At 72.1% G+C, this 57,179-nt stretch carries 46 protein-coding genes and 2 pseudogenes (2 of these 48 cut by a window edge); 25 read left to right on the top strand and 23 right to left on the bottom strand.

The features are described 5' to 3' along the window. The 3 genes from ACF09J_RS12130 to ACF09J_RS12120 all read right to left on the bottom strand — a co-directional run. A protein-coding gene (locus tag ACF09J_RS12130) for a glycosyltransferase family 4 protein (protein WP_392305293.1) crosses the window boundary here: on the bottom strand, positions 1–440 show its 5' end (the start). 745 nt of this gene lie to the left of the window's left edge; only the first 440 of its 1,185 coding nucleotides appear in the window; its start codon is at positions 438–440; its stop codon lies beyond the left edge, outside the window. After that, positions 437–835, bottom strand: coding sequence for a 6-carboxytetrahydropterin synthase (locus ACF09J_RS12125; protein ID WP_100571503.1), 399 nt, complete (start codon positions 833–835; stop codon positions 437–439). The genes ACF09J_RS12130 and ACF09J_RS12125 overlap by 4 nt, the downstream gene beginning before the upstream one ends. Before the next feature lie 151 nt (positions 836–986). Beyond that, entirely contained in the window at positions 987–1,970 is a 984-nt protein-coding gene (locus tag ACF09J_RS12120) for a zinc-binding alcohol dehydrogenase (RefSeq protein ID WP_392305292.1), read from the bottom strand. A gap of 110 nt (positions 1,971–2,080) precedes the next feature. Here ACF09J_RS12120 and ACF09J_RS12115 point away from each other — a divergent pair, with 110 nt between their 5' ends. From ACF09J_RS12115 to ACF09J_RS12100, 4 genes and pseudogenes are all read left to right on the top strand, one after another. After that, on the top strand, positions 2,081–2,896 hold the full coding sequence (locus ACF09J_RS12115) for a CDP-alcohol phosphatidyltransferase family protein (RefSeq protein ID WP_392305291.1): 816 nt from the start codon (positions 2,081–2,083) through the stop codon (positions 2,894–2,896). 570 nt (positions 2,897–3,466) lie between these two features. Next, on the top strand, positions 3,467–3,877 hold the full coding sequence (locus tag ACF09J_RS12110) for a hypothetical protein (RefSeq protein WP_392305290.1): 411 nt from the start codon (positions 3,467–3,469) through the stop codon (positions 3,875–3,877). Positions 3,878–4,097: 220 nt separating this feature from the next. Then, the gene (locus ACF09J_RS12105) at positions 4,098–6,950 is read left to right on the top strand and encodes a hypothetical protein (RefSeq protein ID WP_392305289.1); all 2,853 of its coding nucleotides are present in this window, start codon (positions 4,098–4,100) and stop codon (positions 6,948–6,950) included. Between the two features lie 87 nt (positions 6,951–7,037). Then, positions 7,038–7,478: pseudogene (locus ACF09J_RS12100) on the top strand (hypothetical protein); the annotation flags it as partial. Here the strand turns inward: ACF09J_RS12100 and ACF09J_RS12095 are convergent. Genes ACF09J_RS12095 through ACF09J_RS12080 form a run of 4 tightly spaced genes read right to left on the bottom strand, consistent with a single transcriptional unit; the run spans position 7,408 to position 12,011 of the window. Then, entirely contained in the window at positions 7,408–8,772 is a 1,365-nt protein-coding gene (locus ACF09J_RS12095; RefSeq protein ID WP_392305422.1) for a GH1 family beta-glucosidase, read from the bottom strand. The pseudogene ACF09J_RS12100 and the gene ACF09J_RS12095 sit on opposite strands and share 71 nt — an antisense overlap. A gap of 32 nt (positions 8,773–8,804) precedes the next feature. Continuing rightward, positions 8,805–9,692 carry a carbohydrate ABC transporter permease gene (locus ACF09J_RS12090; RefSeq protein ID WP_392305288.1) on the bottom strand — a complete coding sequence of 296 codons (888 nt, stop codon included), beginning with the start codon at positions 9,690–9,692 and terminating at the stop codon, positions 8,805–8,807. Then, entirely contained in the window at positions 9,685–10,680 is a 996-nt protein-coding gene (locus ACF09J_RS12085) for a carbohydrate ABC transporter permease (RefSeq protein ID WP_392305287.1), read from the bottom strand. Before ACF09J_RS12085 ends, ACF09J_RS12090 begins: the two co-directional genes overlap by 8 nt. A 14-nt stretch (positions 10,681–10,694) precedes the next feature. Beyond that, on the bottom strand, positions 10,695–12,011 hold the full coding sequence (locus ACF09J_RS12080; RefSeq protein ID WP_392305286.1) for an ABC transporter substrate-binding protein: 1,317 nt from the start codon (positions 12,009–12,011) through the stop codon (positions 10,695–10,697). Between the two features lie 521 nt (positions 12,012–12,532). On the opposite strand from ACF09J_RS12080, the gene ACF09J_RS12075 reads away from it, so the two are divergent. The 3 genes and pseudogenes from ACF09J_RS12075 to ACF09J_RS12065 all read left to right on the top strand — a co-directional run. Further along, positions 12,533–14,395: a coagulation factor 5/8 type domain-containing protein gene (locus ACF09J_RS12075; RefSeq protein ID WP_392305285.1), complete on the top strand. Its 1,863-nt coding sequence runs from the start codon at positions 12,533–12,535 to the stop codon at positions 14,393–14,395. A gap of 285 nt (positions 14,396–14,680) precedes the next feature. Next, the gene (locus ACF09J_RS12070) at positions 14,681–15,226 is read left to right on the top strand and encodes a hypothetical protein (protein ID WP_392305284.1); all 546 of its coding nucleotides are present in this window, start codon (positions 14,681–14,683) and stop codon (positions 15,224–15,226) included. A 344-nt stretch (positions 15,227–15,570) separates the two neighbouring features. Further along, positions 15,571–16,770, top strand: a pseudogene (locus ACF09J_RS12065) (glycoside hydrolase family 10 protein); the annotation flags it as partial. A gap of 403 nt (positions 16,771–17,173) precedes the next feature. Here the strand turns inward: ACF09J_RS12065 and ACF09J_RS12060 are convergent. The 3 genes from ACF09J_RS12060 to ACF09J_RS12050 are packed head-to-tail and all read right to left on the bottom strand — an operon-like array spanning position 17,174 to position 19,873. After that, a complete protein-coding gene (locus tag ACF09J_RS12060) occupies positions 17,174–18,094 on the bottom strand; it encodes a hypothetical protein (RefSeq protein ID WP_392305283.1) in 921 nt (306 codons plus the stop codon). A 19-nt stretch (positions 18,095–18,113) separates the two neighbouring features. Beyond that, a complete protein-coding gene (locus tag ACF09J_RS12055; protein WP_392305282.1) occupies positions 18,114–19,091 on the bottom strand; it encodes an LLM class F420-dependent oxidoreductase in 978 nt (325 codons plus the stop codon). Next, on the bottom strand, positions 19,088–19,873 hold the full coding sequence (locus tag ACF09J_RS12050) for an ABC transporter ATP-binding protein (RefSeq protein WP_392305281.1): 786 nt from the start codon (positions 19,871–19,873) through the stop codon (positions 19,088–19,090). Before ACF09J_RS12050 ends, ACF09J_RS12055 begins: the two co-directional genes overlap by 4 nt. A gap of 271 nt (positions 19,874–20,144) precedes the next feature. On the opposite strand from ACF09J_RS12050, the gene ACF09J_RS12045 reads away from it, so the two are divergent. The 9 genes from ACF09J_RS12045 (at position 20,145) to ACF09J_RS12005 (ending at position 30,835) form a co-directional block, all read left to right on the top strand. Then, positions 20,145–21,170, top strand: a complete 1,026-nt coding sequence (locus ACF09J_RS12045; protein WP_392305421.1) for an ABC transporter substrate-binding protein — start codon at positions 20,145–20,147, stop codon at positions 21,168–21,170. Between the two features lie 125 nt (positions 21,171–21,295). Further along, positions 21,296–22,144: an ABC transporter permease gene (locus tag ACF09J_RS12040; RefSeq protein WP_392305280.1), complete on the top strand. Its 849-nt coding sequence runs from the start codon at positions 21,296–21,298 to the stop codon at positions 22,142–22,144. 135 nt (positions 22,145–22,279) lie between these two features. After that, positions 22,280–22,594: a hypothetical protein gene (locus ACF09J_RS12035; protein ID WP_392305279.1), complete on the top strand. Its 315-nt coding sequence runs from the start codon at positions 22,280–22,282 to the stop codon at positions 22,592–22,594. Then, a complete protein-coding gene (locus tag ACF09J_RS12030) occupies positions 22,591–22,989 on the top strand; it encodes a hypothetical protein (RefSeq protein WP_392305278.1) in 399 nt (132 codons plus the stop codon). The genes ACF09J_RS12035 and ACF09J_RS12030 overlap by 4 nt, the downstream gene beginning before the upstream one ends. Before the next feature lie 306 nt (positions 22,990–23,295). Continuing rightward, on the top strand, positions 23,296–23,814 hold the full coding sequence (locus tag ACF09J_RS12025) for a hypothetical protein (RefSeq protein ID WP_392305277.1): 519 nt from the start codon (positions 23,296–23,298) through the stop codon (positions 23,812–23,814). Continuing rightward, on the top strand, positions 23,814–25,208 hold the full coding sequence (locus ACF09J_RS12020) for a hypothetical protein (protein ID WP_392305420.1): 1,395 nt from the start codon (positions 23,814–23,816) through the stop codon (positions 25,206–25,208). The genes ACF09J_RS12025 and ACF09J_RS12020 overlap by 1 nt, the downstream gene beginning before the upstream one ends. Before the next feature lie 8 nt (positions 25,209–25,216). Beyond that, positions 25,217–26,653 carry a VWA domain-containing protein gene (locus ACF09J_RS12015; RefSeq protein ID WP_392305276.1) on the top strand — a complete coding sequence of 479 codons (1,437 nt, stop codon included), beginning with the start codon at positions 25,217–25,219 and terminating at the stop codon, positions 26,651–26,653. Positions 26,654–26,744: 91 nt separating this feature from the next. After that, a complete protein-coding gene (locus ACF09J_RS12010; protein WP_392305275.1) occupies positions 26,745–27,866 on the top strand; it encodes an AAA family ATPase in 1,122 nt (373 codons plus the stop codon). Further along, entirely contained in the window at positions 27,863–30,835 is a 2,973-nt protein-coding gene (locus ACF09J_RS12005) for a hypothetical protein (protein WP_392305274.1), read from the top strand. Before ACF09J_RS12010 ends, ACF09J_RS12005 begins: the two co-directional genes overlap by 4 nt. Positions 30,836–30,865: 30 nt before the next feature. On the opposite strand, the gene ACF09J_RS12000 is transcribed toward ACF09J_RS12005, so the two are convergent. From ACF09J_RS12000 to ACF09J_RS11970, 7 genes are all read right to left on the bottom strand, one after another. Continuing rightward, positions 30,866–31,444, bottom strand: coding sequence for a DUF4352 domain-containing protein (locus ACF09J_RS12000; RefSeq protein ID WP_392305273.1), 579 nt, complete (start codon positions 31,442–31,444; stop codon positions 30,866–30,868). A gap of 309 nt (positions 31,445–31,753) precedes the next feature. Next, on the bottom strand, positions 31,754–33,412 hold the full coding sequence (locus ACF09J_RS11995; RefSeq protein WP_392305272.1) for an N-6 DNA methylase: 1,659 nt from the start codon (positions 33,410–33,412) through the stop codon (positions 31,754–31,756). A 99-nt stretch (positions 33,413–33,511) separates the two neighbouring features. Continuing rightward, positions 33,512–34,378, bottom strand: a complete 867-nt coding sequence (locus ACF09J_RS11990) for a hypothetical protein (RefSeq protein ID WP_392305271.1) — start codon at positions 34,376–34,378, stop codon at positions 33,512–33,514. A 1-nt stretch (position 34,379) separates the two neighbouring features. Then, on the bottom strand, positions 34,380–35,411 hold the full coding sequence (locus ACF09J_RS11985; RefSeq protein ID WP_392305270.1) for an alpha/beta hydrolase: 1,032 nt from the start codon (positions 35,409–35,411) through the stop codon (positions 34,380–34,382). Between the two features lie 51 nt (positions 35,412–35,462). After that, positions 35,463–37,103 (bottom strand): phosphodiester glycosidase family protein, encoded by a 1,641-nt coding sequence (locus ACF09J_RS11980; protein ID WP_392305269.1) that lies wholly within the window; start codon positions 37,101–37,103, stop codon positions 35,463–35,465. Between the two features lie 260 nt (positions 37,104–37,363). Further along, positions 37,364–38,425, bottom strand: a complete 1,062-nt coding sequence (locus tag ACF09J_RS11975; RefSeq protein WP_392305419.1) for a DUF6745 domain-containing protein — start codon at positions 38,423–38,425, stop codon at positions 37,364–37,366. Between the two features lie 76 nt (positions 38,426–38,501). Beyond that, positions 38,502–38,828 carry a hypothetical protein gene (locus tag ACF09J_RS11970; RefSeq protein WP_392305268.1) on the bottom strand — a complete coding sequence of 109 codons (327 nt, stop codon included), beginning with the start codon at positions 38,826–38,828 and terminating at the stop codon, positions 38,502–38,504. Positions 38,829–39,006: 178 nt separating this feature from the next. Here ACF09J_RS11970 and ACF09J_RS11965 point away from each other — a divergent pair, with 178 nt between their 5' ends. From ACF09J_RS11965 to ACF09J_RS11945, 5 genes are read left to right on the top strand one after another with little or no spacing between them, the layout of a single operon-like run. Continuing rightward, the gene (locus ACF09J_RS11965) at positions 39,007–39,963 is read left to right on the top strand and encodes an STM4015 family protein (RefSeq protein ID WP_392305267.1); all 957 of its coding nucleotides are present in this window, start codon (positions 39,007–39,009) and stop codon (positions 39,961–39,963) included. Beyond that, positions 39,944–41,215, top strand: coding sequence for an STM4014 family protein (locus tag ACF09J_RS11960; RefSeq protein ID WP_392305266.1), 1,272 nt, complete (start codon positions 39,944–39,946; stop codon positions 41,213–41,215). The genes ACF09J_RS11965 and ACF09J_RS11960 overlap by 20 nt, the downstream gene beginning before the upstream one ends. Before the next feature lies 1 nt (position 41,216). Beyond that, complete coding sequence (locus tag ACF09J_RS11955) at positions 41,217–42,023, top strand: STM4013/SEN3800 family hydrolase (RefSeq protein WP_392305418.1); 807 nt, start codon at positions 41,217–41,219, stop codon at positions 42,021–42,023. Next, a complete protein-coding gene (locus ACF09J_RS11950; protein WP_392305265.1) occupies positions 42,020–43,396 on the top strand; it encodes an STM4012 family radical SAM protein in 1,377 nt (458 codons plus the stop codon). Before ACF09J_RS11955 ends, ACF09J_RS11950 begins: the two co-directional genes overlap by 4 nt. Positions 43,397–43,406: 10 nt before the next feature. Continuing rightward, positions 43,407–44,285: an STM4011 family radical SAM protein gene (locus tag ACF09J_RS11945; RefSeq protein WP_392305264.1), complete on the top strand. Its 879-nt coding sequence runs from the start codon at positions 43,407–43,409 to the stop codon at positions 44,283–44,285. Positions 44,286–44,299: 14 nt separating this feature from the next. On the opposite strand, the gene ACF09J_RS11940 is transcribed toward ACF09J_RS11945, so the two are convergent. After that, on the bottom strand, positions 44,300–45,049 hold the full coding sequence (locus ACF09J_RS11940) for a hypothetical protein (RefSeq protein WP_392305263.1): 750 nt from the start codon (positions 45,047–45,049) through the stop codon (positions 44,300–44,302). 40 nt (positions 45,050–45,089) lie between these two features. Then, positions 45,090–45,440, bottom strand: coding sequence for a hypothetical protein (locus ACF09J_RS11935; protein WP_392305262.1), 351 nt, complete (start codon positions 45,438–45,440; stop codon positions 45,090–45,092). Positions 45,441–45,803: 363 nt separating this feature from the next. On the opposite strand from ACF09J_RS11935, the gene ACF09J_RS11930 reads away from it, so the two are divergent. Both ACF09J_RS11930 and ACF09J_RS11925 read left to right on the top strand, forming a co-directional pair. Beyond that, the gene (locus ACF09J_RS11930) at positions 45,804–47,645 is read left to right on the top strand and encodes a sensor histidine kinase (RefSeq protein ID WP_392305261.1); all 1,842 of its coding nucleotides are present in this window, start codon (positions 45,804–45,806) and stop codon (positions 47,643–47,645) included. Continuing rightward, on the top strand, positions 47,642–48,283 hold the full coding sequence (locus tag ACF09J_RS11925; protein WP_392305260.1) for a response regulator: 642 nt from the start codon (positions 47,642–47,644) through the stop codon (positions 48,281–48,283). Before ACF09J_RS11930 ends, ACF09J_RS11925 begins: the two co-directional genes overlap by 4 nt. Before the next feature lie 25 nt (positions 48,284–48,308). Here ACF09J_RS11925 and ACF09J_RS11920 read toward each other — a convergent pair whose 3' ends face one another. From ACF09J_RS11920 to ACF09J_RS11905, 4 genes are all read right to left on the bottom strand, one after another. Next, positions 48,309–51,023 (bottom strand): ATP-binding protein, encoded by a 2,715-nt coding sequence (locus ACF09J_RS11920; RefSeq protein WP_392305259.1) that lies wholly within the window; start codon positions 51,021–51,023, stop codon positions 48,309–48,311. 1,089 nt (positions 51,024–52,112) lie between these two features. Then, the gene (locus ACF09J_RS11915; RefSeq protein ID WP_392305258.1) at positions 52,113–53,390 is read right to left on the bottom strand and encodes an MFS transporter; all 1,278 of its coding nucleotides are present in this window, start codon (positions 53,388–53,390) and stop codon (positions 52,113–52,115) included. 90 nt (positions 53,391–53,480) lie between these two features. Further along, a complete protein-coding gene (locus ACF09J_RS11910) occupies positions 53,481–54,158 on the bottom strand; it encodes a GntR family transcriptional regulator (RefSeq protein WP_392305257.1) in 678 nt (225 codons plus the stop codon). Positions 54,159–54,290: 132 nt separating this feature from the next. After that, positions 54,291–55,562 carry an MFS transporter gene (locus ACF09J_RS11905; protein ID WP_392305256.1) on the bottom strand — a complete coding sequence of 424 codons (1,272 nt, stop codon included), beginning with the start codon at positions 55,560–55,562 and terminating at the stop codon, positions 54,291–54,293. Positions 55,563–56,074: 512 nt separating this feature from the next. Here ACF09J_RS11905 and ACF09J_RS11900 point away from each other — a divergent pair. Beyond that, positions 56,075–56,269 (top strand): DUF2795 domain-containing protein, encoded by a 195-nt coding sequence (locus ACF09J_RS11900; RefSeq protein ID WP_392305255.1) that lies wholly within the window; start codon positions 56,075–56,077, stop codon positions 56,267–56,269. A 590-nt stretch (positions 56,270–56,859) separates the two neighbouring features. Next, positions 56,860–57,179 carry the start of a CocE/NonD family hydrolase gene (locus ACF09J_RS11895; RefSeq protein ID WP_392305254.1) on the top strand. 1,576 nt of this gene lie beyond the right edge of the window, so only the first 320 of its 1,896 coding nucleotides appear in the window; it begins with the start codon at positions 56,860–56,862; its stop codon lies beyond the right edge, outside the window.

Here is a 57,179-nt window from a genome sequence, read left to right as displayed (position 1 = left end):
TCGGCGGCCACGGCCGGGTCGAGTCCCGTCTCGTCGCCGAGCGGCAGGTGGACGAGGACGGCCAGGCGCAGCCGTTCGGCCTCGGGCACGACGGTCTCGGGCACGCCGCAGGCGACCAGTCCGTCGAGGAGGACGACGGCGCCGTCCGGCAACTCCCGCAGAATCCGTGCGAGTTCCGCGCGGGCCTCGGCGTCGGGGCGGGGCCAGGCGCCGTTCACGGGATGCGCCCGGACCTGCCAGCCGAAGCCGGGCAGGTCGAGGCTCACCCGGCGGTCGTAGGCGTTGCCGCCGCTCGGGGTGGCCGGGTCGTCGACGCCGCCCGGCAGGACGAAGTGCACGGTGCGCAGGGACATGGGGATGATCCCGACGTTCTCCGAGCCGGCGCGTTGCGCGGGCAGGTAGGCCAGGGGCGAGGGGCGGTGAACGGTCGTGTCGGTCACAGCGCACGCTCGTAACTCGCCCAGGCGACGTGCGACTCGTGGAGGGTGACGGTGAGGCCGGCCAGGCCCTTGGCGCCCTCGCCCAGGGCGCCCTTGTGGATCCGCTCGGCGAGCCGGTCGGCGATGACCTTGGCCAGGAACTCCGTGGAGGTGTTGATGCCGGCGAAGTCGGGCTCGTGGTCGAGGTTGCGGTAGTTCAGCTCGGCCACCACGGCGCCCAGTTCCTGCGTGGCGAGCCCGATGTCGACGACGATGTTGTCGTCGTCGAGCTGTTCGCGCCGGAAGGTGGCGTCCACGAGGAACGTGGCGCCGTGCAGACGCTGCGCGGGCCCGAAGACCTCGCCGCGGAAGCTGTGGGCGATCATGATGTGATCGCGGACGGTGATGCTGAACAACGGACGACCCTCCAGGTGCGGCGCGTCTGGTCCCCGGCCGGTGCCTGCCGGGGGATGCCGTGTAGTACGGCTCTCCGCTTCCCGTTGTTCAGCGGCTTCTCACTCTTTTCTCAAGGTCAGGCGCTCTTGCCGTCCCGGACCGGACGATCGGTCATGGTCGGTCGCCGTACCTGACCCGGTGGCACAGGGCCGGGATCTCTCCGGAGGCCAGCCTCGGCATCACCTCGGGCAGTTCCTCGAACGCGCTCTCCCCGGTGACGAGGGCGTCGAGCGCGGGGTCGGCGAGCAGGTCGAGCGCGAGGGCCAGCCGGTCGGCGTAGGTGCGGCTGGAGCGGCGGGCCGGGGAGACGGTGCCGACCTGGCTGCTGCGGATGACCAGCCGGCGGGAGTGGAAGGCCTCACCGAGCGGGAGGGCGACGCGCCGGTCTCCGTACCAGCTCAGTTCGAGGACGGTGCTCTCGGGGGTGAGCAGTTCGAGCGCGCGGGCCAGGCCCTGCTCGGTGGCGCTGGCGTGCACCACGAGGTCGCAGTCGCCGAGCGCGTCGGCGGGCTGCACGAAGCCGACGCCGAGCGCGTCGGCGACCTCGGCGCGGGCCGGGTCGGCGTCGACGAGCTGCACGCGCACGCCGGGGAACCGGGCGAGCAGGGCGGCCACCGAGCAGCCGACCATGCCGCCGCCGACGACGGCGATGCGGTCGCCGACCAGCGGCGCGGCGTCCCACAGCGCGTTCACGGCCGTCTCGATCGTGCCCGCGAGCACCGCCCGCCCGGCCGGCACGTTCTCCGGCACAGGGGTGACCGCGCTCGCGGGGACGACGTAGCGGCTCTGGTGCGGGTGGAGGCAGAAGACCGTACGCCCGGCCAGCTCCGGCGGGCCCTCCTCCACGACGCCCACACTCAGGTAGCCGTACTTCACCGGGCCCGGGAAGTCGCCCTCCTGGAACGGGGCCCGCATGGCGTCGTACTGGTTCTCGGGCACCTGGCCGCGGAACACGAGCGTCTCCGTGCCGCGGCTGATCCCGGAGTACAGCGCGCGGACGACCACCTCGCCCGAAGCGGGCTCCGGAAGGTCCGTCCGGCGTATCTCGCCGCGGCCGGGCGAGGTCAGCCAGAAGGAACGCGCGGAGCGGTTCATCAAGAATCCTCCTGAACGATCGGGAAGTTGCTCACGTACCGAGGTGTGCACAGGCCGCGCACAACGTACGCGGCCTTGATCGACTCTGTCACTCGGCCGGAGGGTGTTCGGTGGCCCTGAACAACACGTACGACGCACGGCTGGTCCAGCAGGAGACCGCGGTGGGAGCGGGCGCTCAGATCCTGTTGCTGGCCCTGCTCGGACCGGCGATCGGCATGGGTACCGCGGGCTGGGTGACCGGCCTGGTGTTCGCGGTCGCCACCTGGGCGGTGCTCTCCCGGGCACTGCACCGGGCACGGTCGCGCTCCTTCGGCCCGGCCAACCGGGTGACGCTGGGCCGGGCCGTTCTCGTCGGTGGGGTGACGGCGCTGGTCGCGGACTCCTTCGAGAGCGCCCCGCCGGTGTCGCTGCTGGTCGCGCTGACGGCGGTGGCCCTGATCCTGGACGGCGTCGACGGCAAGGTGGCCCGCCGCACGGGCACCTCCACGGCGCTCGGCGCCCGCTTCGACATGGAGGTGGACGCGTTCCTGATCCTGGTACTGAGCGTGTACGTGTCGATGTCGCTGGGCCCGTGGGTGCTGCTGATCGGCGGTATGCGCTACGTCTTCGTCGCCGCCGCCCGCGTGCTTCCGTGGCTGAACGCGCCCCTGCCGCCGAGCACCGCCCGCAAGACGGTCGCCGCGCTCCAGGGCGTCTGCCTGCTGCTCGCCGGCGCCGGCCTGCTGCCCCTGCCGGCCACCGCCGGTGTGGTGCTGCTGGCGCTGGGCCTGCTGGTGTGGTCGTTCGGCCGGGACGTGCTGTGGCTGTGGCGGACGTCGCGGGTGCGGTCGGCTGCCGCCGGGGCCGGGGCGGTACGTGAGGCGCCCGGCACGGAGTCCGCCGGGGAACCCGTCGGGGCGATGCTGGAGACCGCACGGGCGGCGTGACGCTGTTGCGGACCCCCTCCCCCGGTGCCTCCTTGACGTGCACTCTTCATCCCGGTGATGAGCAACTCGCCCTTCTCCAAGGGGGAGTTTATGACTGAACGGCACGGGAGGACGGCCGCCAGCGCCAGCTGTTCCGGCGCTTCCTGCGACAACGTCGGCCCGGTGACGTACGGGTGTGACGGCGACGCCGTCACGAAGAAGTCCGTCAGCGACGGCGTCAGCACGGCCGAACTGCGCCGCGCCGGGCCGAGGCCACCGATCGCGTGGACGCCGAGGCCGGAGACCACAGGGGCGGCGTGACGCTCCGCGACGCCGCGGGCCGGGCCCGGATCACGGGGAATGTGATCCGGGCCGTTCTGTCTCCACCCGATGACGAGAACGCCGAGGCACCTGGCGCCGTCAGCCCACAAGCCTCCCCTCACGTGTGCTCCGCGTACCGCCGCCCCCTACCGGAAGTCGCGGCGTGCGGACGATACCGGTGAGGCCCTCCGAAAGCGCCGAAAAGGTGGCGAGACCGGGCTGAAGTGCTTAGTGTCACTGGTAGTTGGCCCGGCGGAGGGGGAGCGTCTGATGGACCCGATCGTGTTGGCGGCAGGGACGGCCTTGGTCAGCTCGATGGCCACGGACGGCTGGGAGCAGGCCCGAGCGGGACTGGTCACGCTGTGGCGGCGCGCCCGCCCGGCGCAGGCCGACAGGGTCGGGGCAGACCTCGCCGGCGTCCGTACCCAGGTCCTCTCCGCCCGGGATGCGGGGGACACCGCGACGGTGCAGGCGTTGACGGGCAGTTGGCAGGTGCGGCTCCAGGAACTGCTCCGGGACGACCCCGCGTTGGCGGACGAACTGCGACGACTGCTCGACGAGCGGCTGAACCCGGCGCTGAGGGCGCACGCACAGGCCCACGGCGCGTCGACCGTGATCAACGCGGAGGCCTCCGGGAACTCTCGGATGTACGTGGCAGGACGCGACCAGCGCTTCAAGTGACCGCGGCGGCGAGGGTGCTGATCGAGGTGTCCGCAACCGCTTGACGACCGTTCCGGTACGCCATGAGCAGCCACCCCACGAGGGAGTCGAGGTGTCGCGTCTTCGCTGGTTCAAGAGACGGCCGGCCAACAGGGACGAACGGCCGGCGGACAACCGCACCGGCGGAGCCGACCCTCATGCGACGCCTGCTCCCCCGCCATCGGGGGACGACCGTCCCGACGTGTCGATCAACGTGTCGGCGACGGACTTCAGCCGTGTCCTCGTGGCCGGCCGGGACATGAACGTCTACGAGGGGCCGGCGCCGTACGGTCTCACGAGGTGGTCCGCCGACCTGCCCTTCGTGGCCCCGGAGCGAGCGCGCTCGCACCCCAGTCTGCTGTTACGGGCGAGCCACGCGGTGGTGCACTTCACCGGCCGCGATGCGGAGCTGGAGAGCCTCCGCCGCTGGCGGGACGACGCCTCCCGGCCCGGTATGGCGGTCCGGTTGGTGCACGGCCCCGGCGGGCAGGGCAAGTCCCGGCTGGCCGCACAGGTCGCCCGGTTGTGGTCGGCCGACGGGTGGTCCGTGCTGATCGCCCACCACCGGCGGGACCACTCCGAGCCGGTCACGGAATCCGTCCGCCCGGTGGCACGCCTCGGCACACTGGTGGTGGTCGACTACGCCGAGCGGTGGGACACCCCCGACCTGATGTCCCTGCTGAAGGACCTCTGCGTGACCGGCACCCCCGTCCGGATGCTCCTCCTCGCCCGGTCGACCGGCCACTGGTGGCAGGTCCTCCAGTACCGGATCGATCGCGCTCTGGAAGTAGCCGCGGACACCCAGGAGCTGGGACCGCTCGCACAGCGCCCCGCCGACCGGGTCGACCTGTTCACGTCGGCACGCGACAGCTTCGCCGAGCAGCTCGGCGTACCCGATCCGGAAGCCGTGGCGCCGCCCCCGGCCCTGGTGCGGCACGAGACGTACCGCTTGGTCCTCAGCGTGCACATGGCCGCGCTCACCGCCGTCCTCGCACATCTCGACGGGACCACGGCGCCCACCGAGCCCACCGAGGTCTCCGCCTACCTTCTCGCACGCGAACGCGATTACTGGCAGGAGTTGCACATCGGTCCCGGCCACTTGTTCCCCACCGACCCGGACACCATGGCCCAGGCCGTCTACACCGCGACGCTCGCCGGCCCCCTGCCCTACCGTGTCGGCCTGCAGGCCCTGCGGAAGATCGGTGTGCACTCCGTCGACCCCGGGCAGGTTCTCGCCAACCACGCCTTCTGCTATCCCCCGCCGACTGCCGGCAAGGTCCTCGAACCGCTGTATCCGGACCGTCTCGGCGAGGACTTTCTCGCGCTCTCCACTCCCGGGCACGCCACCGCGCATCCGTCCGATCCGTGGGCGGACGAGGCGATGACGGAGCTGCTGTCCGGTGCGCCGAAGGACCCGACGTCGGCCTGGGTCCCACCGGCGCTGGCCGTCCTGATCGAGACCGCGCGCCGTTGGCCCCACATCGCCGAGCGACTGTGCCGGGCGCTGCGCGAACGTCCCTGGCTCGCTCTGCGGGGCGGCAACAGCGTGTTGACCGCACTGGCCGAGCTCGACTTCCTCGACAGCGACCTGCTGGAAGCGATCGGCGCCCACATCCCCGTCGGCCCCAGCCTCGAACTCGATGTCGGCATCGCCGCGTTCGCCCAGCGCCTGACCGAGGACCGGCTGGCCCGCACCGACGACCCCGCGGCCCGTGCCTGGCTGCGGACCCAGCTCGGTTCCAGGCTGGCGTCCGCGGACCTCCATCGCCAGGCAGTGGTCGAATTCCAGGAAGCCCTCGCGATCTATGGCCGGCTCGATCCTGCCGACTACTCGCTCGACCACGCCGGCGGGCTGCTGATCGCCCGCGGCGGACTCGGCAACTCCCAGGCCGCGCTGGGCCGGTACGAGGAGGCGCTGACGAACACCACAGCGGCGGTGCAGGCCTACCGCGTGTGGGCCGGGATCGATCCGGCCACGCACGGGCCGACGCTCGCGAGACTTCTGACCAACCAGGGAGGTCAGCTGTGGGAACTGGGACGGCGCCAGGAGGCCGTGGCCGCCACCGAGGAGGCCGTCAGGGTCTGCCGGCCACTGGGTGACGGCCCCGTTCCGCACGCCGCCGAGGCGGCCCTCGGCGCCGCGTTGAGCAATCTCGGCATGATGTGCGCGCAGACGGGACAGCCGGAGGGAGCCCTCGCCGCCACCGCCGAGTCGGTGGCTGTCCATCGGCGGCTCGCCGAGGCCGATCCGGCCGCCCACCGACCGGGCCTCGCGGAGAGCCTGCACAGGTACGCGGCGGTCCGCGACGTGGTCCGGAGCGACACCGGTCGCGCCGCCACCGCTGCGGCCGAGGCAACCGGGATCTACACGGACCTGGCCGGTGTACGGCGGGCCCGGTTCACCGAAGCCCTGCAGTCGAACCGACGGCTCGAGGACGACCTCGACGACACCTCGTTCCCGGCCGAGTTGCGGCGGACCGGTCTCCAACGCGGAGTGCGCCACCTGTCGATGTCCCCCGACGGCGCACGCGCCGTGGGGGCCGCCCTCTTGGTACGCCGAGCGGATCGATGCCTCACCGACGGCGAGTTCGCGGAGAGTCGTGACCTGCTCACCGAGGCCGTCGAGCAGTACCGCGCCCTGGCCGGGAGCGACCCGGAAACGCACGGACAGGGGCTGGCGAAGGCCCTGCACCTGGCCTCGCTCGCCGAAGCCAGGCTGGGAGACTTCGAGTCGGCTCTGGCACACACCGCGGAAGCGACCAGGATCATGCGACTGCAGGTGCAGGCCGACGCCGCCGCCACTCCGGCGCTGGCCTCCGTTCTGGTGGCGCATGCCAGTATCCGCACCACGGCAGGGACGGAGCTTCCCCTGGCACTCGACGCCGTCGTGGAGGCGATAGAGCTCTACGGGCAACTCGCACAGCGGGCACCGGCCACGTTCGGCCAAGAGCTCGTCTTCGCCCATCACGTCCTCGTCGGCGTACTGCACGGCCTCGGCGACCACTCAAGGGCCGACAGGATCTCCCGTGCCATCGACACGATCGGTCAGGGCTGACGCGGCCGACGGGCAGGAGGACGTTCTTGCCGCGGACGTCGTGACCTCCGCGGCGGTCAGGGTTCAGTCCGTACTCGCAGCAAGTTCGCGCTCGAAGCGATCAGCGACGCGCTGCGGCAGGAGCTCGCCCCGCACGGCGTCCCGGTCGTGATCGTCGAGCCGGGCGGGATGCGCACCGAGATGGGCTCCCGCGGCACCGCCGCGGCGAAGGCTCAGTTCGTCGGGATGACCCTGGAACAGCGCAGCCGCTACGGCGGCACGATGACCGCCTTCCTCACCTACGCCGCCGCCCTCGAGCGCACCGGCGTCACCGCCGAGCACGCCGCCCGTACGGTGGCGACCTCGGTCACCGCCCCGCGCCCGCGCACCCGCTACACCATCGGCCGCGAGGCGGCCTTCATGACGTCAACAACACTGCGTCCCATGCACCTGGGGCAGGCACCCGTCGGTGCGTGCCTCAGGCGGCCTTCCACCCCCGCCCCCGGTGTGCGCGCACGATCTCCGCGTAGCTGTGGCCGCTGGTCTTGATGGTGCGGGCCTGGGTGGCGTAGTCGACGTGGACGAGGCCGAAGCGCTTGTCGTAGCCGTACGCCCACTCGAAGTTGTCCAGCAGCGACCAGGCGAAGTAGCCGGCCAGCGGGGCTCCCTTGCGGGCGGCGGAGGCGCAGGCGGCCAGGTGGCCGATCAGGTAGTCCCGGCGCTCGGGGTCGTCGACCGTGCCGTCGGGGCCCACGGTGTCGGGGAAGGCGGAGCCGTTCTCGGTGACGTAGAGCTTGCGCGCGCCGTACTCGTGGGTGAGGCGCAGCAGCAGCGTCTCGATGCCGGACGCGTCGATCTCCCAGTCCATGCCGCTGCGGGGGACGTCCGGGCGGCGTACGGAACGGGCGTACGGCACCGGCCCGTCGGGGTCGTCGGCCACCGTCGCCGGGAAGTAGTAGTTGAGGCCGAGCCAGTCCAGCGGGGCGGCGATGGTGTCGAGGTCGCCGGGGCGCTCGGGGAGTTCGACGCCGTAGACCTCGCGCATGTCGGCGGGGAAGCCGCGGCCGTGGACCGGGTCCAGCCACCAGCGGTTGACGTGGCCGTCGTGGCGGCGGGCGGCGGCCTCGTCCTCGGCGCTGCCGGTGGCGGGGAAGACGGTGGAGAGGTTGTTGACGATGCCCACCTCGGCGCCGGACGTCGCGGCGCGGATCGCCTGGGCGGCCAGGCCGTGGCCGAGGAGCAGGTGGTAGGAGGCGCGGACCGCGGCGGTCAGATCGGTCAGGCCCGGAGCCATCTTGCCCTCGAGGTGACCGATCCAGGCGGAGCACAGGGGTTCGTTGAGGGTGGTCCAGTGGGACACCCGGTCGCCGAGGCGTTCGGCGACGACGGAGGCGTAGGCGGCGAAGTGCTCGGCGGTCTCGCGCTCGGGCCAGCCGCCCCGGTCCTGGAGGGCCTGCGGCAGGTCCCAGTGGTAGAGGGTGACGGAGGGGGTGATGCCCGCCGCCAGCAGTCCGTCGATCAACTCGTCGTAGAAGTCGAGGCCCTTGGGGTTCACCGGCCCGTCGCCGTCCGGCATCACGCGCGGCCAGGCGATGGACAACCGGTAGGCGTTCAGGCCGAGTCGGCTCATCAGCGCGATGTCCTCGCGCCAGCGGTGGTAGTGGTCGCAGGCGGTGTCGCCGTGGTCGTCGTTGTCGATCTTGCCGGGGGTGTGGGAGAAGGTGTCCCAGATGGACGGCGAGCGGCCGTCCTCGGCGACGGCCCCTTCGATCTGGTACGCCGATGTGGCCGTGCCCCACCGGAAGTCCTGCGGGAGTGCGGCGAGGTCGATGGCGTGGGACACGGAAACCCTTTCGATGCTGGGGATGTTGGCGGTCACTTCACCGCTCCCGCGGTGAGCCCGGCGACGAGGTAGCGCTGGAGCAGCAGGAACCCGGCGACCACGGGCACGCTGACGACGAGCGAGGCGGCCATGATCTGGTTCCAGTACACGTCGTACTGCGTGGAGTAGCCCTGGAGGCCCACCGCGAGCGTGCGGGTGGTGTCGTTGGTCATGACGGAGGCGAAGAGCACCTCGCCCCAGGCGGTCATGAAGGCGTACACGGCGACGGCGACGATGCCGGGGATCGCGGCCGGCACGACGACCCGGAACAGCGCGCCGAGCGGCCCGCAGCCGTCCACCAGCGCCGCCTCGTCCAGGTCGCGCGGCACCGAGTCGAAGTACCCGATGAGCATCCAGATCGAGAACGGCAGCGAGAAGGTGAGGTACGTCAGGATGAGGCCGCCGCGCGAGCCGAACAGGGCGATGCCGGTGGCGTTGCCGATGTTGACGTAGAGCAGGAACAGCGGGAGGAGGAAGAGGATGCCCGGGAACATCTGCGTCGACAGGACGGTGACCGTGAAGACGCGCTTGCCGTGGAAGCTGTAGCGGCTGACGGCGTACGCCGAGAACACCGCGATCACCACCGAGCAGACCGTCGCCGCGCCCGCCACGATCAGCGAGTTGACGAAGTACCTGGCGAGCGGGACCGTCGACCAGATGTCGATGTAGGGGCGGAAGGTGAGACCGCTCGGCAGCCAGCGGAACTTGCCGGTGACGTCCGCGAGCGGCTTCAGCGAGCTGGAGACCATCACGTAGACGGGCACCAGGACGAACCCGGTCAGCAGGGTGAGGAAGATGCGCCGGGTCCACAGGAAGGTGCGCGGCGGCGCCATCGGAGACCGGTGGGTGTCGGCCGTCGCGGCCTGGAGGGTGTCAGACATCGGCGGACCTCCGTCCGCGTGAGGTGAGCGCGAGGTAGCCGCCGGTGACGACCAGCAGGAAGAGCAGCAGCAGCACGGACATGGCGGAGCCGGTCCCGAAGTTCCAGGTGACGAACGACGCCTGGTAGATGTGGACCGAGATCAGGTCCGCGGCCTCGGGCGCCGCCTTGCCGAACAGGACGTACGGCGTGTTGAAGTCGTTGAACGTCCACAGGAACAGCACCAGGACCAGCACCTGGTTGACGGGGCGCAGGGACGGCAGGGTGATGCGGCGGATCTGCTGCCAGACGCCGGCGCCGTCCAGCGCGGCGGCCTCGTACAGTTCGCGCGGGATGTTCTGGAGTCCGGCCATGACGATGAGGAAGGCGAACGGCCAGCCCTTCCACACCGACACCGTCAGCAGCGCGACGAAGCTGTTGTCGCCGATGAGCCAGAACGAGGGCTTGTCGGTGAGGTGGAGCTGGTCGTGCAGCACGTGGTTCACCAGGCCGTTGTCGTGCTGGAACATGAACACCCAGGTGATGACGGCCGCGTAGACCGGCAGCGCGTACGGCACCAGGAACACGGCGCGCAGCAGGCCGCGTCCGCGGAAGGTGTCCTGCATGCAGATCGCGGCCGCGGTGCCGATGAGCCAGCACAGGCCGACCGAGAGCAGGGTGAAGGCGACGGTGACGAGGAAGGAGTGCAGCAGCGCCTCGCCGACGGGGGCGTTGAAGTCGACCGCCATGCGGTAGTTGTCGAAGCCGGACCAGGGGGCCGTGCTCCAGTCGCGGATGTAGAACTGGGTGAGCTCCTTGAAGCTCATCACGATGCCGATCACCATCGGCACCAGGTGGACGAGGAGTTCGAGCAGCAGGGCGGGCAGGAGCAGCAGGTACGGCAGCGAGACACGTCCGAGCCACCCGGGGCGGCGCGGTCCGCGCGCCGCCCCGGGTGACTTCACGGGTGCCGTCGTCCCGCCGGTGTGCGCGGGAGCGGTGGTCGTCATGTGGCTGTCCGCGCTCACTTCGCCGGCATCTGCTGCTGGGCCTTGAGCAGCTTGGCCTTCACCGACTCCGTGGTGATCGTGCGTCCGGCGGCGGCGTCGGCGAACAGCTCCTTGACGGCCGTGCCGACGGTCGTCTCGAACTGGGACTCGTCGGCGACCTGCGGCAGCGCGGCGGCGCTGGTGGCGAGGGTTTCCTTCAGGACGGCGTTGTCCGGGGTGTTGAAGGCGGGGTCCTCCTGGGCGGCCTTGACCGGCGGGATGGAGGTGTAGGCCGTGTTGAGGATCTTCTGCTCCTCGTCGCTGGTCATGAACTTCACGAACTCCGTGGCCCCGTCGAGGTTGTGGGTGTTCTTGAAGACGGCGAGGTTGATGCCGGCGACCATCGAGTTGACCTGGGCGTCGGTGCCGGGGGTGCCGGACTGCACCGGGACCGGGGCGATGCCGTAGGCGTCCGCGCTCATGCCCTGGGACTTGAGGTTGGAGGAGGCGGACTGCCACAGCAGCATCGCCGTCTTGCCCTTGGCGAAGTCGCTGACCGACTGGTTCTGCGCGTACTCGGCGTTGCCCTGCGGGATGGCCTTGTCCTTGGCCATCAGGTCGACGTACTGCTTGACCGCCGCGACCGTGCCGTCGCTCGTGAAGTCGGGCTTGCCGTCGGCGGTGAAGAAGTCGGCGCCGTGCTGCTTGGCGAAGACGAAGACGTGGTGGATGTTTTCCGAGACGTTCGCGCCCTCGGCGCCGAGGACCTGCTTGCCCTTGGCCCGGATCTTCTGGCCGTCCGCGACGAGTTCGTCCCAGGTGGCCGGGGGCTTGGCGATGCCGGCGTCGGCGAAGATCTGCTTGTTGTAGTAGAGCGCGTACGCCATCGAGTACAGCGGTACGGAGGACGGGTCCTTGCCCTCGGCACCGGTCGAGCCGAGCGCGGAGTCGACGAAGCGGTCCTTGCCGCCGATCTTGTCGAAGTTCTTGGCGTCCCAGGGCAGCAGCCCCCCGGTGGCCTGGAGGGAGGCGCTCCAGGTGTTGCCGATGTTGAGGACGTCGGGCCCCTGGCCCGAGGTGGTCGCGGCGAGGATCCGGTTCAGCAGGTCCGACCAGGGCACGACCTCCAGCTTCACCTTGATGCCCGTCTGCTTCTGGAACTTGTCGAGTTCGGGCTGGAGGACCTTCTTGTCGATCTCGATGCTGGCGCCCTGGTTGGAGGCCCAGTACGTGAGCGTCTTCGGCGAGTCGTTGGACCCGCCGCCCGTCGACGAACCGCCTCCGCAGGCCGAGGCGGCAAGGGCGAGAGACATGGTGACGGCGCCTACGGCCGCGGCTCGGATGCTGCGCATGGCTCCTGGTGTCCCTTTCCGGGAGTCGAGAACCGCGAGGAGTCTCCGGCCGCCGCCACCGCTCTCGCTCCCGTGTCCCGTCGCTCGTTCTCGTGCGATCGGGTCCGGTTCGCTCGGTTCGACTTCCGAAGGCGCCTCAGGGCTTAATTTAGGACGTGAGTTAAACCTCCGGGCGAGGCGTCGTCAAGAGATCCGGCAAGGACGAATCGGCGGTCGGCGGCGACGGAGACGGGGCCTTCAGCCCGATACGGCCGGCAGGCGCCGCCTGACCTGCGGCAGTAGGGCGGGGCGGAGCAGGGAAGGAGCAGTACAACGGTTGGGTCTCGATGCCCGGCGCGGACGGCCCGGCGGGGAGGGACGCATCTCGACTGCAGCCGACTCAACTTGACGTGATATCAGCTCTCGTGTGGCCGAACTCCGTCGCACCTCTTGACGCTTCGTTCACTCGCGTGAAGCATTCACCGTCAAGAGAGCGCTCTCGAACCCCCCACCGTTCATTTTCTGAACAGGAGAGCGGCCCCATGCCCTCTGTCTCCCCGCACACCCCTTCCCCCCACACCTCCCCGGATCCAGCGCCTTCGGCCTCCCCCGCGACCAGGCCTCCGGCCGTCGGCCGCAGGGCGGTTCTGGCCGCCGCGGCCGCGGCGGCTCCGGTGCTGGCCGGGCTGACGGCGGCGCCGGCGTCCGCCGTGCAGCGAACGGCCTCCTCTCCCACCGCGCGCCAGGAGCAGGGCCTTCTGCCGGGCGGCGGCGATCTCGGCCCCAACGTCCTCGTCTTCGACCCGTCCACACCGGACATCCAGGCCAGGCTCGACGAGGTCTTCCGCCGCCAGGAGTCGGCCCAGTTCGACACCGGCCGCTACGCCCTGCTGTTCAAGCCCGGCACCTACAACGGTCTGAACGCCCAACTCGGCTTCTACACCTCCATCGTCGGCCTCGGCCTCTCCCCCGACGACACGACCATCAACGGGGACGTCACGGTCGACGCGGGCTGGTTCGACGGCAACGCCACGCAGAACTTCTGGCGTTCGGCGGAGAACCTGGCCCTCGTCCCGGTGAACGGCACCAACCGCTGGGCCGTCGCCCAGGCCGCGCCCTTCCGCCGTATGCACGTGCGCGGCGGTCTCAACCTGTCCCCGGACGGCTACGGTTGGGCGAGCGGCGGCTACATCGCCGACAGCCGCGTCGACGGCGAGGTCGGCCCGTACTCGCAGCAGCAGTGGTACACCCGCGACAGCGCGATCGGCGGCTGGCTCAACGGCGTGTGGAACATGGTGTTCTCGGGCGTCGAGGGCGCCCCGGCCCAGAGCTTCCCCGACCCGCCGTACACGACGCTCGACACGACCCCGGTCTCCCGCGAGAAGCCGTTCCTGTACCTGGACGGCGACGAGTACCGCGTCTTCCTGCCGGAGAAGCGGACCGACGCCCGCGGCGTCTCCTGGGGCAACGGCACCCCGAGGGGCACCTCGCTCCCCCTGTCGCAGTTCTACGTCGCCCAGCCGGGCGTGCCGGCGGCCACTCTCAACGAGGCGCTCGACCAGGGCCTGAACCTGCTGCTGACCCCGGGCATCCACCACCTGGACCAGCCGATCCAGGTGTCCCGGGCCGGCACGGTGGTCCTGGGCCTGGGCTACGCCACCCTGGTCCCCGACAACGGCGTGACCGCGGTCAAGGTCGCCGACGTCGACGGCGTCCGCCTCGCCGGCTTCCTCATCGACGCGGGTCCCGTCAACTCCCCCACCCTCCTGGAAGTCGGTCCGGAGGGCTCGTCCGAGGACCACTCGGCCAACCCGACCACGGTGCAGGACGTGTTCGTGCGCATCGGCGGCGCGGGCGCCGGCAAGGCCACCACCAGTATCGTGATCAACAGCCGCCACACCATCGTCGACCACACCTGGATCTGGCGCGCCGACCACGGCACGGGCGTCGGCTGGGAGACCAACCGCGCCGACTTCGGCCTCGTGGTCAACGGCGACGACGTCCTGGTCACCGGCCTGTTCGTGGAGCACTTCAACAAGTACGACGTCCAGTGGACCGGCGAACGCGGCCGCACCATCTTCTTCCAGAACGAGAAGGCCTACGACGCCCCGAACCAGGGCGCCGTGCAGAACGACTCGACGAAGGGGTACGCCGCCTACAAGGTCGCCGACGACGTCACCACCCACGAGGGCTGGGGCCTCGGCAGCTACTGCTACTACAACGTCGACCCGACGATCGTCCAGCACCACGGCTTCTCGGCCCCGGACCGGCCGGGGGTGAAGTTCCACAATTTGCTGGTGGTGTCGCTGGGCGGGCAAGGCCAGTACGAGTGCGTCATCAACGACACGGGGGCGCCGACGTCGGGGACGTCGACCACGCCGTCGACGGTGGTGTCGTATCCCTGAGCCTGCCGGGCCTGCCTGGCTTGGCGGCTCGGTGACCGGCCGCCCTTTCCCGCCGCGCGGGAAGGGGCGGCCGTCGGTGGCTTCCCGCAGGCCGTCGGCGGCTTCCCGTGCCCTCCCCGGCCAAGCAGGGCTTTTGGGCCCTACCCGCGGACCCGTGCGGGGACTGTTCGGCCCTATCCGCACCCCGTGCCCCTCCGGCGATCATGAGGCGGCGGCCGGGAGGGCCGGATCCGTTCCTCAGCCGGAGCACCTCCGGGCTCGTCGTTGTGTCGATGAACCAAGCAGATGCCCCTGGGAGCCGCGGCGCTCACCACCGCGGGCTCCGTCTGGTACGTGCCGGCCCTCGCCGACCTGCGGGCCGGCGCGGACCGCCCCGAGTCCCGGCGCATCGCCGCCGCGGCCTGCGTGACCGGCTGGGCCGGCGCGGGCGCCCTCGCGGTGCTGCTGCTCATCGCCGAGGCCTGGTGGACACCGGTCGCCGCGGCGGCGGCCGGCACGGTCGTCGCCACCGCCCTGCGCCTGCACGCCACCGCCCGCCGCAGACGCGAGGCCCGCGAGATGGCCCACCACTGGAGCCACTTGGGCCAGGTCCCGTCCCCGACCGGCCCGTCCCACTCCCGGAACGTCGTCGCCACCGTCCTCATCTGCGGCCTCGCCGCGGCTGTGGCCGTCGGGGCCCTGCACGCCCTCTCCGGCCGGGCCGACGACCCTCGCCGGCTGACGGCCGCGGCCCCCGCCGCCGTCATGGGCGTGTTCCTCACCGCGGCAGCCGGATACGCCCACGCGACACGCCCCGCCACGGCCGGCGTCCGGGAGGGGCGACGGCGCTAGCGGGGCTGGGCGCTGCACCGCACCTGTTCGCGGTGCAGCGGTTCGCCAGGCCGGGGAGGGACCGGCTGCCCGGCAGCCGAGCAGGTGCCCGCCGACGGCCGGACCGGGCAGCGAGACAGGACGCGGAACCCAACTCCACGTCGATGTAAGTTTCTTACATCAGACGCCAGCCATTTGGTAACTATTTTCACCCAACTCATTGACCAGCCCCGGCGCGCTGGGAACGGTGATCCGATCAAGCCGCTCCCGTCTCTCTTCAAGGAGTCCGCGTGACCGACACCGGGAACCACGACTCGGCCGCACGTCGCCCCACGCGCCGCGTGCTGCTGAGGGCCGCAGGACTGATGGCCGGCCTGGCCGCCACTGGGTTGCCCGTCCCCACTGCTGCAGCGGCCGCCGCAGGCGGCACCCCGACCGCGCACCGGGACCGTGAGCTGCGTGGCGAGTGGATCGCCTCCGTCTCCAACATCGACTGGCCCTCACGGACCGGGCTGAGCCCCGCCGCACAGCAAGCGGAGTTCATCGCGCTGCTCGACCACGCCGGATCGATCGGGCTCAACGCGATATTCGCGCAGGTCCGCCCGGCGGCCGATGCCTTCTGGCCATCACGCTACGAGCCGTGGTCGCAGTATCTGACCGGCACTCAAGGCCAGGATCCCGGCTACGACCCGCTGGACTTCATGGTCAAGGCCGCGCACGAGCGCGGGCTGGCCCTGCACGCGTGGTTCAACCCGTACCGCGTCTCGCTGCAGGCCGACGTCACCAAGCTCGTGCCCAATCACCCGGCGCGGCTGCACCCCGAATGGATCGTCTCCTACGGCGGCCAGCTGTACTACAACCCCGGCGTCCCGGCCGCCCGCGCCTTCGTCGAGAACGCCATCATGGACGCCGTGGAGCGCTATGAGATCGACGGCGTCCACTTCGACGACTACTTCTACCCCTACCCGGTGGGCGGCCAGGACTTCCCCGACGACCACACCTTCGCCGCGTACGGCGCGGGCTTCACCGACCGGGCCGCCTGGCGCCGGCACAACGTGGACCTGCTGGTGCAGGAGGTGTGCGACCGGGTGCGCAAGGTCCGGCCCGAGGCGGCGTTCGGCATCAGTCCCTTCGGCATCTGGCGCAACGCGTCCAGCGACCCGCGGGGTTCGGCCACCAACGGCACCCAGTCCTACGACGCGCTCAACGCCGACAGCCTGGGCTGGGTGCGCAAGGGCTGGGTGGACTACATCGCCCCGCAGCTGTACTGGAACATCGGCCTGGCGGTGGCCGACTACGCCGTCCTCACTCCGTGGTGGGCACAGGCGGTCCGCGGCACCGATGTCCAACTGTGGATCGGCGAGGCCGTGTACAAGGTCGGCGACCCCGCCCAGCCGGCCGCCTGGCAGGACCCGGCGGAACTCTCCCGGCATCTGACGATGGACAGGGGGCTGCCGGAGATCAGTGGCGAGATCCTGTTCAGCGCCACGGATGTGACCGCCGACCCGATCGGCGCGATCACCCGGCTGACCGCCGACCACTGGCAGCGGCCCGCGCTGCCACCGGTCCTGCCGAGACTCGCCCACGGGCCCGCACCACTGCCCCCGCTCGCGTCGGCGGCCCGGACGGCCGACGGCGGGCTCCGGATCGAGGTGCGCTCCCGGGGCAACCATGTCCCCGCGCTGTACGCCCTGCGGCAGCACACCGCCGACGACGACGGCCTCGTGGCGGTCCTCCCGGGCGCCCGCCACACCCAGTGGACCGTCCCGGCGGCCCCGGACGACGCGACGTACACGGTCACGTCGGTGGACCGCGCCAACCGCGAGAGCTCTCGTATCACCGTTCGGCTGCCTCGCCGCTGACACGGCATCACCATCCGCGGCCCGGCCCTGGTTCCCAAAGGGCCGGGCCGGCCTGGGGCAGGACCCATGTGAAGTACCGCAGTACGGGGCCGGGAGCGTTACGCGGTCACCCGGAGTTGTATCCCCATCGAGCCCGGCCGTCCTTGCCCATGAAGCACTTCGCGGGCCGCCCGTCGGTGGTCGTCGCGACGGCACCGACGGGAGAGCAGTACTGCCCGAACTGGATACCGGCCTGACCTCCGCCACCAGTGCTGCCGCCCGAGCCGGTGGGCGACCCACCGCCGGTGGAACCATCCGAGCCGGTGGACGACCCGCGGCTGGTGGAACCGCCGCCCGTTGTGGTGCCGTACGAGGGCTGGGGATGCGGCCTCGGCTGCGGCTTCGGCTTTGGTTTCGGCTTTGGCTGAGGTTTGGGCTTTGGCTTTGGCTTGGGGCTGGGTTTGACGCAGGGGTCGCCGGGGCCGATCAGCCACAGGTCGGTCTGTGTCCCGGTCGCGACCTCGGTATCGTGTTCCGGCTGCTGCCTGCAGACCCGCCAGTCGGCCAGTTCCTGCAGCCCGTCGTACATCCGCTTGCCGGTATGGGCGTGGAAGTAGATCGTGGGCTCGAGGCCGAGGTCGCCGAGGACGCGGGAAGCATCGTCGGTGCGCTCGCCGATGAGATCCGGCATGACGACCCGGCGGGGGCCGTGCAGCCGAGCCGGGCACTCCTCCTGCTCCGGGACCGCGTACAGGGTCAGCGTCCCGACCGATGGACGGACTACCTCACCTTCGGATGGGTTCTGGAAGCAGACCTGCCAGCCGGTCGCGGTGATCTTCACCGCCCGGTGAGCGGAGGATGCGTCGGCTGCCGACACGGTCTGCCACGGTTGAAGTCGTGCCTTCGCAGCCGCTGCGGTGAGAGAGGCCCCGTTGAAGTCGGAAACGAGCAGGGTGTGTTTTACGGGCTCCTGGTTGGCCTTCTGGAAGGGAGCGAAGTTGTCGTTGGAGACGATCATTCCTCCGACCTCGTCGGCGATGCTGATCACGAGCGCGTCGATGAGGGCTTCAGCAAGCGCAGGGCGCCCCGGGTTTCACGTCCTCCAGTTGCGGGAGCACCTCGCTGGCGATGAGTTCCAGGTGGTCGAGGTCAGTGAGGTCGGTCAGTCGCAGATGGATCCGGCTGGCGCCGATCTCGGCGAACTCGCCGAGGCGCTCGATGAGTTGGGCCGGGGATCCGACGACCGGATCCTCCGGCGGCAGCGCGCTCTTGACGTGCAGCGGGGCGGCCCGCCGCTGCGCCTCCGCGTCGGTGCGGCCGATCGCGACCACGACACCGGCCGAGAGCACCAGCGGCGGCCGACCGGCGTCGACCCGGCCGGTCCGATCGCATGCCTCGGCCACCCGCTGGTACGCCAGCGCCGTCTCCGCCACCGACTTGAAGGGCATGTTGAACTCGTCGGCGTACCGGGCGGCCAGCTCCGGGGTGCGCTTGGGGCCTCGGCCCCCGATGATGATCGGCGGCCCCGGCTCCTGCACCGGTTTCGGCAGGGCGGGCGCGTCGACGAGCCGGTAGTGGTCGCCGCGGTGGCTGAAACTCTCGCCGACCGGTGTCCGCCACAGGCCGGTGATCACGGCCAGCTGCTCCTCCAGCCGGTCGAAGCGCTCCCCGACGGGCGGGAACGGAATGCCGTACGAGGTGTGTTCCCGTTCGTACCAGCCGGCGCCGATGCCCAGCTCCACCCGCCCGCCGCTCATCCGGTCGACCTGTGCCACCATCACCGCCAGTGGGCCGGGCAGCCGGAAGGTGGCCGAGGTGACCAGGGTGCCCAGCCGGATCCGGGAGGTCTCCCGGGCGAGCGCACCCAGCGTCAGCCACGCGTCGGTGGGGCCGGGCAGCCCGGGATCGGCGCCCATCGCCTGGTAGTGGTCGGCGCGGAAGAAACCCTCGAACCCACCGTCCTCGGCGAGCCGTACGAAGCGCAGCTGATCGTCGTAGTCGGCGCCGCGGTGGGGCTCGGTGAAGACGCAGATCCGCACGGTCATCGCCCTTCCACGCCGGCCGGCGCCGACAGGTCCCGTTCCATCAGCAGTTCGTGCAGGTCGGCGCTGCACCGGGCCACTTCGCCGAGATGCGCGGTACGGCCCAGCGTCCTCGGCCGGGGAATGTCGATGTCGACCACCTTGCGGACCCGGCCCGGGCGCGGGCTGAGCACCACCACACGGTCGGCCAACAGCACGGCCTCGTCTATCGAGTGGGTGACGAAGACGACGGTGGCCGAGTTCTCCATGTGGAGCCGCTGCAGCTCCGCCGCGAGTTCCGCGCGGGTGAGCGCGTCGAGCGCGGAGAACGGCTCGTCCATGAGCAGCACGCGGGGCTCGCCGATCAGCGACCGGCACAGCGAGACACGCTGCTGCATGCCGCCGGAGAGCTCGTGCGGCCGGTGCTTCTCGAAGCCGCCGAGGCCGGCCGTTTCCAGCAGCCGGTGCGCCCGGGCCCGGTGCTCGGCCTTGTTCCAGCCGAAGATCTCCACGGGCAGCAGGACGTTGTCGAGAACGGACCGCCAGGGCAGCAGGGCCGGCCGCTGGAAGAGCATGCCGACGTCCCGCCGGGCTCCGGTGACTCGTTCGCCGCCGATGGTGATCTCGCCCTCGGATACCGGCAGCAGTCCGGCGATCAGCCGGAGCAGCGTGGACTTGCCGCACCCGGACCGGCCCACCACTGCCACGAACTCGCCCTCGGCGATGTGGAGGTCGACGCCCTGGAGCGCCACCGTGGAACCGGAGCGGCCGGTGAACGTCCGGGAAACACCGGTGAGTCTGATCATCCGGCGGTCTCCCCCATCCACTGGTGACGAACAATGCCGGTCGGTTCGTAACCCCGGTCAGGTTAGCCGGATCAGGCGGTTCAGCGGTACCTGTCGTCCTGTCAGCAATTTCTTCGCACCTGGTGTCGCACCTGGTGTCACACAGGCGGGGTTCTCGTACCCTGTCACCGCTTGAAGTGTCATGTACCCGGCGGTTCCGTTACGCCGTTCCGTCTCGACGACCCCGTCCGCCGGCCCAGGTCAGCGGTCGGAAAGGACAACACCGGTGCACATGAAAAGACTCGCCCGTACGGTCGCCGCGATGGCCCTCGCCACGGCGCTGGCGCTTGTGTCGGGGTGCGGCGGATCCGACGCCGACACACCTGCCGGTGCGGACGGCACGGCGTTGGAGAAGGTGACCTACCTGACCTCGTTCGGCAACTTCGGCCGGGACGCGTACGCCTGGGTCGCGAAGGACAAGGGGTTCTTCAAGGAGGCCGGCTTCGACGTGGAGATCAAGCCGGGCCAGGGCACCGGCGGCGTGATCTCGACCGTCGTGAGCGGGCAGGCGCAGTTCGGCCCGATCGACCTGACGGGCGGTCTGCTGCAGATGGGCGGTGGCCAGGCGAAGGACTTCGTCGCGGTGGCCGCCATCCAGCAGCGCACCATGGCCGCGATCGCCACCACCGAGGGCAAGGGCATCGCCGCCCCGAAGGATCTCGAGGGCAAGCGTCTCGCCGACACACCCGGCTCCGTCGTACGCAACCTCTTCCCGACGTACGCCCGACTGGCCGGGATGGACGCCGGCAAGGTGACCTGGGTCAACGGCGACGCACAGACCCTGATGGGCACGCTCGCCAGCGGTTCGGTGGACGGCATCGGCCAGTTCGTGGTGGGCAAGCCGACCATCGAGGCGGTGACCAAGAAGAAGGCCGTCCTCCTGCCGTACAGCGACGTGATGCCGGATCTCTACGGAAACGTACTGATCACCTCGACGAAGATCGCCGAGCAGAAGCCGGAGATGGTGAAGCGGTTCGCCGCCGCGCTGCTCAAGGGCCTGGAGTACAGCCTGGCCCACTCGGACGAAGCCGCCGAGATCCTGAAGCGGAACGTGGACGCCACGAACCCGGCCGCTGCGGCGGCCGAGTTGGACCTGATGGCCGCGTACGTCGCGCCTGGCGGTTCCGGCTCCGCGACCGGGACGCTGGATTCCGGGCGGGTCGCGAGAATCATCGCGACCCTGCAGGACGCGGGTGCGTTGCCGCAGGGCATGGCCCCCGAGCAGATCATCGACTTCGACCTCGTACCGAAAGCCTGATCACACGGGTCGCCCGAACGTGTGCTCCCCGCCGGCGACCGGTGGGGAGCATCGGCACCGCCACCCCGACTCCGCGCTGAGCGGCCCGGGTGAAAGGGAGTGCCGGGCGGCCCTAGGAGGATGGGATGACCGAACTCTCACCGCCGCGGCAGACCTCAGCAGCGGACCCGGAGCCAGTGCCGGTGCCGCGATCCGTCCTACGGCGCGGGACGGGTACCGGCACCGTGCTGCTGCCCTCGGCCGGGCTGCTGGTAGCCCTCGGCGTGTGGTGGCTGCTCACGTCGGCGCTGAAGGTGGTCCACCCGGTGGTACTGCCTCCGCCCGGTGCCGTGGTCTCGGCGTTCACAGCAGCCCCGGCCCGATTCCTGGAGCACACCGGCGACACCACGGTGGAGACGCTTGTCGGCTTCGCGCTCTCCACCGCCTGCGGAGTGCTGATCGGGCTTTCACTGGCCGGCTCGCCCGTGTTGGAGCGGATGTTCACGCCGCTCCTGGTCGCCGTCAACGCGGTTCCGAAGATCGCGCTCGGGCCACTGCTCGTGGGGGCGCTCGGCTGGGGGCAGAAGCCGGTCCTGACCATGGTCTTCCTGCTCTGCTTCTTCCCGATCGTGCTCTCCACCGCGACCGGCCTCACGTCGACCCCGGCGGACCTGGCCGAGCTTGCGCGCTCGCTGGACGCCTCGCGCTGGCAGGCATTCCGGAAGGTACGGCTGCCCGCCGCGCTGCCGCAGATCTTCGTCGGGCTGAAGGTGGCCATGCCGCTCGCCGCGATCGGCGCGGTCATCGGCGAGTTCCAGGCCGGTGAGAGCGGGTTGGGCTATCTGATCGTGCAGGCCGGCGGCGTCGGCGACGTCGCCACCGCCTGGGCGGCGATCATGCTGATCGGGCTGATGAGCATAGTGCTCTACTTCGCATTGGTGCTGATGGAGCGGTTCGCGCTGCCCTGGGTCCGGGAAACCACCTCGCGCAACTGACCCTGGCTGGTCGACCTTGTGCGTGCCGACACCCGCGTCCGCACCGTCATCTCGCACCCTTAACCGCTCACACGATCGTGTGGGCCGTTCCGATCCGGGTTGGCCTGCCTCCGAACCATCGGTATGGTCGATGGTATGGCAACCAAGAAGTACACCGTGACACTCCCAGAAGAGCTGGCCGAGGCCATCCGTGCCGAAGTGGGCCCCGGCGGGTTCAGCCGCTATGTCACACACGCCATAGAGCGCCAGCGGGAGCAGGACCGTCTCGGAGAAGCGGTCGCCTGGTGGGAGAAGGAGTACGGCGAGGTCACCGAGGCCGAGCTGGCCGAGGCGGAGGCCGAGCGCCGTGAGATCGAACGCCGGCACGCGGAGCTGGCCCGCGCCCAGCGGGTGGCCGCCGGTGAGCCGGTCGAGCCCGCGCCCGGGCAGCGGCGGGGGACAGCAGCGTGACGGGAGACGCCGTCTACGTTCTGGACTGCGAAGGCCTGTCACGTTGGGTGCGTGGCGAGCGCCGCACAGGCGTCCGGATCAAGGACGCCCACCGGCTCGGCATCCGCGTCATGACCACTTCGATGACCTTGATCGAGGCGTACGACGTGAGGACGTACCTCCCGGCCTGGCACTGGGCACTCTCCCGTGTTCACGTCGAGCCTGTGACCGAAGAGATCGCCAAGGAGGCCGTCGGGCTCCTCAAGGAGGCCGGTCTCCACGGGCACAAGTACGCCATCGATGCGGCCCTGGCCGCCGTCGCGCTGCGACAGCCGGGGCCGGTCACGGTCTTCACCTCCGACGTGGACGACCTGCGCAAGCTGTGCGGCGACCGCGTGGTGGTCATGGGTCATTGACGTGCTCCCTGGCCCAAATTCCAGGGGTTCCGGCCTGGGTCGTCCGACCCTTCCGGGCGCTTCCTGCTGATCGGAAGCCGCCGAAGAGTGTCAACATCTCGCACTGTGTCCGATACTTCGACCACCGAAAACGAAGGTCAGAAAGGTGAAGGGCGAGCAAGGCGTTGACCAAGCGCTGATGCGGCCGACTCGCCGCGCTACCTCGTTCCCCCACTCCCCCGGCCGCCGTCCGGCCGCGTTGTCAGTGGTCGCCGATAGCTTCGATCATGTTCCGCCGAGGTGGCGTGAGCGCCCCCTTTCGCATGCATGGGAGATGGTGCGTTGTCGGTCTGGGAGAAGTCGAGCACGGCACGGGTGGTGCCGTCGGCGCGGCCGCGGAAGCTCGCGAAGGTGCCGTTCGTCGAGTTGGCCGACGGGCGGTTGCAGGGTGTGGTGTCCAGCGGGTCGGACATCGGGCGCGTGTACGTGTCCTCGGTCGAGTCGGGGACGTACGCGTTCGCATGCAGCACCAACAACAACCGTCCCTGCGGCGGGGCCCGCGGCATGTTCTGCAACCACATACGCGCGCTTGTCGGCGAGGCCGTGCTGCAGTACGGCGCCGAGCGCGTGGCCCGGTATCTGAAGGTCGAGGTGGACGCCGCGGAGCCGGACGCGCAAACCGTCATCGCCGTCATGACGGCCACGCGCCCCTCGGCGGCGGGCAGTTCGGCCGCGGCCCGGGTGTTCAGCCGGTTCCTGCGGAACCTGGCGTATCTCGAACTCGCCCCGAGTACCGCGCCGGTGCCCGAGATGCAGTGGTTTCCCACGACGAGGGCGGTGGCCTGATGCACACCGGTCTGCTCTCCGACCCCGTCGACGGGCTCGACGAGGCGCTCACGGCCGTGGACGGGTTCGACGAGGCTCTCGTCGCCGGTCTGCTGCGTCCGCAGCCCGGCCGGGCCGGCGGGCTGACCGGGCTCGCCGACGCCGTCGCCGGGACGCCGCTGGCCGCGAGGGTGGCCGAGGCCGCCGACAGGACGGTCGCCGGAGCCGCCGGCGAGGACCACTTCGTCGCGCTCGCCGCGGCCCGCACCGCCCTGCTCGGCTCCGTGCACGACGCGCTGACCGCCCAGGTCGAGGAGGCCACCGGCCGGCCGCGGGCCGAGGAAGCCGCCGCCGAAGCCGCCGACAGCGACGAACACGCGGCGAATCTGTGTGCCGCGGCCCGTAGTTGGCTGTGCGAGCTGGCGCGGGCCGGCTGGCAGGGCATCGACCACGAACTCGTCGACGGGGCCGCGCCGGTCGTCTCCGCGATGCTGGCCGACCCGGCGCTGCGCCGCCCGGCCACGCTGCTCGACGGCTTCGCCGCCGAACTTGCCGCCTCCTGCCCGGGGGCGACCCTGGAGCGCGTCCCCGTGCGCCGCTGGGCCGACCTGTGGTCGCGCGCCCTGCTGCTGACACTGCCGGGCGCGGTGCGCGCCTCCGCCGTGGCCGAGGCGACCGGTCGGCTGCTGCCGCTCGGTGCCGACGTGCACGAGCACGCCACCGCCGTACAGGCCCAGGTGCACGCGGTGTTCGAGCCCGCGGACGGTGGCACGCCCCGGCTGGTGCGGGCCTCGGTCTCCGCGCCCAAGCCGGACACGGTCGTCGGCGCTGGCCTGTGGCAGTTGCTGCGGCCGCACATGTCCCTGCTGGCGGCCGTGAGCGAGGGCCGCGCGATGGACCTCGACGCCATGCTCGTCACCGCCGAGGGCGACCTGCTGTGGGACGACGCCCGTGCGCGCATGGGCGAGCCCGCCGAGGTCTTCACCACCGCCCGGGTGGCCCTGCCCACCGCCGCCGCCTTCGCCGTGTCGCCTCTCGACCGGCATCCGGCCCGGATCGCGGTGCCCGTCCTTCTGGAGGAATACGGCGTGGAGGAGGGGGACGACGGGGTCGCGTTCCAGGTCGCCGGGTACCGCCTGGCGGTCGACAGCGATCGTGTCCCGGCCGCCGGTCCGCTCTCGCCCGAGGTCGTCGCCGCGTCCGGCGTGTGTGTCGGGCTGCTGCGCTGGGACGCCGGGGATTTCCTGCTCCAGCCGCTCGCCGTCGAACGGACCGTGCGGAAGAAGACCGTCGCCGTGCACGCCGGGGCCTGGGCCGGGGGTACGGCCGACAAGGCCGGGGTGCGGGCCGAGAAGGCGGCCACCGACGCCGTCACCGTGCTGCGCGAACGTGCGGGAAGGCTGCTGCGGAAATGACCCATCCCATGCCCCACCACACCAGCGGGGACGCCCCCGCGTCCGAGCCCGAGCCCGACCGGTACGACAACCGGCGGCAGGTCCTCTACTGGCGTCTGCTGGCCCGTCTCTTCGACCCGGAGGAGCAGGCCGCCCTGGAGTCGGCGAGTCTCGCCGTGGTCGAGGACATCGGCCTGCCGTCAGCGCTGCTCGATCCCGGTGCGTCGGTCGACTCCGTCGTGCAGCGGCACCCGGAGCTGGCCGCCGAGTTCGACGGGCTGATGGCACCGGCACCGGACGAGGACGGCGTACGCGACCGGGCCGCCGAGGTGCGGCGGGCGGCACTCGCGTCGAAGGTGCTGCTGAACGTCTTCGCCTCCCGCCCCGGCACCGTCACCGCCGAGCAACTGGCCCGCTGGCAGTCCGACGCCGGCCGGCTCGAGCGGGCCCTGGGCTGCCGGCCCGGCGAACTGCGCGGCGGACGCGGCGGCACCCGCCGTACGGGAGCCGGAGGGGGCGTCAGCCCGACCGGCACCGGCATCGGCGGCCCCACGCCCGACCTCAGCCGGCTGATCCCCGCGATCGGCCCCGAACTCGGCTCCATCGAGGGCGATCTGGTCAAGCGGATGCACCTGCGCGAGGTCCTGGCCGACCCTCAGCTGGCCTCGCGGCTGACGCCGAGCATGTCGCTGATCGAGCAGTTGCTGCGCGACAAGAACAACCTCTCCGGTGTGGCGCTGGCCAACGCCAAGGCGCTGATCCGCCGTTACGTCGACGAGGTCACCGAAGTGCTGCGCACCCAGGTGGAGAAGGCCACGGTCGGCGAACTCGACCGGTCGGTACCGCCCAAGCGGGTGTTCCGCAATCTCGACCTCGACCGCACCATCTGGAAGAACCTCACCAACTGGAGCCCGGAGGAGGAGCGGCTCTACGTCGACCGTCTCTACTACCGGCACACCAGCCGAAGGACGACGCCCCAGCGGCTCGTCGTGGTCGTGGACCAGTCGGGTTCCATGGTCGACTCGATGGTCAACTGCACCATCCTGGCCTCCATATTCGCCGGGCTGCCGAAGGTGGACGTCCACCTGATCGCCTACGACACCCAGGCCCTCGACCTCACTCCGTGGGCGCACGACCCGTTCGAGACGCTGCTGCGCACCAAGCTGGGCGGCGGCACCGACGGCACCGTCGCCATGCGGCTCGCCCAGCCGAAGATCGCCGAGCCGCGCAACACCGTCGTGGTGTGGATCTCCGACTTCTACGAGTGGCGCCAGCAGGAGCTGTTCGACAGCATGGCCGCCATTCACCGCTCGGGGGCGAAGTTCATCCCGGTCGGCTCGGTGACCAGCTCAGGGCGCGGCAGCGTCAACCCGTGGTACCGGGAGCGTTTCAAGGACCTCGGCACGCCGGTGATCTCCGGCCACATCAAGAAGCTCGTGCACGAACTCAAGACGTTTCTCACCTGATCACCGGACGTACGTCCGCGTCCCATCGTGAGCACCGCCGCGATCACGGCCGCGATCACTTCTGTCATCACCTTCGGAAAGGCCCTTCCTCATGTCCGACCTGCTGCGCGCCCCCGCCGAGCTCAAGTACGCCGAGGAGCTCGACTGGCTGGAGTCGATCGACGACAGTCCCAAGCCGTTCTCATGGCGTCTGTCGCCGAAGATGGTCCGCCTGTTCATCCTGGGCTCCGAGCGCTCCGACGGCCTGGACCGGGAGATCTCGCAGAAGTGGTTCGGCGACCGCAGCTTCGTCGAGCGTTCCATCGTCACCCTCGCCTCCGACCGCGGCCTGCTGCTCATCGGCGACCCCGGCACCGGCAAGAGCTGGCTGGCGGAGCTGCTCTCCGCCGCGATCTGCCGCAACTCCACACTGGTGGTGCAGGGCACGGCGGGCACCACCGAGGACCACATCAAGTACTCGTGGAACGTCTCCATGGTCATCGCCAAGGGCCAGTCACGGGAGTCGATGATCCCCTCGCCCATCATGACGGCGATGGAGGCCGGCGCCATCGGCCGCTTCGAGGAGCTGACCCGGTCCACGAGTGACGTCCAGGACGCGTTGATCTCGATCCTCTCCGAGAAGTACATCTCCGTTCCCGAGCTGGAGAGCGGTGGCAGCGACAACATCGTCTTCGCCAAGCCGGGTTTCTCGGTCATCGCCACGGCCAACAGCCGCGACCGCGGCGTCAACGACCTGTCCTCCGCGCTCAAGCGCCGCTTCAACTTCGTCCGCATCCCGGTCGTGACGAACAAGAAGAGCGAGGCGGAGATCGTCAGGTTCCGCACCGAGGAACTGCTGCGCCGGCACTCGATCGACCTCGACGTGCCGCCGACCCTGCTCGACGTGCTCCTGCAGAGCTTCGCCGATCTGCGCGCGTCCGCCGCCGCGGCCGGCAGCGACGACGAGAAGCTGGAGTCGGCGCTGTCGACCGCCGAGCAGATCGGCGTGCTGGAGGACGCCGTCCTGCACAGCAACTTCTTCGGCGAGCGCGCCCTGACCGCCCGCACCCTCGCCTCCTCGCTCGTCGGCTCCCTCACCCGCCGCGAGCCCGAGGACCTGGCCATCCTCAACAAGTACCTGCACGGCGTCGTCGAGCCGCGCAGCAAGGAGGAGGGCGGCTCCTGGCCCGAGTTCCTCGAGGGTGGCCGCGACGCGATCGCCACGCTGTCATGAACGGGCACCACGAGAACGGCACGTTCGCCGCACTGCGCGGCCAACTGCAGGAAGCAGCGACCGCGTTCGCGGGCGGGCCCGACGTCCTGGAGGGCATCCTCCTCGGCATGGTCGACGACGTGGACCGGGCGGTGCGCGAGCCGCTGGAGATCTTCCCCGTCTGCCACCACTCGCCCGCCTCGGCGACCGCCATGGCCCGGCGGCTGCGCGAGAAGCAGCCCAAGGTGGTCTACCTGGAGCTGTGCGAGGACATGGCGCCGCTGCTGACCGAGCTGCGCAACTGCCGGCTGCCGGTGGCGGTGCAGGCGTTCGCCGGTGACGTCGACGGCTTCCCCCAGGACTGGGCTCCGCTGTCGGTCGTCGCTCCGATCACCGAGGCGTCCGCCGAGTACCAGGCCGTCGCGTACGCACTGGACACCCCGGGGGTGGAACTGGTCCTCGTGGACCGGTCCGCGGACCACGTCTTCCAGTGGGACACCGGCGGCGAGCAGGCGCAGGAGGCCGCGGCGGAGGACTCCGGCCCTCCCGCCGGGGCCGCACTGCACGGTGAGGCCGTCGGCGTCGAACTCGGCGATCTCCGGCCGCGCTTCGCCGAGCTGGAGGAGCACCTGCTGCGCCACGGCAAGGTACGGCACTGGTCGGAGTGGTGGCACCAGTACGTCGAGGTGCCGCTCGGCGACAGCGCCGCCGACCACGACGCCTACCGCCAGGTGATGCTCCTCATCGGCAGCCTGTTCCGGCGCCTCGCTCCGGGCGACGGTGCCCGGGTCCGTGTGGACGAGGACCGCGAACGGTACATGTGGACCCGGATGCGCGAGCACCTGGCGGCGACGGGGACCGATCCGGCGGACTGCCTGTACGTGTGCGGGGCGTTCCACGCGGTCAGCCGTGTCGAGGAGTTCGGCGTGCACGGCACCGGCACGTTCACGATCTCCCCGCGCACCGCCACCACTTGGCAGTACGGGCTGATCCCGTCCAGCCACGCGGCGATCGAGGCGCAGTTCGGTCTGGCCGCCGGCTCGGTGTCGATCGCGGCGACGGAGTGGGCGAAGTCCCTGAAACGCACCCGTGTGCAGCCGTACCGGCTGGCGGGCCAGGCGGGTACGAAGAACTCCTCGGCGAGGAAGTCCCCCGCGAAGAAGGTTTCCGCGGCTGCGGCTTCCGGGGCGAGGGCTGCCCGGGGAGGGCAAGTCGCCGTCACTGCACCGGAGTCCGCCGCCGGGGACGGGGACCGGCTGTCCGGCTTCCTGCGCAGGCCGCCCGTGCTCGACGGCCTGGACGAGGCCGAACTGCTCGGCTGGTCGGTGGACATCGTGCGCGCGGCCCGGCGCAACGGCTACCTCGCCTCCACCGCGGACGCCATCGCGGTGTTCGAGACGTCGGTGCTGCTCGCCGGAATGCGGGACCGGGCCAAGCCGACGCCGTACGACTTCCAGGACGCGGCGGTCACCTGCATCGAGAAGGACGCCGTACCGGGGCGGCGGGACGTGCGGCGCCTCGTCGAGATCATGATGGGCGGCGACCGGATCGGCCAGGTCGGCTACGACGCGCTGCCGCCGCTCGCCCGTGACGTGCACGACCGGCTGGCGCCGCTCGGGATGAAGCTCCAGCAGCGCGGCGTGCAACGGGCCCTGCTGGACATGGCCTCCCGGCCGGAACTGCGGGCCTGCTCCGACGTCCTGTGGATGCTGCGGCGCCTGTTGCCGCACGGCGCGGCTCGGCCGATCATGGGTGAGCGGCGGCTCGGTGAGCGTTCGATCCAGGAGTCCTGGGACCTGGCGCTCGGCACCCACGAGCGGGCCCTCATCGAGCTCGGTTACGAGGGTGTCAGCATCGAGCAGGTGCTGGAGCAGCGACTGCGGCGCGACGCCTACGGCCCGCAGGCCACGACCGCCACCGTACTGGCCGCGGTCGAGGACGCGGTCCTGTATCTGCGCAGCCGCCGCCTCGCCGACGAACTCGGCACGCACGCACTGAAATTGCTCGCCACGGAACGCAGTGTCGACGGGGCGCCGGAGGTGCTGCGCCGGGTGCGCGGGCTGCTGGCGTACTACCGCACCAGCGAACCGGTGCTGCCGGCGTGGATCGAGTCGTTCCTCAAAACGGGTTACGCCCACTACTGCACGCTGCTGCCGGTGGCGTTCCGGGACGAGGACGCGACGGTCGGGCAGGTCGCCGCGATGCTCGGCTTCCTGTTCAGCATGGAGAGCCTCGCTCTGTCGCTGGGCTGCGACCGGGCCCAGTTGGAGCTGTCGGTCGCCCAGTCGCACCCCGAGGAGCCGTCGAAGACGGCCCTGTTGTGGGCGGCGCAGGTGCAACTCGGCACGCTGTCCCGGGCCGAGCTGCGGGGCCGGTGCGACGCACTGCTGGACAACCCCCTGGTGGTGCCCGCCTACCCCCGTTACCTCAGTGGCTTCGTCCACGCGCTGGAGCCGGTGCCGGGGTTGGCGGACGTGGTCGTGGAGGCGGTGTCGAACGCGTTCGGGCGGTTGCCGGACGCGGTGCTGCTGCCGTGGCTGCCGCTGCTCATCACCACGTTGCGCTCCGGCGCCGCGGAGCTGGCCCCGCTGCTGATCCGCGAGGCCGGCCGCATCTTCCCGGGCAGCCTCGCGGCCCTGGACGCGTGGATCCCCCCGTGGCGAACGCCTCCGGCCCCGCCGGCCACCCGCCGGACGCAGCCCGGAGGACCCGCCCGCCAGGGCGCCGCACTGCTCCCGGCCCATCCGGCGACCTGCGACGCGGTGGCTGCACTGCTGGGCTGCACGGAGGAGTGGACACCGCCGGCCGCCCCGCCCCCGTCGGCTGTCGGATTGCCGGCCGCACACCCGGCGACGTGCGACGCGGCCGCGGAACTGCTGGGCTGCGAGGGCACATGGGCGGCGTCCGGTTCCGCGCCTCCGGGCGCGGCACTGGCCACTCGGCATCCGGCCACGGCGAAGGCGCTGGATTCGCTGCTCACCACCACATGACAGCGACGGCTCACGGCGCCGAGCCGGCGGCTACTTCAGCTTCCACTCGCCCGTCTGGTCCGCGAAGCCGGAGTCCATGGTGAACTGGACGGCGCCGATCTTGGAGGCCTTGGGGACCTCGAAGACGATCCAGCCGAGGCCCTTGGCGCCGGGCTTGAGCTTCAGGCTGGAGGACATGGACGGGCCGGCCGTGATGTCGGCGAAGGTGGAGTCGAACTGCTGGCCCTCGCTGTCGGCGACCTGGGCGCCGTTGGACGGGCTGTCGCTGTAGACGGCCTTACCGGTGTTGACGAGCTGGAACTGCACGCCGACGAACCGCTTGCCGGCGTCGGGCTCGGTGAACTCGTTGGCCGACTTGCCGGGGTCGGCGATCTTGACGACCGTGACGTCGAGCTGGCTGCCGTCCTCGAAGCCCTTCAGGGTGAGGGTGTCGCCGACCTTGGCGACCTCCGGGGACTTCCCCTTCTTGGCGTCCTTGCCGCTGTCCGCCTTGGCGGCGGCGTTCTCCTCCGGCTTGTCGACGACGGTGCTGCCGGTGTCGCAGGCGGTCATGGTGAGCGCACCGATGGCGGCGGCAGCGACGGCGGCAACTCTGATACGGGCGTGCATGGTCCCCCCAAGGATCAGTCTGTGTGGATCACGGCGTCCCCCGCAGGCTGTGCGAGCGGGGGCTCACGGATGACAGTACGAGCTATCCGTTGATTGTGTCAACAGGCCGCCCGTTCGGGCCTCTCGTTTACGCATGCCGCGGTGATGCCGGTGGTGAACTCCGTGAACACCGGCGCGTGCGGGTGGCGTTCTCGCGGGATGTGGCGCCTGCCGACGTTGGCATGCGAAAGCACCGCTCCGGCCTGTTGCGGGAGCGGTGCCTGTGGGAAAGGGGGGTGAGCCGGTTCGCGTCCGTGTGCTGAGGTCCCCTCAGCTGTCGGGCTCCAGGGCGCCGTTGGCGAGGCCGTCGCGGGCCAGGGCGGCGGCGTCGCGGCTCAGTTCGGCGATCCTTCTCGCCCGTTCCTCGAACTCCTGGAGGGCGCGGAACGCCGCCCCGTAGCGGCGCTGCTCGGCGATGTCCATCTGGGGAACGCGGGCGCCCTTGCCGTCGAGGCGGAACGTTCCGCTGGCGCTGGTGGACCGGCGGGTGTTGGCCGCGCTGCGCAGGAACCCCTGGAGGAAGTCGGTGTCGAGCTGATCGCTGATCGACACCGGCTCGGCGCCGCCGTACTCGACGAGACCGGCTCGCGTGAGGTCGGCGACGCTGACGGAGGGGCCGTCAGGGGCGCTCAGGCGTCCCCCCGCGCCGAGGGCCGGGAGCAGTTCGGCGAGTATGCCGACCTGTTCCGCGAGTTCGCTCCGCAACTGCTGGTACTCGGCCACGTAGTCACGGTGGGAGTCCCGCACGTAGCGGCCGGGGGTGAGGTCCACGACGTCGTCGAGCAGTTCGATGAGAGGGACGTCCGTCGCCTGGTCGGGGCGTGCGTCCAGGGGGCCGTCCGGATCGTTCCGGGTCAGGTCCACCATGCGGACGCTGGTGGCCGCGTCGCCGGAGGAGAGCGGCCGGTGCAGTTGCCAGAGGTGCACCGGCAGGGCGTGCGAGACGGCCGAGCCCGGCGGCAGCGCCGTGACCTGGGTGAGGACGCCCCGGCGCACGAGTTCCGCACGGATGCGGCGGCCTGCCTTGCGGTAGGCCACCGAGGCAGGCACGACCATGATGACCCGGCCGCCCGGAGCGGTGTGCGCGTAGGCGTGCTGCAACCAGGCGAGTTCGCCTTCCGCCCGGGACGGGATGCCGAGTTCCCACCGCGGGTCGAGAAGGAGTTCCTCACGCCCCCAGTCGGTGTCGCCCACCGGGGGGTCGCAGACGACCAGATCGGCCTTGAGGTCGCTCCACCGGTCGTCGCGGAGGGAGTCCCCGGCGGTGATGCCGGCACCCGCCCGTCCGGTGAGGTCGGCGCGCAGTTGCGCGAAGCGGGCGCTGCGCGCGTCCACCTCCTGTCCGACCCGCCGCGGTCCCCGCTCGGGTCCGACCGCGAGCAGCAGGGTGCCGATGCCGCAGGCCGGATCGAGAACGGTCGCGTCGTCCGCCACTTCGCCGGCCAGGTGCCGTACGGCGCGGACGACGCGGGGAGAGGTGACCTGGTCGGAGCCGGCCCGTCGTACGGAGTCGGTGAAGCGTTCGGCGAGGGCGTCCACCACCTCGCCGGGCGAGTCGCGGTCGGCCAGGCGCCGGGCCAGTGCGACGGCGTCCTTCGGCAGGGCTTCCGGCCTCTTCGTCCGGGGGCCGGCGAGTACCGTGGCGACATCGGCGAGCGCGGTGACCATGTCGTCGCCGTACGCTCCGCGCAGCACCTGCCAGAGCTGCACTTCCTCCGAGAGGTCCTGGCCCTTGCGCTGCTTGTCCAGCCAGGTGTTGACCTCGGCGAGATCGAAGAGCGGACTGTTGGCGCTTCCGCCCGTCGGCGCGGGGAAGTCGTCGTACCGCCGACGCCAGTTGGAGACCGCTGCCCGGGTGACACCCGCGAGCCGCGCGATCTCGGAGCCGGTGACGAGAGGACCGGCTGGTGAGGCGGCGTTGTCCGTCATGCAGTTCACCGTACACGGCGCCTGTTTTCCCATCAACGGAAAAGTGGTTGACATGGTACACATAGGGCAAAGATGTCCTCACGTGTACCTCAAGCCGCCTCAATCCGTCCCCGGCGGACCTGTCGTACGACGATCGTTTTCGCCTCGCTGACTGCTCAGGAGGGCTTCTCTCAGCTGGTCGGCGTTCATCGCCACCAGGTGTGGGACGCGGTCGTTCCATTGCGCGGCCAGGCCGTCCAGGGTCCGTACGAGGGATCGGCGAATCCCGAGGGCGGCGAAGGCCAGAAGGACGGCAGCCACCGGTCGCAGGAGTCTGCGGCCGCGCAGGGAGACGATGACGTGTATGTCCCATCTGCCGTCGTCCCGGGACGGCCGGGGTACGGCTCGCGCGTCCGCCCGGATCCAGCGGTGGTCGAGGCGGGCCGAGGCCGGGGCCGAGGCTGAGGCGCGGCCGGTGTCAGCGGCGGGCCACCAGTCGTCCAGTCGGACCCTGGCCCGGCCCGCCATGTCGAACAGCGTGCGCGGTGCCGCGCCGCCTTGTGTCCGGCCGGTGATCTCGACCTCGGCCGGGCGGTCGGGACTCTTCAGTGTCCCGTCCAGTTCGATGGTCATGTCGTCCTCGGCGACGGCGAGTTCGAGGCGGACGGCTCGGCGGTGGTCCCATTCCCTGACGGTGATCTGTACGGTGTCCCTCGCGTCGACGGCCTTCTTGTCCTCACCGGAGCCGTCCGTGTCCGCCTTCGCCTTCCCGTCGTCGGCCTCGTCCTCGATCACGTAGACCGACCCAGGGAGCAGGTGTCGCCCCCGGGTCAGCCGGATGTCCCGTGCGACCTGGCCGTCGGGCAGTACGAGCCCTTGTTCGTCCGCCCGGCTCTCCTCCACCAGGGTGCGGATCACCGTGACGGCGTCGGCTAGCCAGGGGTACGGAACCGGTTCGACGGCCACCGTGTGCTTGACGGAAACCATGTCAGCCGCCGACGTGCAGGGCGCCCAGCAGCATCGGCAGGGAGGCGTGCAACTCGCGTTGCCAGTAGGCCCAGCCGTGGGTTCCCGGGCCGTAGAAGTTGGTCGTCACGTGTTTGGCTCCCACACGTTCGAGTTCCGCGGCCAAGGCGTGGTTCTGGCGGTTGAAGTCGGCCTCCAGCGCGCTGGTGCTGCCCGGGGTGTCCAGGGGTCCGGTGGTGCCGTCGCCGCACGACAGGTACACCGGGACCGGCTTGAGCCGTTTGGCGAGGTAGTACGGGTCGTGCGCCTGCCAGATGCCGCGCTGGGCGACCGGGTCGCCCCAGACCCGCAGCGGGTCGTCGCCCTGGCCGCCGAAGTACCCGAGGATGCGGTCCACCGACTCCTCGTTCAGCAGCGGGTGCGCCGAACCGGAGTACGCGGCGGTCGCCTTGAACATTCCGGGGTGCCGGGCGGCGTACAGCAGCGCGCCCTGGCCGCCCATCGAGAGGCCGGCCACGACGCGGTTGCCGCCGGCGGCCCAGTCACGTTCCAGGAGCTGCCGCAGCTCCACGGTGTGGAACGTCTCCCATGCGGGGTCGCCGCCCCGGCCATGGTTCCACCAGTCGCTGTACCAGCCGTTCCAGCCGGCCTCCGGCATCACCACGAGGACCTTGCGCAGGCTGTCGATCCGTGCGACGTCCGTGAGGGCGGTCCACGAGGTGTAGTCCCCGCAGCAACCGTGCAGCAGCCAGAGGGTCGGCCAGTGCTGCCGCCGGTCGCCCGGGTTCCAGCCGTCGGGGGTGAGGAGCCGGACGCCGACCGTCCGGCCGCCCAGGGCCGCCGAGCGCACGGACAGGTCGACCTGACGGTCCGCGACCGGGGTGACCGCGACGACCTCCGCGCCTCGCGGTTTCGAGGAAGAGGCGGCAGCAGCGGTGTCGGCCGAGGTCGTTGCCACGGGCGAGGCGGCGCGCGCCAAGGCGGTCGGGGTGGTCGGCGCGAGGGTGAGCAGCAGTGCGGAGAGAACGAGCAGGACTCGGGTTCGAAGGGTCATCGCGGCTCCCTGTGGCGGGTCGGGGCTCGAGCGTGCTTCGACCGGGCGGGGTCAACTCCTCGGGGGCAGGATCAGCAGGGCGTCTCCGACGGGGCGTTCGCCGCTGGCGTCGGAGGGCTGGTTGAGCACCTTGCCGTCGATCACCATCGTGGTGGAGCCGCCGCCGTCCAGGTTGATCGCGTCGCGCAGTCCGAGTGCCTTGGCGATCTCGGCGCTCTCGGTGATGCTGAGCCCGAGCGCGCCGGTGCTGCGTCCGTCGGCGGTGACGAGCACGGTCCGTCCGGCGGCGTCCACTCCGGCGAGCGTGCGCGGGTTCCGCTTGTGCACCCAGCCGTAGTAGAAGCTCGGGTCGCCGGGGTGCACCATGCCGTCGGTGGCCGGTGTGACGTGGAGCCGGCCGTCGCGGACCAGTTCGGGGCCGCCGTTCACGACGTCGGTCCCGGGTGAGGGCATGACCGGGTGTCCGCGTCCGTCCAGCAGCGTGGCCTTGATGTTCAGGTGGTCGCCGACCCCTGCGAGGGCGGTCAGCTCGGCGACGCGCCGGCCGGTCGCCTGCAGGGACCTGCCGCCGGCCGGCAGTGGTCCACCGCGTGGGGTGCGCAGTTCCACGACCCGGTCGTGGGCGTCCAGGACGGCTTCGAGTCCCGCGCCTGCCGGGGTGCGCTTCCCGAAGTCGGCTGTGAAGGCGACGAGTTCGTCGGTGCTGGTGCAGGTCACATCGTGCAGCGGGAGCGAGGTCGGGATGTCGTGTGCACCGCCGCCGCAGTTCCTGATCAGGCCCGGTACGCGGTTGACGCCGCTCAGGCTCAGCGAGGTGCCCCGGCCGGTGACCCGTCCCTGCCAGGTGAACCGGGTGACCTCGGTCCGGCGGCTGTTCGTGTGCGTGACGAGGCCGGGGCGTCCGTTGACCGGTTCGCTCAGCAGGCGGCCGTCGTAGACACCGACACCGGCGGGGTCGCCCGGTGCGCCCGCGAGGGGGTCGAGGACGAAGAACCCGGCGTTGACCGCGGCGGTCGCGCCGGCCGCGTTCGACAGTTCGCTGGTCGTCTCGCGGTTCTCCAGGTCGGGGCCGTACGACGCCTCCAGGCTTCCGTGGAAACGGCGCGGGTCGATGGTGAGCACGTCGACGCGCCACGGGCCCCGGTCCGTGCGGTCGCCGTCCCAGCCGGTGTACACCGCCGCTCCCGCGTAGCCCGCTGCCTTCAACCGTGCCTGTTCTGAGGCCGCGTTGGACTGCGCGTCGAACGAGCCGACCCGGACCCGCCACCCGAGCGTGCCGCCGGCGTAGTCGGCGGTCCTCGCTGTCGTCACCTGCTCGACCCGGGCCTGGAAGCCGTCGCGCTTCAGGCCGGCGGCCAGTTCGTCGGCGCTCGGCCTGTCCTTGAGGGCCGTCGGCGGCGCGTCGGGGTCCGGTGAGGTCTCACCGCCGGGAATGGACACCTCGACCGTCCAGCGCAGCGCCGGGTCGGTGGCGCCGCGCACGATACGGGTGAGGGTGACGCCCGGCTGGAGCGCTGTCGTCGTGCGGGTCTCGGAGAGGTCGGACGGTCCCAGTGGCAGGGCCTGGGCCTGCTGAACCGGCTGTGGGTCGGGGAACGCCCGCACCGGGCCCGGGGACGCCTGCGCCGGGAGTGCGCCCAATGTGACGAGGACGCCGAGGGCAGCACCGGCACCGCACAGTCTCTTCTTCATCCGCACCGCCTGGAAGCTGGACCGAGTGACTCGAACATGACATTTTGCGCCTGCAGGCGGATCATGTTGCCAGCCATGCGGGCGACGCGAAAGCCCAGTGAGGAACGGTGGGGGATACGACGGGAACAAGGGACGATCCGTCCGCTGAAACCGCGGGTCAGTACGGCATTAGGGGCAATACCCCAACGTCCCTGGGTGCGCGGGACGTTGGGCCCTGGACAAGACCGGCGTCGTAACCCTCCAGCGTGCCGACCCGCTGCTCAGGTCTCCCTCTCGGGCACGTAGTCGGCCTCCTCCAGGCCGAAGGTCCAGGCGACGCCCTCCCTGGCGGTCCGGGTGCTCGGCGGCACCCGGAGCCAGTAGGTGCGGTGGGTGCCGTCGGGCTCGGGGGTGGAGTTGACGACCTCGACCATCACCAGCGGCTCGTCCCCCTCCAGTTCGATGCGCCACAGCACGCCCGCCTGGTCGCGCTGTACCGGTTCGGCGCCGGAATCATCCAGGTAGCGCTCGTAGCCGTAGTGCTCCAGCATCACGCGGCGCAGCTCGGCGTTCTCCTCCTCGCGTATGCGCCGTGGGGTCAACTCGCCGAGCCCGGCGAGGAACTCGGCGGGGACCGGCATACCCCGCCAGGCGTGCAGCGCGAACCCGTCGGGGAAGGCGAGCGCCGGTCCGTCCCCGCGGTCGACCCGGCCGGCCTCGTCCCGGTGCAGCTCCAGGGGGCGTTCGCAGACGACCGCGGTCCTCTCGTACGGCCACCACCAGCCCGCGGCGCGGGCGACCGCGGCGATTCCGTCGAGTGCCTCCGCGCCGTCCTGGCCGTCGAAGGCCGCCAGCCAGGCCGCGTCGTGCTGGCCGAGGACCGCGTCGAGCAGGACGAGCCGGGCGGCCTGCTCGTCCCCCGTCGCGTCGGTCGAGGCCTCGACCACGCCGGTGCGTATGCGCTCGGTCAGCGCGACCGTGCCGTCCCACAGTTGGGCGCCCGTCAGGGCCCAGTGCGCGGCCCAGCCGGCCGGTCCGAGCCGGTCGAGAACACGCTCCCGCGCGGCCGCCCAGGGCCGGGTGCGCACCGCGTCGCGGACACTGCGGCCGGCCGTGCCCTCCGCCGTGAGCCGTGCGGCCACTGCCGCGCCCTCGCTGGGCGAGCCCACCCAGACGATGTGCTCCGGCTCCGGCAGACCCGCCAGCCGGTAGGCCAGGCGCACGCCTTCCTCGGCCGACGGACGGTCGGCAGGGCCGGTCGCCGCCGCCACCTCGCGCCACTTCGCCGTCGTGGCCGCCTGCACGGTCGTCTCGTGCGCGGCTTCGTGCGCGGCCTCGTGCATGGGTTCGCGCACGGGCTCTTGTGCGGTCTCACTCACGGTTTTCGTCGGTGTCGTCATCGTTCCGCTCTTCGCTGTCTCAGTCCGCCACGACGCGCACCGCGCCGGGCACGTACTCACGCTGCCGCACCACGCGGTACCAGCCCTTGGGCAGCGGTATCGCCGCGTGTTCCTCGTGCACCACCCGTCCGCCGTCCGGGAGATGGAGGTAGGACGCTCCGAACGGACCCGACTCCCGGACCAGCGTCCCCGGCCCGACCACCGCGTGAGCGTGTCCGGTGACCTCGCCGAGAGCGAGCACCAGCCTCCCCCGGGCGTCCCGCGGCTGGTGCGGCAGCCGGTCCGTGCCCGGTGGTACGGCCGCCTCCGCGACGGGCACGATCAGGACGTCCCCCTGCCGGTACATACAGGTCTCCCTTCCCCGTCGGCACCTCACCGACCGATGTCCACGACGCTACGCGGGGGGTCTGACAACGGCCCTGGAGCACAGCCCCCGCCCCGGCCCGAAAACGCCGGTGTCAGAGCCGCTTGGTACAACTCTTCGCGAACAACGCAATGCGTGAGAGCCCCAGGAGGCCAGCGTCATGTCCCACGTCGAGCATCTGAAGGAACTGCACGGCCTCCCGGCCTTCGACTTCGCCCGGTTCGCGGGGAAGCGGGAGCTGCCGGAGGCGGGCGCCGCGGCCTGGCGGCTGGCCGTCGACCCGTACAGGGACTCCCCGCAGGAGGACTTCGGTGAGCTGTGGGACCGCTTCCTCGACACCGTCGATCCCGCCGGGGTGCGGGCGATCGTCGTGGGTCAGTGGGGTGAGCCGTACGACAACGATTCCAGCGGCATCGTGCGGCGTCTCGTGGCCGCACGTGACCGGCTGACCGCGCTCCGGGCGGTGTTCATCGGGGACCTGGAGATGGAGGAGTCGGAGATCTCCTGGATCGAGCAGTCCGACGTCACGCCGGTCCTCGACGCGTATCCGCTGCTGGAGGTGTTCGGGATCCGCGGCGGCAGCGGGCTGCGCTTCCCGGCGGTCCGCCACGATCACCTGCGCAGGCTCCGCTTCGAGGCCGGCGGACTGCCCGGCGAGGTCGTGCGGGGTGTCGCCGCCGGCGAGTTCCCCGCCCTGGAGCACCTCGACATGTGGCTCGGCGTGGAGGAGTACGGCGGCGACGCGGGGGTCGCCGATCTCGCCCCGATCCTGGCCGGGGGCCGCTTCCCGGCGCTGCGCCATCTCGGCCTGCGCAACAGCGAGATCCAGGACGAGGTCGCCGCCGCCGTCGCCGGGGCCCCCGTCGTCGCCCAGCTGACCTCGCTCGACCTGTCCCTCGGCGCGCTCACCGACGACGGCGCGACCGCGCTGCTCGGCGGTCAGCCGCTCACCCACCTGACCCGGCTCGACCTGCACCACCACTTCCTGAGCGAGTCCATGGCCGACCGGATCCGCAGGGCCTTCGACTCCAGCGGGACCGAGGTGGACCTGTCGGATCACCGGACTCCGGACAGCTGGGAGGACCAGGAGTGGCGGTATGTCGCGGTCTCCGAGTAACGCGGCGCCCGCCGCCGGCCTTCGGTTCGCCGTCGTCGGCAATCCCGGGAACCGGCGGACGACGATGTTCGCCGACGCCGTTCGGGCGGCCGGTCACCCGGCGCCCCGCGTGCTGGAGTGGCGGGACGTGCTGCGCGGACGGTACGCCTTCTCGCCGGGCGAGTTGGTGCGGATCGACTCGCCCGGCGAGAACGCCGAGGTCGACCGGTTGCTGCGGGACACCGACGACCCCACCCGGGTCGAGGGGACGGCTCTGTGGCACCGCCGTTTCACCGCCGCGGTCCGGGAGGTGACCGCCGCGGCACGCGCTGCGGGCGCGGTGGCGACCGCCGACCCGGAGGACGTCGCGGTCATGTTCGACAAGCGGCGCTGCCATGCCCGGCTCGCCGCCGCGGGCGTGCCGGTCCCCCCGGCCCTGACGGGTCCGGTCGGCGGCTGGTCCGGGCCGGACGGGCTCCGGGAGCAGCTCGAACGGGCCCGGATCTCACGGGCGTTCGTGAAGCCGGCGCACGGGTCGTCGGCCTCCGGTGTCGTCGCGCTGACGCTGGCGGGACCGGGCCGGGTCAAGGCGACGACCTCCGTGGAGACCACCGCCGACGGCCGCCTCCACAACTCCCTCCGGGTGCGCCACTACACCACGGAGGCAGAGGTCGCCGCCCTCGTCGACGCCCTGGCCCCGGACGGGCTCCACGTCGAGCGGTGGCTGCCGAAGGCCTCGCAGGGCGGCCGGGCCGCCGACCTGCGGGTGGTCGTGGTCGCCGGACGCGCCACCCATGCCGTGGTACGGACCAGTCGGCACCCCATGACGAACCTGCACCTCGGCGGCGCCCGCGGCGACCTGGACGCGGTACGCGCGGCGATCCGGGCCGCGGGAGGCCGCTTCACCGACGTGCTGGACGTGGCCGAACGGGCGGCCGCGTGTTTCCCGGGCACTCTGTGCGTCGGCGTGGACATCCTGCCGGCGACGGGCTGGCACCGGTTCACGGTCGGCGAGGTGAACGCCTTCGGTGACCTGCTGCCCCGCCTCACCGGCCTGCCGGGCAGCGGCGCCGAGGGCCTGGACACCTACGCCGCACAGGTCGCGGCGGCCCCGGCCGTCCTGCGGGAGGCCGCACCAGGCTCCACCCCGGCCGCAGCCACCTCCGCACCTACCGCTGCACAGATCGCCGTACGGAGCCCCGCAGCGGCTGCCGCACCGGCCCCCGTACGGCGAGCACGACGCAAGGAGCACCACCATGACCCCACCGCCTGACATGAACGACGTCGTGGGAAGCCACGACATCCTGTTCGTCACCCTCGACACCCTCCGCTACGACGTGGCGCAGGAACTGGCGGCGGCCGGACGCATACCGAACCTGGCCCGGCACCTGCCCGGCGGCGCCTGGGAGCGGCGGCACGCCCCCGGCAGTTTCACCTACGCCTCCCACCAGGCGATGTTCGCGGGTTTCCTGCCGACGCCGGCCGCGCCGGGTCCGCATCCCCGGCTCTTCGCCGCCCGTTTCGCGGGCAGCGAGAGCACCGCGGACGGCACCTTCGTCCACGACACTCCCGACCTGGTCTCGGGTCTGGCCGCCGTGGGCTACCGCACCGTGTGCATCGGCGGCGTGGGCTTCTTCAACAAGCAGGGCCCGCTGGGCTCCGTCCTGCCGGGATTGTTCCAGGAGAGCCACTGGGAGCCCGAGTTCGGGGTGGCCTCCCCCACGTCCTTCGAGGCCCAGGTGGCCTGTGCGGAGAAGGTGATCACCGAACTCCCCCGGGACCAGCGGCTGTTCCTCTTCGTGAACGTCTCCGCGCTGCACCAGCCCAACTGGTTCCACCTCCCCGGGGCCACCCGCGAGGCGGGCGACACACGGGCCACCCACGCCGCGGCGCTGGAGTACGTGGACCGGCACATGGGACGGCTCCTGGCCGCCGTCGCCGGTCGCCAGCCGTGCTTCGCCGTCGTCTGCTCCGACCACGGCACGGCGTACGGCGAGGACGGCTACAGCGGCCACCGCATCGGCCATGACGTCGTATGGACCGTGCCCTACGCCCACTTCTTCCTCGACGGAGCCCGATGACCATGACCGTCACCAGCACCGGGTCGGCGCTCGCGCCGAGCACCGTCCGCCCGTACCAGCAGTACGTCTACGCGTATCCGCACAAGACCGCGTACCGTCCCCTCGCCCGCGAGCGGGCCTCCCTGCGCGCGCTGTGGGCGGACGAGCCGAAGGACGCGCTCTCGCTCTACTTCCACATCCCGTTCTGCGAGGTCCGCTGCGGCTTCTGCAACCTCTTCACCCGGATCGGGGCACCGGACGGCCTGACCACGGCCTACCTGGACGCGATGGAACGGCAGGCGGCCGCGGTGCGCGAGGCGCTGGGGGACGGCGCTCGGTACGCCAACGCGGCCTTCGGCGGCGGCACTCCGACGTTCCTCGAGGCGGCCGAGTTGGAGCGGCTGTGCGATCTGGCCGAGCGCGGTCTCGGCGCCGACCTCGCCGCGATCCCGCTGTCGGTGGAGGCCTCGCCGGCCACGGCGACCGCCGACCGGCTGGCGGTGCTGGCCGCCCGCGGCACCACGCGGCTGAGCCTGGGCGTGCAGAGCTTCGTCGACTCCGAGGCGCGGACGGCCGTACGCCCCCAGCGCCGGGCGGACGTCGAAGCGGCCCTCGCCCGGATCCGCGCCGCCGGCATCCCCGTCCTCAACATCGACCTGATCTACGGCATCGACGGCCAGACCGAGCAGTCCTGGACCCGTTCCCTCGACGCCGCCCTCGCGTGGCGGCCGGAGGAGCTGTATCTCTACCCCCTCTACGTGCGCCCGCTCACCGGCCTCGGCCGGCACCGCGGATCGACGCCCGGGGGCGACGCCGACTGGGACGAGCAGCGGCTGCGGCTGTACCGCCACGGCCGCGACCACCTGCTCGCGCGGGGCTACGAGCAGGTGTCGATGCGCATGTTCCGCCGTGCGGACGCCCCCGCCATGGGCGGCGAGGACTACGCGTGCCAGACCGACGGCATGGTCGGCCTCGGCTGCGGCTCCCGCTCGTACACCTCCACGCTGCACTACTCCTTCGACTACGCCGTGGACATGCACCGCATACGCGGGATCATCGACGACTACACGGCACGCCCGACCGAGGACTTCCGGCACGCCGACTTCGGCTGGGAGATGACCGCGGACGAGTCCCGGCGCCGCCATCTGCTCCAGTCGCTGCTCCAGGCCGAGGGCATACCCGTCGCGGACTACCGGGCCCGTTTCGGCAGCGAGCCCGGCGACGACTTCGCCGCCGAGCTGGACCGGTTCCGCGAGCGGGGCTGGCTGGACGACCGCGCGGGCCCGGAGGTGCTGCGGCTGTCCCCCGAGGGGCTGGCCCACTCCGACGCGCTGGGGCCCGAGTTGTTCTCCGCCGCGGTGCGCGAGCGCATGGCCGCGTACGAGCCGAAGTGACGGAGCCCGCATGGACCTGACGCTCCTCTACCGCGGCCCGCTGGCGTCGTGCGACTACGACTGTCCGTACTGCCCCTTCGCCAAGCGCCGGGACAGCCGTGCCCAACTCACCGCGGACCGCGCCGCGCTGGAGCGTTTCGCCGACTGGGCGGCCGCGCAGCGCGACGACCGGCTCGCCCTGCTGTTCACGCCGTGGGGCGAGGGCCTGGTGCGGTCCTGGTACCGGCGCACGCTCGCGGACTTGAGCCGGATGCCGCACGTCCGCCGGGTGGCGATCCAGACCAATCTCAGCTGCCGCACCGACTGGCTGGACACCGCCGACCTGGACGCCCTCGCCCTGTGGTGCACCTTCCACCCGGGGCAGACGCCGTACGAGCGCTTCCTGGCCAAGTGCCACGACCTGGCCGCGCGCGGTGTCCGGCACAGCGTCGGCGTCGTCGGCCTTCCCGAGCATCTGGAGCAGGCGCGCCGGCTGCGCGCCGACCTGCCCGACCACGTGTACCTGTGGGTCAACGCCGCGGAGGGCCACACCTACACCGACGCCGAAGCCGACCGTTGGACGGCCCTTGACCCGCTCTTCCCGTACAGCCGCCACCCGCACCGCAGCGCGGGCCTGCCCTGCCGTACGGGAGAGTCGGTCATATCGGTGGACGGCGAGGGCACGGTGCGCCGCTGCCACTTCGTCCGGTCGGAGCTGGGCAACCTGTACGACGGCTCCTACCGGCGGGCCCTGCGCCCCCGCCCGTGCCCGCTGGCCGTGTGCGACTGCCACATCGGCTACGTGCACCTGGAGACACTGCCGCTGTACGACGTGTTCGCGGGCGGCGTCCTGGAACGGATCCCGGCGACGCCGCCCGCGGTTCCGCGCCTGATACCGGCGCCCCGGTAGAGGGCCAGACGTTGTCAGGCGGGACGGCCGGGCGCCCGGTCGAAGTCGTCGTCGCTCATACGCAGGAGCGCCCAGCCGGCCCCGGCGAAGCCGGCCGCGGCGACGAGCAGGCCGATGCCGGCCGCGATGTGCCCCGGCATGAAGGGATGGGTGAAGCCGCCCAGGGCCAGGGCGATGCCCGCCCAGGCCGGCGCGGCGCCGCTGCGCCACAGGGCGAGGCCGAGCAGCAGCAGACCGAGGACGATGCCGACGATGAAGAGCAGGCCGCCCGTCAGGGCCAACGGGTCCTCCTCCAGGGCCTTCTGCAGCGCGGCCACGGTCGGCACGTCGAGGCCGCGCTTCGCCGTCATGTACGCGAGCAGGTCGCCGCCCTGGTTGAGGGGGAAGCCGGCCAGTTGACCGAGGAGTGCGAGGAGCGCGCCGGCGGTGGTGAGCCGGGGCGCGCCCCGGCGGGACACCCAGATCACGGCGAACGTCGCCGGGATCAGCAGGACCAGGAACGGCACACCGAGGTACTGGGTGACGCGGGCCTGGTCGAGGTGGCCGGTGTAGGCGGTCACGGTGGCCTCGAAGGACGAGCCTCCGTCGACGGGGCTGAGGATGTAGCTGAGCCCCATGCCGGTCATCGGCAGCGGGGCGACGACGGCGAGCAGGACGCGCCAGAACCGTCGCATGTCCTTCAGCGGCTTGGACGGCCGCGGCGAGGTCGGCGGGGTGCCGGAGTCAGTGCCGGTGTGAGTGTGAGTGCCGGTGTCGGGCTGCATGGTGGAACCTCCGTTCCGGTACGGAAAGAGTGAGGGTGGGTCAGCTCGCCTGCGCGGTCTTCGCCGACCGGCCCGCCACGGCGTACGCGAGGGCCAGGCCGGTGCCGGCCGCGCTGAGGACGAGGCCGATGACGGCGCCGTCCCAGCTCCGGACGAGGGCGACGACCGCGCCGAGCAGGTTGAGCGCGCCTACGGTGACCACGGCCGGCGTGGCCCAGGCGGCAGAGCGGAGCAGGGCGATCGCGGCGACGACGCCGACGACGCCGAGCAGGCTGATCGGCCAGGCGGCCGGGGCGGGGATGCCGTTTCCCCCGTCGTCGAGGGCGATCGGCAGGTTGAGCAGCGACATGGCGAGGGTCGCGACGGCGGCGGAGCAGCGGACGGTCCTCATGGCGGCCTCCGGGATGCGGCGTTGGCCGGATCAGCGTCGGGCTCGCCGGGGTCCCCGGCCCAGGGTCCGCCTTCCCGAGCCGGCGCGGTCACGTCCGCCGCGGGACGCCCCGATTCCCGGGCGGACCGGGAAGGTTTCCCGCAACTCCGGGAACAGGGGCCGTTGATGACGCCGGGTGCGGATCGGGATACTCACCGCATCGACACTCCACGCGCACACCGGACCCGGGACGGCAGCCGATGGGCCGCCGCGGCACTGGCGGCCGTCCTCGTCGGGGCGGGCTTCCTGCTGTGGTGGGGGTCCACGGGGCGTCCGATGCCGGACTCCGGTGGGTCCCCGGCCTGGGTTGAGCCACTGGTCACGATGATCGCCTACGGCGTGGCGGGGGCCCTGCTCGTCGACCGCCGTCCGGACCTGCCGTTCGGGTGGCTGCTCGCCGGGGCGGCCGTGCTGGTCGTCGTGCGGGTGCTGGTCCTGCCGCCGGCGTACGCGGCCGTCGTGGACGGCGACCGCGGCGCACCGGCGCGCTGGGGGCTGACCGCCGGGACCCTCGCCTTCGCGCCGGTCGCCGTGCAGGGTCTGGTCAACCTCCGGTTCCCTTCGGGGCGACCGGCCGGGCGGTGGAGCGCGGTCCTCGAGAAGGTGATCGTCGTCTGCACCGCGCTGGTGATGGTGGGCGGGCTGCTCGGCGGCACGACCCTGCGGGACGTCGGGGGCGGGGTGACCGGGCTGTCCCACCCGCTCACCGGCGGGAGCGCGGTCGGCCGGATCGCCGACGCGGCGACTCTCCTGGCGCCTGTGGTCGTGCTGCTCGGCCTGATCGCGGGCATCGGTGTCGTGGTCCGGTTCGCCCGCGCCGAGGGTGTCGCCCGCCAGCAGCTCAAGTGGCGGGCGGTCGGCGTGGTCGTGGCGCTGGCGCTGTTTCCGCTCGCCGTCACCGAGCGACTGCCGTCGCTCACGGGCAGCGTGGACGCGGTCGTGTTCGTCCTGACCCTGGCCGTTCCGGTGCTGCGCCACCGGCTGTGGTCCATCGACACGGTCCTGCGCCGCTCCCTGGTCTACGGCGCGATCACCGCCGCCCTGGTCGTCGGGTTCGCCGTGCTGACGGGGCTGGCCACCCGCGTGGTCTCCCGGCAGGTCGCGGCCCCGGTCGCCGCCGCGGCCGTGGCACTGTCCTTCGTGCCGCTGCGCGACCGCACGCAACACCTGGTGGACCGCCTCTTCTACGGCGGCCGTCAGGATCCGTACCGGACGCTGCGGGACCTCGGGCAGCGGCTCAACGCCGTCCCCGGCGGCGACGCGCTCGGCTCGTTCGCCCACGCGGTGGCGTCCGCGCTGCGGCTGCCGTACGTGGCGGTCGAACGCGCCGACGGAACCCACGTCGCGTCCTGCGGCACACCGGTCGAGCCGCTGGAACGCCGGCCGCTGCTGTACGAGGGCCAGGTCGAGGGCTTCCTGGTGGCGTCGGCGCGGCGGGGCGAGGAGGGCTTCGACGACCGCGACCGCGGCCTGCTCCGCGACATCTCCGGTCAGCTCGGTCTGGCCCTGCACACCCGGACCCTCACCGCCGAGCTGCTGCGGTCGCAGCAGCGCCTGGTGGCCGCGCGGGAGGAGGAGCGGCGCCGGCTGCGCCGCGAACTGCACGACGGCCTGGGTCCCGTGCTCACCGCCATCGGCCTCACCCTGGACGCGGCCCGCGCACGGCTGGAGACCGACCCGTCGGCGGCCGACACCCACGTCGCCGAGGCCCGCGAGGCCGCCGCCCAGGCGCTGGCGGACCTGCGCAAGGTGGTGCACGGGCTGCGCCCGCCCAGCCTCGACGACCTCGGGCTGGCCGGGGCGCTGCGCTCGCAGGCCGACCGGCTCACGGCGGGCTCGCCGCTGCGGGTCACCGTCGAGGCGGGCGAACTGCCCGACCTGCCCGCGGCGGTGGAGGTGGCCGTCTACCGCACCGCCGTCGAGGCGATCACGAACGCGGTGCGCCACAGCGACGGACGGCGGTGCCGCGTACGCCTGGACGTCTGCGCGCGCGAGTTGGTGCTGCGGGTGGGCGACGACGGTGGGTCCGGCGGTCCGTGGCTGCCCGGCGTCGGCGTGACCGCGATGCGCGAACGCGCCGCGGAACTGGGCGGACGCTGTCAGGCCGGCCCCGGTCCCGGCGGCGGCGCCGTCACCGCCTGGTTCCCGCTCCCGGAGACACCATGATCCGTGTGCTGCTCGCCGACGACCATCCCCTGGTGCGCCAGGGGATGCGCGCGGTCCTCGACACCGCCGGCGGCATCGAGGTGGCCGGTGAGGCCGGGGACGGCCTCGAAGCCGTCCGCAGGGCCGTCGAGCTGCTGCCCGACGTCGTCGTGATGGACCTGCAACTGCCGGGAATGCACGGCATCGAGGCCACCCGGCAGATCCGGACCCGGGTGCCGGACGCGGCCGTGCTCGTCCTGACGATGTTCGAGGACGACGCGACGGTCTTCGCCGCCGTCCGGGCCGGTGCGCTCGGCTATCTCGTCAAGGGGGCCGAGGGAGCGGACATCGTCGCCGCCATCCACGCCGCCGCGGCGGGGCAGCCGATCTTCGGCGCGGCACTGGCGGGGCGGCTGCGTACGTGGTTCGTGTCGCCGCCGCCGCAGGACAGCCCGTTCCCCGAACTGACCGTACGCGAGCGGGAGATCCTCGACCATCTCGCCGCCGGTCTGTCCAACGCCGAGATCGGGCGGCGCCTGCACCTGTCCGGCAAGACGGTGGCGAACAACGTCTCGGCGATCCTCGCCAAACTGCACCTCACCCGGCGGAGCCAGGCCATCGTCCGGGCACGCGACGCCGGTCTGGGCCGCCCGCGCTGAGAACTCCCCTCTCCTCCGGTCCGGTTCAGCTCTGTTCCGCGGCGCCCGCTCCGCGCCGCGCCAACGGGCGGGTGCCGTTGAGCCGCAGTCTCGCTCCCGCCAGCTCGGCGCGGCCCCGGTCGGCGAGCCGGTCGGCACCGCACTCCTCGGCCAACTCGACGCCTTCGTGCAGGAGTTCGTTCGCCCGGTCCGTGGCGCCGCCGCGACAGAGCTCCGCGCCGAGGTCGATCAGGGCCTCGGCGTAGGCGTGCCGGCTGGGCGATCGGCGCAGTATCTCCACCGCTCGCTCCCGCAGGGGCAGCGCCTGCCCGTCCTCGGCCACCGCCGCGCTGAAGCCGAGCGCCTCGCCGATGGCGGTGGGCGTGCCGTAGCGCTCGGCCCGCCGCAGCATCTTCGCCGTGAGGGCGCGGGCACGCGCGGGGTCCTCCTCGGCGACGGCGAGGGCGAGGTGTCCCGCCCAGGGGCACCAGGTCGGGTTGACGATGTCCTTGGCCTCCAACCGCGCTCCGGCGGCGGTGAGCTGGGCCTCGGCCTCCTTGCGGAGGCCACGGGCGAGAAGCAGCCGCCCGTAGACCGTCTGGGAGTCCGGAAAGACCACCGCGTTCAGGTACGGGGGCGCGAAGTCGTACGTCCTGGCGACCCGCAGTGCCTCCTCCACGCGGCCCCGGGACAGCAGGACGTCGACCAGCAGCCCCACGGCGTACCACCGGGCGGGCACCCGGTCGCCCACCCGCTCGGCCAGGCGCACGCCCTCACGCGCGCACTCCTCCGCCTTGACGAGCATCCCGCGCCGGAACCACACCAGGCCGAGGAGGGTGAAGCCGAAGGAGAGGTGGGCGCCGCTCCAGCCGACCTGCTCGCACTCGGCGATGGCCGAACTGAACAGTTCCTCGGCGCGGTCGCACTCGTCGGCGTACATGTAGCTGAGGGCGGCCACGCTCGGCAGTTCGAAGCCCCAGTCGGGGTCGGTGTAGCTGAGGCCCATGGCGCGCCGGGCGATGTCCAGCGTGTCCGCGGCCGGCTCCCCGCGCAGCATGGCGTCCCAGGTGCGGATGCACAGCAGGGCCCGCTCCTCGATGGCCTCGCCGGGCAGTTGCTCGACGAGCCGTGCGAGCCGGCGGGAGCGGTCGGAGGCCTGCTCCTCGTGCGCGTCGAAGACCAGCCACAGGTAGTGCGCGACCTGCATGCGCAGCCGTGCCCGCGGGGACGCCGACCGGGCCACCTCGGCGCCCGCGACGGCGGCCGCCTTGGCCAGTTCGTCGTTGTGCGCGAACACCTGGGCCAGCCGGAAGGTGGCGTTCTCCCTCAACTCGGGATCCAGAAAGGGCTGTTCCAGGGCGGCGGTGAGGTGGTTGACCGTGGTCGCGGGGGCGGTGAGCAGGGCGGAGCAGCCGAGTTCGTGCAGCACGCCCGCGCGGTCCTCGGGCGCGGGAGGTTCGCGCAGCGCGCGCTCCAGACAGCGCCGGGCGGCGTCGGGCGCGCCCAGACGGAGGTTCTCGCGGGCGGCGGCACGCAGTTGCCGGACGGTGTTCGGGTCGCCCTCGGGGTGCGTCTCGAGCAGGTGCCGGGCGGCGGCGGTGATGCCCAGGCCGGCGTCGGCGACCGCCCAGGCGGCCTGACCGTGCAGCGCGGTGCGCGTGGTGGGCGGGATGGCCTGGTACACGGCGGTGGCGATGAGCGGGTGGATGAACTCGAGGGTGCGGGTGCCGGTGAGGATGCGGGCGACACGCAGCCGGTCCACGGCGGCCTGGGCCTCGGCCGGGGGCAGTCCGGCCACGGTCGCGGCCAGTTCCGCGGAGATCTCGGTGCCGAGCACCGCGGCGGCCCAGGCGAGCCGGACGGCGGCGTGGCCGAGCCTCTCCAGGCGCTTGATCAGACCGGTGCCCCGTGCGCTCGCGGCGAGTTCGCCCAGCAGGGAGGCCGACTCCGCGTCCGGGGCGAGGCCACGGTCCTGGACCCTGGCGATCAACTCGACGGCCTCGTACGGGTTGCCGCCGGTGACCACCCAGCACTCGCGGCAGAAGGCGTCGTCGGCCTCCGCCCCGAGCGAGCCCCGCACCAGTTCGGCCACCGCCTCCGGGCTGAGGGCGTGCAGCGGGATCGGGCGTGCGCCGCGGCCGTCGACCAGTTCGCGGAACGTCCGCGCCTCGGCGGGCACTTCGTCCGGGCGGTAGCCGATGACCACCAGCACGGGGAGTTCCCGCGCCCTCACCGCGAAGGCGGCGAGCCAGGCGAGCGACTCCAGGTCGCCCCAGTGGGCGTCGTCGAGGACGATCACGAGCGGTGCGCGGCGCACGGCCACCTGGGTGACGACCCAGTCCAGGCCGTCCCGGACGCCCTGCGGGTCCGGGCCCGCGATATCGGTCTTCTGGGCGAACAGGCCGACGGCCGGTCCGGCGATCTCGTACCACCCGCCGAAGATCTCGCGGCGCTCGGACTCGGAGCAGGCCGCGAGGACCGGCTGGAGCAACTGGCGTACGACGTGGAAGGGTACGGTGTGCTCCTGCTCGCTGCCCCGGGCGGACAGCACGGTGCAGCCTCGGGCGGCGGCCATGCGGCGGATCTCGGCCAGTACGGTCGTCTTGCCCAGTCCGGCGGCGGCGCTGAAGAACAGCAGCCCGCCCCGCCGGCCTTCGCCGTTCCCCCCGCTCGCACAGATCGCGTCCACCGCTTTCCCGGCGGCTGTCACCTCGTTCTCGCGCTCGTACAGGGGCTTCCCCAGCCGATCGCGTCCATCCACGATGGTGGTCCTCTCGGTGCGCTGCCGTTCCGACACTCCGTTACCCCTGATCTGCCGGTATGCCGGGAAGCCTAGCGAAACACACACGCGGACTGCACAGTTGCATGCGAATTGGTTGCGGGCGGCGGTGAAAGGGTACTCACGCTGATACTTGACGCCCCGTTACGAGTCCCGGGGCGTCCGAAAACAGCCCGGGGCGCTGGGCCGGGGCGGCCGGGTGTCCCGGACGGGACCACCATCTCCGCACGTCCCGGCGGGGGCGGCCACCTGCCCGGCCAAGGCGGTCGGCGTCTCGCCGGCGAGATCCTGGTGCGAGCGGGCGCGCGCCGGCTTCCCGCTGAACGCGCCGGTACCCGTGCGCCGAGGTGCGGCCCGACGAGGTGGTCGGCGGGAGAGCGGTCGTCCGTGTCAGCGGGCCGGGGCTCGGGTCAGCCGACCGGGGGTTCTGCGGGCCGGGGCTCGGCGGGGCCGGTCCCGGCCGCGGCGAAGGCGCAGTGGGCGGCTCGGGCGGGGGCCGGTGGGAGCACCGTCACTGTCAGCGCACCGGTGGGAGTGCTGCTGCATGCGTCAACGGACCGGGGGCTCGGCTCCGCGGAACGGAGTCTCGGCCCGCCGGGGCTCGGCGGGGCCGGCCTCGGCGAAGACGGCGGTGGCCCGCCCGCTCGGCACGGGCCAACAGGAGCGCGATCACCGGCGTCAACGAACCGGCAGGGACGCCGCCGCCCATGTCAGCGGGCCGGGGCTCCGTCCAGCCGACCGGGGGCTCTGTGGGCCGGGGCTCGGCGGGGCCGGTCCCGGTCCGAACGCGGCGGTGGCCCGCCCGGGTAGGGCCGGTGGGACCACGGTCGCCCATGCCGGCGGGCCGGGGTCTCGGCGCAGCCGCGGGGTCCCGGCCCCCAAGGCTCGGCGAGACCCGCCGTGGCGAAGGCGGCGGTGGGTCGCTCGGGCGGGGGTCGGCCGGAGCGCGGTCACCCAAGTCAACGGACCGGTGGGAGGGCCGCCGCCCATGTCAGCGGGCCGGGGCTCGGCAGGGCCGGTGCGAGTGCGGTCACCCCTGGCAGCACACCGGTGGGAGCGCCGCCGCCCGGGTCAGCCCACCGGGGTCTCGGCCCGCCGGGGCTCGGCGGGGATCACGGCCGCGGCGGGGCGGCGCGAGGCTGTGGTGATTACGGTGAGGCTGGTCAGGGCGAGGACCGTGAGGACGGCGAGCATCACGGTGTAGGACGCCAGCGCGGACAGAGCCGCCAGGATGGCGGGCAGCAGGAAGCCCGAGTAGCACAGGGCGTAGTAGACGCCGGTGATGCCGGCCATGTCGTCGGGCGTGACGATCCGCTGGATCTCCAGCAGGCCCGAGACGACCCCGATGCCGTAGGCGGCCCCCAGCAGGACGGCTCCGCCGAGGCCGAGCCAGGGCGAGCGCACGGCCGCGTCCCCCGCGCAGACGGCCATGCCGCAGGCCATGAGGATCATCGAGACGATGATGCCCCGTGCCGAGTCGAGCGAGTCCAGGCGCTTGGCGAAGGGCTGGACCAGCGCCCCGGTGCCGAGGGTGCAGACGGTCAGCAGGGTGGCGTAGGCAAGGGCCCAGTTCCCGATCCGGTCGCCGACCAGTTGGGGGGTGACCGCGTAGGCGACGGCGGCCGAGCCGAACACCCACGGGGCCATCGGAAGCACCACGCGCAGGAAGCGGCGGTGTCCGGCGGCGGGGACCTTGAGGTCGGCCCACAGGCTGCGGACGGCGGTGGCCCGCGACCGCGTCTCCACGGCGCGGGCCAGCAGGAACAGGGTGGGCACGGTGACCAGGACGTGCACCAGGTACGGGGTGATCATCGGCCAGGGGCCCCACTGGGCCAGCGCGCCGGCCACCCCGGCGCCGAGGCCGAAGCCGAGGGTCAGCGAGAGGGAGGCGCGCCGCGCCCCCGCGCCGGCGTCGGCCGCCGGGTCGTGCGGCGCCTGGGAGAGCTCCTTGACCCAGCTCGTGCCGACCGCCATCGCGATGCCGACGGCCAGGCCGCTGAGGAAGCGGCCCACGTAGACGGGGATCTGTCCGGCCGCTCCCCCGCACAGGACGGCGCTGGCCGCGAGCGACGCCGCGGTCGCGACGGTCATCAGGGGACGGCGGCCGTGGCGGTCCGAGGCGGCCCCGCCCACCAGCAGCCCGGGCACGAGCCCGAGGACGTAGGCGGCGAGAAAGGCGTCGACGGTGACCGCGGAGTAGCCACCGAGGCGGCGGTACATCAGCAGCAGCGGGGTGAACTGGTTGCCGCCCCAGCCGGAGCAGAACATGGCAGCCGCCGCCGGGAGCCACGGCCTGCCCCTGCCGGACGGTACGGCGGGACGGCCGGTCGGCCACCGGGTGGTACTCATGGCGGTGCTGCTCCTTGCTCGGCTTGGCTCAATGTGCTGGTCCCGCCCGAGGTTCCGGTGGGATGGCGCTGGGGGCCGACCCCGGCGGGGTCAGCGGCCGGTCGCGCCGCGGTGGGCGTCCAGGTGGGCCCGCAGGGTGTCGGCGAACCCGGCGGCGTCGCGGTCGGCGATCCGCTCCACGAGCCGGACGTGCTCGCCGATCAGCGGGGCGAGGCGCCCGGGCTGCGGCTGCAGGAGCTGCACGGCCATGCGCCGCTGGCGGTCGCGCAGCGTCTCGTAGAAGCGTTCGGCGAGGTCGTTGCCGGAGGCCGCCACGACGGCGTGGTGGAACGCCTCGTCCGCCTCCGCGAAGGCCGCGACGTCGGCCCGGCCGGCGTGCTCCCGCTGGACGTCGATCAGGCCGGACAGCCGGCGCACCAGGTCGGTGAGCGGCTCGGCGCGGCGGGCGATACGGCGTACCGCGCTGCTTTCCAGCGCCTCGCGCAGTTCCAGGACGTCCTCGGCCTCGCCCGGTCCGACCGGTACCACCACGGCTCCGCGCTTGGGGAAGAGCTGCAGCAGTCCCTCTGCCTGGAGGCGGAGGAAGGCCTCGCGGACGGGGGTGCGGCTGAGTGACGCGCGCTCGGCGATCTCGCCCTCGCTGATCAGACTCCCGCCGGGGAGCCGCCCGCCGATGATGAGCTCCTTGGTCAGGTCGTACGCACGCTCCGCGGCCGGAACCCGGGCGGTGGAGGAAGCGGTGCGGGCAGTGGGAGGGGTGGCGGGCATATCTCAACCATAGCAGGCATAGATACAAGCTTGGATCCATGACGTCCGGCCGCAGCACAGACGCCGACGGCCTCCGGGGTGAAAGCACCCCGGAGGCCGTCACGGTGTCGTCCTGGCGTCGTCCTCGTGGCCTTACGCGGCCGTGCTCAGCTCCGGCTGTCCGGCCACGCCGCGCCCCTCCGTGCGCAGGACCAGCGGCGCGGCGCCACGGCGGCGACGGAGCGCCATGCCGGCCCCGACCGAACCGGCGATGATCAGGCCACCGGAGACGAGGGCTCCGCGCGCCCCGGCGAACTGCATGAGGAGCCCCAGGGCGGGCGGGCCGCCGAGACCCCAGGCGGTACTGATCGTGCTCCACACTCCGAGCACGCGTCCCCGCAGGTGGGCGGGCGGATCGGTCTGCAGGACGGTCGTTCCTGCGGTGTCGGAGACGGACTCCACCACGGCCATGGGCAGGACCAGGACAAGCAGCACGGCCAGCGAGGGCGAGAGCGCCGCCACGGCCTGGAGCAGACCGCCCGCGGCGGCCAGGGTGCCGACGATCCGGACCGAGGGGCGGCGCAGCCTGGCCCCGAGGACCGCGCCGAGGATCCCGCCGACGGCCAGCACGGTGGAGACCGTGCCGAACGCTCCGGCGCCGCCGGCCAGCGGGCCGGTGACCAGCACGGCCAGGGTGAGGCCGTAGTTCCGGCCGAACACCGCGCTGACGCCGGTCACGCCGGCGAGCGCGACCAGCCGGGGGCGGCGCAGGAAGTAGGCCACGCCCTGCCGGACGGTCATGTCCTGGCCCCCGGCCGGGCGGGCCCGCCGGACCGGGCGGCCGGGTCCCGAGCTGCCCGCCACCCGCCGGGTGGCGTTCCTGACCGGCCGCAGGAACGGGATGACCGAGGCGACGAAGAGGAAGGACAGGGCATTGGCGCCGTAGGCGGCAGCGGTGCCGAGGAAGGCGACCGTCACACCGGCGAGCGCGGTCCCCGCCAGCCGGCCCGCGCTGTGGACGAGCGAGCCCACTCCGATGGCGGACGGCACGTCCTCCGTGGACACGAGGTCATTGCCGAGCAGGGCGCAGGCGGGAGCGTCGACCGTGGCGATGAGGCCGGTGACGGCGGCCAGCACCATCAGGACGGGCAGGTTCAGGTGCCCGAACGCGACGAGGACGGCCGTCACGAATGCGACACAGCCGAGCAGCGCCTGGCTGACGGCGGCGGTCAGCTTGCGCGGCAGGCGGTCCACGGCGGCGCCGCCCGCGAGGCTCACGAGCAGCGCGGGCGCGGCCTGGACCGAGATCGACAGGCCCGTGGCCGCGGCGGACCCGGTGATCTTGAGGACCAGCAGGTTCTGCACCGTGAGCTGCATCCACGTACCGGCGTTCGAGACGAAGTTCGCCACGGACCACCACCGCATGCTGCGGTATCTCAGGGACCGCCACGGCGAGGTGGACGCGGTCGCCGGCGGACCGGCGGCGGGCACGGCAGGAGGGGGCACGGAAACGGCGGGAGAAGAAGGCACAGTGCTACTCGGGGACGAGCCCCGCGGGACTCGCGCGGGGAATCGGCGGGAGCACGGGAACACCGTGCTGCGCTGCGCGGTCGCTCCGTCGGCTCTGGCGGACTGCCGTACCCACGGGTAGCCCCCGGGGAGTCCCGGGCGGGCCGTGGTGCGGCGCGGACCATCGTTGCAGACGCGTTTCCCGGCTGCTGTGGCGCAGCTCGCTCCCGGCCGACCGGGAAGGACAACACGGCCCCGCCCGGGGGGACTTGTCGCTCCTGTGCCCTTGCTCACAGCACCTGTGGACGGCCGCGGGGCCGGCTGCGGCCGGGGACGGCGTCTTGGCCCCGCCATGCGGGTACTCGGGGTGCGGCGCTCTCCGAAGCGCCCCAACCGGAGACAGACCGTCTCATGGCCTTGGAGGAGCCATGGCGAGTATCAGCCCCACGGATCTGCAGAAAGCGCTGTCCGGCGCGGAGTATCCGGCCGACACCAAGCAACTCGAGAAGGTCGCCCGGGACAACCACGCGTCCAAGGACATCACGGAACGCATCTCGCATCTCGGGAGGAAGAAGTTCGAGAACCCGGCCGAGGTGAGCAAGGCCGTCTTCGAGAACGAGTGACCGACGTCCGGAGCGCGGCGGCCGAGCATCTGCCCGGCCGCCGCGTCGTGCGTCCGGCGCCCTTCTAGTGCCGCGGCAGGCAACGCTTGCCCCGTCGCGACGCCCGGCACGCACTCTCGCCGCACCGGCCGAAAACCCAAGTACATCCAGTACGAGGACTTCCGGCCGGCGCACCGAGAGCACGCACCGGACGCCGCTCCTTGACGGGCAAACGTCACCTGCCGCGGCACTAGGCCACCCGTCCCGGCGAACGGTGAGCGCCGGGCAGCAGGATCGACTCGCCGTCATGCCACCCTTTGACTGACATGCACATGATTGCGGCGGAATCCATCTCTATCTGACGCCCAGCGCCCCGGCACCCCACAGGCCGCCGAACGGGACCGCGCCGTATCCGCAACACACAGAAGCCGCCGACCCGTTGACTCGTTTCAATGATGATCATAGAGTCCGACGCCGACGGCCTCGACCCGCGCCCGCATCCCGCTTTCCGCATGGGTGCGACCACCCCTTGTCGCCCTGACGGAGGGTCAGGGGCCGTGCTCGACCGCACCACCTGCACCGCCCCGTACCTGACACTCCGGGAGCAGCAAGTGAACAGACGTCGCACGGCCGTCACGGCCGCCTCGGCACTCGTCACCACCTTCGCGCTGACCGCCACGCTCGCCGGCCCCGCCACCGCGGCGCCCGGCGCCGCGGCCCAGCCGGCCGCGGAACAGACCCGGACGGGGGCGGTCGCCACCGCGACCGACCCCGTCACCCATGAGGAGAACGACCGCGTCCCGAAGGGCTCCCTCTGGACGCAGCACTACTTCCCGTCCTCGGACGGCTCCGGCACCGAGCTGCACGCCGACGTCCTGCTGCCCGAGGGACTGGCCCCGGGCAAGAAGGTGCCCGTCATCCTGTCGGTCGG

Source organism: Streptomyces sp. NPDC014889, from assembly GCF_043081205.1.
Classification (GTDB): domain Bacteria; phylum Actinomycetota; class Actinomycetes; order Streptomycetales; family Streptomycetaceae; genus Streptomyces.
Note: the sequence above shows the minus strand (reverse complement) of the source record. Positions and strands in the feature narration are given on the sequence as shown.

What these genes read in the sequence shown, in the direction of transcription:
- ACF09J_RS11945 (WP_392305264.1), top strand. Translation starts at nt 43,407, where the DNA reads ATGGACCTGACGCTCCTCTACCGCGGCCCGCTGGCGTCGTGCGACTAC.
- ACF09J_RS11960 (WP_392305266.1), top strand. Translation starts at nt 39,944, where the DNA reads ATGTCGCGGTCTCCGAGTAACGCGGCGCCCGCCGCCGGCCTTCGGTTC.
- ACF09J_RS12000 (WP_392305273.1), bottom strand. Translation starts at nt 31,444, where the DNA reads ATGCACGCCCGTATCAGAGTTGCCGCCGTCGCTGCCGCCGCCATCGGT.
- ACF09J_RS11940 (WP_392305263.1), bottom strand. Translation starts at nt 45,049, where the DNA reads ATGCAGCCCGACACCGGCACTCACACTCACACCGGCACTGACTCCGGC.
- ACF09J_RS12055 (WP_392305282.1), bottom strand. Translation starts at nt 19,091, where the DNA reads ATGACCGTGCGGATCTGCGTCTTCACCGAGCCCCACCGCGGCGCCGAC.
- ACF09J_RS12080 (WP_392305286.1), bottom strand. Translation starts at nt 12,011, where the DNA reads ATGCGCAGCATCCGAGCCGCGGCCGTAGGCGCCGTCACCATGTCTCTC.
- ACF09J_RS12010 (WP_392305275.1), top strand. Translation starts at nt 26,745, where the DNA reads ATGTCCGACCTGCTGCGCGCCCCCGCCGAGCTCAAGTACGCCGAGGAG.
- ACF09J_RS12015 (WP_392305276.1), top strand. Translation starts at nt 25,217, where the DNA reads ATGCCCCACCACACCAGCGGGGACGCCCCCGCGTCCGAGCCCGAGCCC.
- ACF09J_RS11930 (WP_392305261.1), top strand. Translation starts at nt 45,804, where the DNA reads ATGATCGCCTACGGCGTGGCGGGGGCCCTGCTCGTCGACCGCCGTCCG.
- ACF09J_RS12085 (WP_392305287.1), bottom strand. Translation starts at nt 10,680, where the DNA reads ATGACGACCACCGCTCCCGCGCACACCGGCGGGACGACGGCACCCGTG.
- ACF09J_RS11965 (WP_392305267.1), top strand. Translation starts at nt 39,007, where the DNA reads ATGTCCCACGTCGAGCATCTGAAGGAACTGCACGGCCTCCCGGCCTTC.
- ACF09J_RS12035 (WP_392305279.1), top strand. Translation starts at nt 22,280, where the DNA reads ATGGCAACCAAGAAGTACACCGTGACACTCCCAGAAGAGCTGGCCGAG.
- ACF09J_RS12045 (WP_392305421.1), top strand. Translation starts at nt 20,145, where the DNA reads ATGAAAAGACTCGCCCGTACGGTCGCCGCGATGGCCCTCGCCACGGCG.
- ACF09J_RS12110 (WP_392305290.1), top strand. Translation starts at nt 3,467, where the DNA reads ATGGACCCGATCGTGTTGGCGGCAGGGACGGCCTTGGTCAGCTCGATG.
- ACF09J_RS11990 (WP_392305271.1), bottom strand. Translation starts at nt 34,378, where the DNA reads ATGGTTTCCGTCAAGCACACGGTGGCCGTCGAACCGGTTCCGTACCCC.
- ACF09J_RS12005 (WP_392305274.1), top strand. Translation starts at nt 27,863, where the DNA reads ATGAACGGGCACCACGAGAACGGCACGTTCGCCGCACTGCGCGGCCAA.
- ACF09J_RS11905 (WP_392305256.1), bottom strand. Translation starts at nt 55,562, where the DNA reads ATGCGGTGGTGGTCCGTGGCGAACTTCGTCTCGAACGCCGGTACGTGG.
- ACF09J_RS11970 (WP_392305268.1), bottom strand. Translation starts at nt 38,828, where the DNA reads ATGTACCGGCAGGGGGACGTCCTGATCGTGCCCGTCGCGGAGGCGGCC.
- ACF09J_RS12040 (WP_392305280.1), top strand. Translation starts at nt 21,296, where the DNA reads ATGACCGAACTCTCACCGCCGCGGCAGACCTCAGCAGCGGACCCGGAG.
- ACF09J_RS11975 (WP_392305419.1), bottom strand. Translation starts at nt 38,425, where the DNA reads ATGCACGAGGCCGCGCACGAAGCCGCGCACGAGACGACCGTGCAGGCG.
- ACF09J_RS12075 (WP_392305285.1), top strand. Translation starts at nt 12,533, where the DNA reads ATGCCCTCTGTCTCCCCGCACACCCCTTCCCCCCACACCTCCCCGGAT.
- ACF09J_RS11950 (WP_392305265.1), top strand. Translation starts at nt 42,020, where the DNA reads ATGACCATGACCGTCACCAGCACCGGGTCGGCGCTCGCGCCGAGCACC.
- ACF09J_RS11910 (WP_392305257.1), bottom strand. Translation starts at nt 54,158, where the DNA reads ATGCCCGCCACCCCTCCCACTGCCCGCACCGCTTCCTCCACCGCCCGG.
- ACF09J_RS11955 (WP_392305418.1), top strand. Translation starts at nt 41,217, where the DNA reads ATGAACGACGTCGTGGGAAGCCACGACATCCTGTTCGTCACCCTCGAC.
- ACF09J_RS11985 (WP_392305270.1), bottom strand. Translation starts at nt 35,411, where the DNA reads ATGACCCTTCGAACCCGAGTCCTGCTCGTTCTCTCCGCACTGCTGCTC.
- ACF09J_RS12020 (WP_392305420.1), top strand. Translation starts at nt 23,814, where the DNA reads ATGCACACCGGTCTGCTCTCCGACCCCGTCGACGGGCTCGACGAGGCG.
- ACF09J_RS11900 (WP_392305255.1), top strand. Translation starts at nt 56,075, where the DNA reads ATGGCGAGTATCAGCCCCACGGATCTGCAGAAAGCGCTGTCCGGCGCG.
- ACF09J_RS11980 (WP_392305269.1), bottom strand. Translation starts at nt 37,103, where the DNA reads ATGAAGAAGAGACTGTGCGGTGCCGGTGCTGCCCTCGGCGTCCTCGTC.
- ACF09J_RS12070 (WP_392305284.1), top strand. Translation starts at nt 14,681, where the DNA reads ATGCCCCTGGGAGCCGCGGCGCTCACCACCGCGGGCTCCGTCTGGTAC.
- ACF09J_RS11925 (WP_392305260.1), top strand. Translation starts at nt 47,642, where the DNA reads ATGATCCGTGTGCTGCTCGCCGACGACCATCCCCTGGTGCGCCAGGGG.
- ACF09J_RS12050 (WP_392305281.1), bottom strand. Translation starts at nt 19,873, where the DNA reads ATGATCAGACTCACCGGTGTTTCCCGGACGTTCACCGGCCGCTCCGGT.
- ACF09J_RS11935 (WP_392305262.1), bottom strand. Translation starts at nt 45,440, where the DNA reads ATGAGGACCGTCCGCTGCTCCGCCGCCGTCGCGACCCTCGCCATGTCG.
- ACF09J_RS11995 (WP_392305272.1), bottom strand. Translation starts at nt 33,412, where the DNA reads ATGACGGACAACGCCGCCTCACCAGCCGGTCCTCTCGTCACCGGCTCC.
- ACF09J_RS12025 (WP_392305277.1), top strand. Translation starts at nt 23,296, where the DNA reads ATGGGAGATGGTGCGTTGTCGGTCTGGGAGAAGTCGAGCACGGCACGG.
- ACF09J_RS11915 (WP_392305258.1), bottom strand. Translation starts at nt 53,390, where the DNA reads ATGAGTACCACCCGGTGGCCGACCGGCCGTCCCGCCGTACCGTCCGGC.
- ACF09J_RS12090 (WP_392305288.1), bottom strand. Translation starts at nt 9,692, where the DNA reads ATGTCTGACACCCTCCAGGCCGCGACGGCCGACACCCACCGGTCTCCG.
- ACF09J_RS12120 (WP_392305292.1), bottom strand. Translation starts at nt 1,970, where the DNA reads ATGAACCGCTCCGCGCGTTCCTTCTGGCTGACCTCGCCCGGCCGCGGC.